43 protein-coding genes (2 of these 43 cut by a window edge) are annotated in these 57,671 nt (G+C 49.0%); 19 read left to right on the top strand and 24 right to left on the bottom strand.

All coding sequences use genetic code 11. The features are described 5' to 3' along the window. The 6 genes from T500_RS0100470 to T500_RS0100495 form a co-directional block, all read right to left on the bottom strand. Window positions 1–143, bottom strand: the start of a protein-coding gene (locus T500_RS0100470) for a hypothetical protein (RefSeq protein ID WP_028906478.1). The gene continues 1,009 nt to the left of window position 1, outside the view; the window shows 143 of its 1,152 coding nt (coding positions 1–143); the start codon lies at window positions 141–143; the stop codon falls past the left edge of the window. An 18-nt stretch (window positions 144–161) separates the two neighbouring features. Further along, the gene (locus T500_RS0100475) at window positions 162–542 is read right to left on the bottom strand and encodes an FMN-binding protein (RefSeq protein WP_155267389.1); all 381 of its coding nucleotides are present in this window, start codon (window positions 540–542) and stop codon (window positions 162–164) included. A gap of 30 nt (window positions 543–572) precedes the next feature. Next, window positions 573–995 (bottom strand): rRNA maturation RNase YbeY, encoded by a 423-nt coding sequence (gene ybeY / locus T500_RS0100480; RefSeq protein ID WP_028906480.1) that lies wholly within the window; start codon window positions 993–995, stop codon window positions 573–575. A 2-nt stretch (window positions 996–997) separates the two neighbouring features. Further along, window positions 998–1,447, bottom strand: a complete 450-nt coding sequence (gene coaD, locus T500_RS0100485; protein WP_013063844.1) for a pantetheine-phosphate adenylyltransferase — start codon at window positions 1,445–1,447, stop codon at window positions 998–1,000. Between the two features lies 1 nt (window position 1,448). Further along, the gene (gene ruvB, locus T500_RS0100490) at window positions 1,449–2,483 is read right to left on the bottom strand and encodes a Holliday junction branch migration DNA helicase RuvB (protein ID WP_028906481.1); all 1,035 of its coding nucleotides are present in this window, start codon (window positions 2,481–2,483) and stop codon (window positions 1,449–1,451) included. An 83-nt stretch (window positions 2,484–2,566) separates the two neighbouring features. Continuing rightward, window positions 2,567–3,145, bottom strand: coding sequence for a LemA family protein (locus T500_RS0100495; RefSeq protein WP_028906482.1), 579 nt, complete (start codon window positions 3,143–3,145; stop codon window positions 2,567–2,569). Window positions 3,146–3,223: 78 nt separating this feature from the next. Here T500_RS0100495 and T500_RS0100500 point away from each other — a divergent pair, with 78 nt between their 5' ends. Beyond that, complete coding sequence (locus T500_RS0100500) at window positions 3,224–4,354, top strand: SGNH/GDSL hydrolase family protein (protein WP_028906483.1); 1,131 nt, start codon at window positions 3,224–3,226, stop codon at window positions 4,352–4,354. Between the two features lie 18 nt (window positions 4,355–4,372). Here T500_RS0100500 and dusB read toward each other — a convergent pair whose 3' ends face one another. After that, window positions 4,373–5,320 (bottom strand): tRNA dihydrouridine synthase DusB, encoded by a 948-nt coding sequence (gene dusB, locus T500_RS0100505; protein WP_028906484.1) that lies wholly within the window; start codon window positions 5,318–5,320, stop codon window positions 4,373–4,375. 102 nt (window positions 5,321–5,422) lie between these two features. Between dusB and T500_RS0100510 the strand changes: the two genes are divergently transcribed. Both T500_RS0100510 and dprA read left to right on the top strand, forming a co-directional pair. Further along, window positions 5,423–6,718 (top strand): DUF2851 family protein, encoded by a 1,296-nt coding sequence (locus tag T500_RS0100510; protein ID WP_028906485.1) that lies wholly within the window; start codon window positions 5,423–5,425, stop codon window positions 6,716–6,718. Window positions 6,719–6,725: 7 nt separating this feature from the next. After that, window positions 6,726–7,850, top strand: a complete 1,125-nt coding sequence (gene dprA, locus T500_RS0100515) for a DNA-processing protein DprA (RefSeq protein ID WP_028906486.1) — start codon at window positions 6,726–6,728, stop codon at window positions 7,848–7,850. On the opposite strand, the gene T500_RS0100520 is transcribed toward dprA, so the two are convergent. Continuing rightward, window positions 7,816–8,610 carry a Rossmann-like and DUF2520 domain-containing protein gene (locus T500_RS0100520; protein ID WP_028906487.1) on the bottom strand — a complete coding sequence of 265 codons (795 nt, stop codon included), beginning with the start codon at window positions 8,608–8,610 and terminating at the stop codon, window positions 7,816–7,818. The two genes, dprA and T500_RS0100520, sit on opposite strands and share 35 nt — an antisense overlap. A gap of 111 nt (window positions 8,611–8,721) precedes the next feature. Between T500_RS0100520 and T500_RS0100525 the strand changes: the two genes are divergently transcribed. The 6 genes from T500_RS0100525 (at window position 8,722) to T500_RS0100550 (ending at window position 19,224) form a co-directional block, all read left to right on the top strand. Then, window positions 8,722–11,589 (top strand): M16 family metallopeptidase, encoded by a 2,868-nt coding sequence (locus T500_RS0100525; RefSeq protein WP_036908084.1) that lies wholly within the window; start codon window positions 8,722–8,724, stop codon window positions 11,587–11,589. A 5-nt stretch (window positions 11,590–11,594) separates the two neighbouring features. Continuing rightward, window positions 11,595–12,212, top strand: a complete 618-nt coding sequence (locus tag T500_RS0100530; protein ID WP_028906489.1) for a CatA-like O-acetyltransferase, family 2 — start codon at window positions 11,595–11,597, stop codon at window positions 12,210–12,212. 634 nt (window positions 12,213–12,846) lie between these two features. Continuing rightward, window positions 12,847–13,806, top strand: coding sequence for a hypothetical protein (locus T500_RS0100535; RefSeq protein WP_028906490.1), 960 nt, complete (start codon window positions 12,847–12,849; stop codon window positions 13,804–13,806). Further along, on the top strand, window positions 13,790–14,812 hold the full coding sequence (locus tag T500_RS0100540; RefSeq protein ID WP_155267374.1) for a hypothetical protein: 1,023 nt from the start codon (window positions 13,790–13,792) through the stop codon (window positions 14,810–14,812). Before T500_RS0100535 ends, T500_RS0100540 begins: the two co-directional genes overlap by 17 nt. A gap of 217 nt (window positions 14,813–15,029) precedes the next feature. Next, a complete protein-coding gene (locus tag T500_RS17225) occupies window positions 15,030–17,357 on the top strand; it encodes a DUF3987 domain-containing protein (protein ID WP_051611796.1) in 2,328 nt (775 codons plus the stop codon). Window positions 17,358–17,589: 232 nt separating this feature from the next. Beyond that, window positions 17,590–19,224 (top strand): TlpA family protein disulfide reductase, encoded by a 1,635-nt coding sequence (locus T500_RS0100550; RefSeq protein WP_036908085.1) that lies wholly within the window; start codon window positions 17,590–17,592, stop codon window positions 19,222–19,224. 76 nt (window positions 19,225–19,300) lie between these two features. On the opposite strand, the gene T500_RS16180 is transcribed toward T500_RS0100550, so the two are convergent. The 7 genes from T500_RS16180 to panB all read right to left on the bottom strand — a co-directional run bounded on the left by T500_RS16180 (window position 19,301) and on the right by panB (window position 25,200). Further along, window positions 19,301–20,662 (bottom strand): M56 family metallopeptidase, encoded by a 1,362-nt coding sequence (locus T500_RS16180; RefSeq protein ID WP_051611797.1) that lies wholly within the window; start codon window positions 20,660–20,662, stop codon window positions 19,301–19,303. Continuing rightward, complete coding sequence (locus T500_RS0100560) at window positions 20,662–21,036, bottom strand: BlaI/MecI/CopY family transcriptional regulator (protein WP_028906493.1); 375 nt, start codon at window positions 21,034–21,036, stop codon at window positions 20,662–20,664. The genes T500_RS16180 and T500_RS0100560 overlap by 1 nt, the downstream gene beginning before the upstream one ends. A 99-nt stretch (window positions 21,037–21,135) precedes the next feature. Then, window positions 21,136–21,894 (bottom strand): type III pantothenate kinase, encoded by a 759-nt coding sequence (locus tag T500_RS0100565; protein WP_028906494.1) that lies wholly within the window; start codon window positions 21,892–21,894, stop codon window positions 21,136–21,138. A gap of 3 nt (window positions 21,895–21,897) precedes the next feature. Then, window positions 21,898–23,088, bottom strand: coding sequence for a bifunctional phosphopantothenoylcysteine decarboxylase/phosphopantothenate--cysteine ligase CoaBC (gene coaBC, locus T500_RS0100570; RefSeq protein WP_028906495.1), 1,191 nt, complete (start codon window positions 23,086–23,088; stop codon window positions 21,898–21,900). A 12-nt stretch (window positions 23,089–23,100) separates the two neighbouring features. Further along, window positions 23,101–23,490 carry an aspartate 1-decarboxylase gene (gene panD / locus T500_RS0100575; RefSeq protein WP_028906496.1) on the bottom strand — a complete coding sequence of 130 codons (390 nt, stop codon included), beginning with the start codon at window positions 23,488–23,490 and terminating at the stop codon, window positions 23,101–23,103. A 7-nt stretch (window positions 23,491–23,497) separates the two neighbouring features. Beyond that, window positions 23,498–24,343, bottom strand: a complete 846-nt coding sequence (gene panC / locus T500_RS0100580; RefSeq protein ID WP_028906497.1) for a pantoate--beta-alanine ligase — start codon at window positions 24,341–24,343, stop codon at window positions 23,498–23,500. Window positions 24,344–24,348: 5 nt separating this feature from the next. Then, the gene (gene panB, locus T500_RS0100585; RefSeq protein WP_028906498.1) at window positions 24,349–25,200 is read right to left on the bottom strand and encodes a 3-methyl-2-oxobutanoate hydroxymethyltransferase; all 852 of its coding nucleotides are present in this window, start codon (window positions 25,198–25,200) and stop codon (window positions 24,349–24,351) included. A 149-nt stretch (window positions 25,201–25,349) separates the two neighbouring features. Between panB and dapB the strand changes: the two genes are divergently transcribed. The 6 genes from dapB (at window position 25,350) to T500_RS0100615 (ending at window position 37,213) form a co-directional block, all read left to right on the top strand. Then, window positions 25,350–26,066: a 4-hydroxy-tetrahydrodipicolinate reductase gene (gene dapB / locus T500_RS0100590; protein WP_028906499.1), complete on the top strand. Its 717-nt coding sequence runs from the start codon at window positions 25,350–25,352 to the stop codon at window positions 26,064–26,066. 12 nt (window positions 26,067–26,078) lie between these two features. Next, complete coding sequence (gene lepB / locus T500_RS0100595) at window positions 26,079–27,506, top strand: signal peptidase I (protein ID WP_028906500.1); 1,428 nt, start codon at window positions 26,079–26,081, stop codon at window positions 27,504–27,506. Between the two features lie 9 nt (window positions 27,507–27,515). After that, the gene (locus T500_RS0100600) at window positions 27,516–28,118 is read left to right on the top strand and encodes a WbqC family protein (RefSeq protein ID WP_028906501.1); all 603 of its coding nucleotides are present in this window, start codon (window positions 27,516–27,518) and stop codon (window positions 28,116–28,118) included. 24 nt (window positions 28,119–28,142) lie between these two features. Continuing rightward, window positions 28,143–31,997 carry a hybrid sensor histidine kinase/response regulator transcription factor gene (locus T500_RS0100605; RefSeq protein WP_028906502.1) on the top strand — a complete coding sequence of 1,285 codons (3,855 nt, stop codon included), beginning with the start codon at window positions 28,143–28,145 and terminating at the stop codon, window positions 31,995–31,997. A 172-nt stretch (window positions 31,998–32,169) separates the two neighbouring features. Beyond that, on the top strand, window positions 32,170–35,223 hold the full coding sequence (locus T500_RS0100610; RefSeq protein ID WP_410543868.1) for a SusC/RagA family TonB-linked outer membrane protein: 3,054 nt from the start codon (window positions 32,170–32,172) through the stop codon (window positions 35,221–35,223). Between the two features lie 22 nt (window positions 35,224–35,245). Then, window positions 35,246–37,213 carry a RagB/SusD family nutrient uptake outer membrane protein gene (locus T500_RS0100615; RefSeq protein WP_028906504.1) on the top strand — a complete coding sequence of 656 codons (1,968 nt, stop codon included), beginning with the start codon at window positions 35,246–35,248 and terminating at the stop codon, window positions 37,211–37,213. Window positions 37,214–37,302: 89 nt separating this feature from the next. Here the strand turns inward: T500_RS0100615 and T500_RS0100620 are convergent, their stop codons facing one another. From T500_RS0100620 to T500_RS17230, 7 genes are all read right to left on the bottom strand, one after another. Beyond that, window positions 37,303–38,565, bottom strand: coding sequence for a DUF2264 domain-containing protein (locus T500_RS0100620; RefSeq protein WP_028906505.1), 1,263 nt, complete (start codon window positions 38,563–38,565; stop codon window positions 37,303–37,305). Beyond that, window positions 38,562–39,740, bottom strand: a complete 1,179-nt coding sequence (locus T500_RS0100625; protein ID WP_028906506.1) for a DUF4861 family protein — start codon at window positions 39,738–39,740, stop codon at window positions 38,562–38,564. The genes T500_RS0100620 and T500_RS0100625 overlap by 4 nt, the downstream gene beginning before the upstream one ends. Continuing rightward, the gene (locus T500_RS0100630) at window positions 39,737–41,509 is read right to left on the bottom strand and encodes a heparinase II/III family protein (protein ID WP_036908089.1); all 1,773 of its coding nucleotides are present in this window, start codon (window positions 41,507–41,509) and stop codon (window positions 39,737–39,739) included. The genes T500_RS0100625 and T500_RS0100630 overlap by 4 nt, the downstream gene beginning before the upstream one ends. After that, entirely contained in the window at window positions 41,506–42,621 is a 1,116-nt protein-coding gene (locus T500_RS0100635; RefSeq protein ID WP_028906508.1) for a glycoside hydrolase family 88 protein, read from the bottom strand. Before T500_RS0100635 ends, T500_RS0100630 begins: the two co-directional genes overlap by 4 nt. A 115-nt stretch (window positions 42,622–42,736) precedes the next feature. Next, a complete protein-coding gene (locus T500_RS0100640) occupies window positions 42,737–44,767 on the bottom strand; it encodes a RagB/SusD family nutrient uptake outer membrane protein (protein ID WP_036908091.1) in 2,031 nt (676 codons plus the stop codon). Between the two features lie 14 nt (window positions 44,768–44,781). Beyond that, window positions 44,782–48,063 carry a SusC/RagA family TonB-linked outer membrane protein gene (locus T500_RS0100645; RefSeq protein WP_028906510.1) on the bottom strand — a complete coding sequence of 1,094 codons (3,282 nt, stop codon included), beginning with the start codon at window positions 48,061–48,063 and terminating at the stop codon, window positions 44,782–44,784. 143 nt (window positions 48,064–48,206) lie between these two features. After that, complete coding sequence (locus tag T500_RS17230) at window positions 48,207–49,373, bottom strand: glycoside hydrolase family 43 protein (RefSeq protein ID WP_410543869.1); 1,167 nt, start codon at window positions 49,371–49,373, stop codon at window positions 48,207–48,209. Window positions 49,374–50,573: 1,200 nt separating this feature from the next. On the opposite strand from T500_RS17230, the gene T500_RS0100655 reads away from it, so the two are divergent. Next, window positions 50,574–53,411 carry a two-component regulator propeller domain-containing protein gene (locus tag T500_RS0100655; protein WP_028906512.1) on the top strand — a complete coding sequence of 946 codons (2,838 nt, stop codon included), beginning with the start codon at window positions 50,574–50,576 and terminating at the stop codon, window positions 53,409–53,411. On the opposite strand, the gene T500_RS16190 is transcribed toward T500_RS0100655, so the two are convergent. Beyond that, on the bottom strand, window positions 53,408–53,998 hold the full coding sequence (locus T500_RS16190; RefSeq protein ID WP_028906513.1) for a hypothetical protein: 591 nt from the start codon (window positions 53,996–53,998) through the stop codon (window positions 53,408–53,410). The genes T500_RS0100655 and T500_RS16190 overlap by 4 nt on opposite strands. Before the next feature lie 12 nt (window positions 53,999–54,010). After that, complete coding sequence (locus T500_RS0100665) at window positions 54,011–54,490, bottom strand: RNA polymerase sigma factor (protein WP_028906514.1); 480 nt, start codon at window positions 54,488–54,490, stop codon at window positions 54,011–54,013. A gap of 213 nt (window positions 54,491–54,703) precedes the next feature. Between T500_RS0100665 and T500_RS0100670 the strand changes: the two genes are divergently transcribed. From T500_RS0100670 to T500_RS0100680, 3 genes are all read left to right on the top strand, one after another. Continuing rightward, window positions 54,704–55,393, top strand: a complete 690-nt coding sequence (locus tag T500_RS0100670) for a succinate dehydrogenase/fumarate reductase cytochrome b subunit (RefSeq protein ID WP_013063578.1) — start codon at window positions 54,704–54,706, stop codon at window positions 55,391–55,393. Window positions 55,394–55,436: 43 nt separating this feature from the next. Continuing rightward, window positions 55,437–57,416: a fumarate reductase/succinate dehydrogenase flavoprotein subunit gene (locus tag T500_RS0100675; RefSeq protein WP_028906515.1), complete on the top strand. Its 1,980-nt coding sequence runs from the start codon at window positions 55,437–55,439 to the stop codon at window positions 57,414–57,416. A gap of 79 nt (window positions 57,417–57,495) precedes the next feature. Further along, window positions 57,496–57,671, top strand: partial view of a succinate dehydrogenase/fumarate reductase iron-sulfur subunit gene (locus T500_RS0100680; RefSeq protein ID WP_028906516.1) — the 5' portion only. Its footprint extends 583 nt past the window's final position; the window shows 176 of its 759 coding nt (coding positions 1–176); it begins with the start codon at window positions 57,496–57,498; its stop codon lies beyond the right edge, outside the window.

The following is a 57,671-nucleotide window of genomic DNA, read 5'->3' on the forward strand; positions in this document are numbered from 1 at the left end:
AGTGTGTGACTGCCGTAATCGCTGTAATCGTTGCCTTTCAGCGTGTATTCAATCCCTAAGCTACCCAGAAACTCCTGAGTAACTGCTCCTACAGCCGCCTCGTCGTGCAGCTCCGAAGTGAGTGTATAAATAGCTATATCCATAGGCTTTTAGCACCAGAATTAGTGCTTAGAATAGTAATCCAATCCTAATTGTACGTTCTCGATAACAGCTTTCGATGAGTAGGTGGCACCTGTTACGGCATCAACCTTCATCTTCTTGGCATCCTTTATCTTTACGCCGTTCCACTTGTCCAGCAGGTTCTTCTTCACTTTCAGGAAGTATTTGGGCGTCTCCTGGTTCTTCAGAGCCTCAATCTTTACCACCTTGTTCTTCTGGATATAGATTTTAACTGGTGTAGCGCCCAGAAAGCCCTGCACATCCTTACCCAGCGAGGTGGTGTTAATTACTGTCATTCCGTTTTCCTTTGTCATGGTGTCGTCGGCCATCCAGCTCATCAGCGTGAGGGCAACAACCATCAGTGAGCAGCAGCTCACAGTCATCATCAATCTCTTCATATTTTTCCTAAAAACTTATTCTTCTTCTTTCAACATGGCAAGTGCCTTATCCTCAGCGGCTTCCATGATTTCGCGTTCGCCTGGACCCTTGTCGTTAATGCCGCACAGGTGCAGAATACCGTGAATGATTACACGGTGCAGCTCCTCGTCGTAGGGACGACCGAACTTGTCGGCATTGGTGAACACCGTATCGACAGAGATGTAGATATCGCCGCTGATGGTTTTACCCTCGCAGTAGTCGAAGGTGATGATATCCGTGTAGTAGTCGTGACCCAAGAACTGGTTGTTCACTTCGAGAATCTTCTCATCGTTCACGAACAAATAGCCGATTTCACCGACTTTCTTACCATAACTGGCTGCCACCTGGCGAATCCAGCTAGTAGTCTCTCGCTTCTTGATGTTAGGGAATTTCACTCCCTCTGCTTCGTATATAATCATAGTTAATGTTTTTTCGGTATATAAGCACTTACATCTACGCCAAAATGCTGCAGTTCGCGTACAGCACTCGATGATACGCTGGCCAGTTCTGGCTCAGTATAAAGAAGAATCGTCTCGATACCACCCAGACGGCGATTAAAATCGGCCTGCCATTGCTCATATTCAAAGTCGCTCGCTGTGCGCACGCCTTTTACGATGAATTGGGCGTTTTCGGCTTTGGCAAAGTCCATCGCTAAGCCGTGATAGGGTTTCACTTCTATGCGTGGATCGTCGGCATAGAGCTCTTTGATGGCCTGCATACGCTCTTCGGCTTTGGGCATATCGGGCTTGTGAACATTATCGCCAACCACGCCGATTACCAATCGGTCGAAGAGTGGCAATGCACGTCGCACGATAGAATCGTGACCAATTGTAAAGGGGTTGAAACTCCCCACGAATATTCCTGTTCTCATATCAGTCAAACAGATTGGGTTGCATAATGTTTCCGCCATAAGGGTTGCGACCGAAGTGCTTGTAAGCCAGCTCGGTAACCATACGTCCGCGAGGGGTTCGCTTGATAAAGCCCTCCATAATCAGGAATGGCTCGTACACCTCTTCTACGGTGCCTGCATCCTCGCCGATAGCAGTAGCGATAGTGGTGATACCCACGGGACCGCCACGGAACTTATCGATGATGGTGAGCAGAATCTTATTGTCGATTTCATCGAGACCGTACTTGTCGATGTTCAGGGCTGTGAGTGCCACACGGGTAATCTTGGTGTCGATGGTGCCGTTGCCTTTCACCTGTGCAAAATCGCGCACACGACGCAGCAAGGCGTTGGCGATACGTGGCGTTCCACGCGAACGGCCTGCAATCTCCAGGGCTGCGTCTTCAGTAATGGGCACACCTAAGATGTTTGCCGAGCGCTCGATGATGGCCTGCAGCGTTTCTGGCTCGTAGTACTCCAGGTGCATGTTGATACCAAAACGGGCACGCAAAGGTGCTGTAAGCAGTCCGCTACGGGTGGTAGCGCCCACCAGCGTAAACGGGTTCAAGTCAATCTGGATGCTGCGTGCCGACGGACCTTTATCAATCATGATGTCGATGCGATAATCTTCCATCGCGCTGTAGAGATATTCCTCTACTACAGGCGACAAACGGTGGATCTCGTCGATGAAAAGCACGTCGTTCTTCTCGAGTGAAGTCAGGATGCCGGCCAGATCGCCTGGCTTGTCGAGTACAGGCCCGCTGGTAATCTTGAAACCTACGCCCAGCTCGTTGGCAATGATATTCGAGAGGGTTGTCTTTCCCAGTCCTGGAGGACCGTGCAGCAAGGTGTGATCCAAGGGCTCGCCACGATATTTGGCGGCCTCTACAAACACCTCAAGATTCTCAACAACCTTTTTCTGACCGCTAAAGTCACTAAAGCTCAGCGGTCGTAAAGCGTTCTCAAAGTCCTTCTCGCCTTGAGAGTAACGTTCTTCGCGAATATCGAAATCTTCGTCTATCATATTTCGTGTGCAAAATTACGAAAAAAGCCACAGACTACAAAATAATCTGTGGCTATTTATAATTTTTCACTTTTCACGCTTTATTTTTTAAAGGCTTCATCGAGATCGGGATAGTCCTTTTTCTTCTCGTTGTCAACCTTCAGATAGTCTTTTACATCGAAATGCAGCATCTGTGCAACGATGCTTGATGGCCACTGACGAACCATGCGGTTCATCTTGGTAGCGGTATCGTTGTAAACCATACGCGACATGCGTACGTTCTCCTCGTACTCAGCCTGTCCTGCCTGGGCATTCTGATAAAGCTCGCTGGCTTTCAGTTCTGGATACTGCTCAACCACTACGTTCAGACGGCTCATCATCTGACCTAACAGGTCCGACTGGGCGTTGATGCCTGCTGGTGTGGCGGCTGAAGTGTGACCTCCGCGGGCTTCGATGGTCTGGATAATGGTTTCGCTCTCGTGCTTGGCATACTGTGCTGCCGTTTTAGCCAAAGCTACTACTGCATCGAAACGCGAATTAAGCTGAACCTCTATCTGGCTCAGGGCATTTTTGCACATTTCATCGAGACTTACCAGACTGCGCTGGGTTGAAATAAAGTAACCGATGATGAGAATTGCCAGTGCAACAATAATGCCGAAAAATACTCCTACTGCTTGCATAATTTAAAATTTTATGGTTTAATTGGGGCAAAGATACAAAAAGATTTCGTAACTTTGCCACCAAAACTTAAAAATTATATGAAAAAAGTGTTTTTGATAGCTTTCGCAGCTATGTTGTGCCAACAACTGATGGCCATTAAAACGATGCCTATTCAAGGCGAAGTCATCAAACCTACTGATGCTCACATTCAGTATACCGGACGTATCAGTTTTACTAACCCCGAGCGCCCTGCGTTCAACTTCCCTGGTGTGCAGATAGTTGCAGCCTTCGAGGGTACTTCTTTGCGCATGCTGGCCAAGCCTAAGAGTGGTTATTTTGTGGCTCAGATTGATAAGGCCGAGCCTTTCAAGGTAGCTTTTCGTGGCGAGCGCGACTCGTTGGTAACCTTGGCTACTGCTTTGGCTGATGGTGTTCACACCGTTAAGCTGATGTATGCCATCGAGGGTTACGAGTTCTTCCCTGAGTTCTGGGGCTTTGTGCTCGACAAAGGTAAAAAGCTGGTCGACGCGCCTGCTTTGCCCTCAAGAAAGATTGAATTCATCGGTAATTCGATTACCTGCGGTTATGGTAACGAGGGATTGAAGAAAGAAGAACATTTTGATTATGCAACAGAGAACCATTATTACTCGTACGCCTCGATGACTGCACGCAATCTGGATGCGCAGCACTGGGTAGTGGCTCGTAGCGGTATCGGTGCCTATCGCAACTATAACGGTCCCAAGACGGGTAACCCCGAGTCGAACATGCTGGCCCAGTACGAGTATATCGGTTATGCCTGGAAACCCGAACTGCGCAAGGAGGCTACCTTCCTGCAGGAGAAGTGGGATTTTAATCGCTATCAGCCTGATGTGATCTGCATCAATCTGGGTACCAACGATACTTCGACCAACAACTACGACCTGAAGCTGCTGAAGCAGAACTACAAGAAGCTGCTGCAGATGGTGCGCCTGCATAACCCCAAGGCTAAGATTGTGTTCCTGTCGGGTTCGATGCTGTATAACAAGGAGTTGCAGCAGGTGAAGCAGTTGCTCGACGAGGTGACTGCCGAGGCTAAGAAAGCTGGCGACAATGCGGTTTATCGCTTTGATATGGCGCCTATTTCGGGCAACGAGTGGTATGGCAACGATTGGCATCCCAATGTGTATCAGGACGAAAAGATGGCTGGCGAACTCACAGCCTATCTGCGTTCGCTCATGGGGTGGTTCTAAAAATGTGATTTAAAAGGATTAGCCCAACAGCTTTCGTGTATCCTCCAGTATCTGCATGAGCTCGCTCATGGTTTCGGCTCGCAGCATGGCGATACGGGTCTGTCGGAAATCGGGAATTCCTTTAAATATAGGTGTAGCAGCGAGGTGTCTTCTGGTATGGAGGATGCCTCGTTTCTCGTCTATGCGCTCCACGTTGATACGTAGCAGCTCCTCAAGGATGTCCAGCTTCTGGTTAAAGTCGAGCTCCTCGCGACTGAAAATCCAAGGACAGCCGAATGTGGCGCGACCAATCATGATGGCATCTACGCCGTAGGTCTTGAATGCCTCGTCGGCCTCGTCAAGACTGTGTATATCTCCGTTACCTATAATAGGAATATGTATCTTGGGGTTGCGCTTTACCTCGCCAATCAGTGTCCAGTCGGCCTCGCCTGTGTACATCTGACTGCGTGTGCGGCCGTGAATGGTAAGCGCTTTAATGCCGCAATCCTGCAGCTGTTCGGCCAGTTCGGTAATAATCAGCTGCTCGTGGTTCCAGCCTAAGCGGGTTTTTACTGTTACGGGCAGTTTTACGGCATCTACCACCTTGCTGGTAATCTCCAGCATCTTGGGTATGTTCTGCAGCATACCTGCACCAGCACCCTTGCCTGCCACCTTTTTTACAGGGCAGCCGAAGTTAATGTCGATCAGATCAGGACCGGCTTGCTCTACGATTTTGGCCGCTTCAACCATCGCCTCTACGTCGCGACCGTAAATCTGTATGCCTACGGGGCGCTCGGTATCGCTGATGGTCAGCTTCGAAATGGTAGATTTTACATCGCGTATCAGCGCTTCGGCGCTTACAAACTCTGTATACACCATTGCTGCTCCAAACCGCTTGCAAAGCAGTCTGAAACCAATATCAGTCACATCCTCCATCGGTGCCAAAAACACCGGGTTTTGTCCAAATTCTATATCGCCTATCTTCATTTCGGGTGCAAAGTTACGCATTTTTTCTGATATTATTTGGTTGATTGCAAATAATCGTGTATATTTGTGCACAAATTTTTTACTTATAGCTAAATAAACCATATGGAACAATTACTCCATTATACTTGGAAACTGAAGCTTTTTCCGCTGAAAGAGCTGCTCACAAGCGATGGTATGTTGGTTGAGGTGATCGATCCAGGCAAGCACAACAGCGATGCCGGGCCCGATTTCGTAAATGCCAAGATACGTATTAACGGCACCATGTGGGCGGGCAATGTTGAGATTCACGACAAGTCGAGCGACTGGTATCAGCATGGGCACGACAAGAACAGCGATTACGACAACGTGATACTGCATGTGGCCAAGGTGCTGGATACCGAGGTGATGAAGAGCAACGGGCAGTATGTGCCTCAGTTGCAGCTGGATGTACCTCCGCATGTACAGGCGCATTACGATGAGTTGCGCCGAACCGAGGAGTATCCGCCCTGTTATAAGGTGATTCCCGATTTGCCCTCGCTCACGGTTCACTCGTGGATGGCAGCCCTGCAGGTAGAGCGTCTAGAACGCAAGACAGCCGATATCCGAAAGCGTGTAGAGCGTTGCAATGGCTCGTGGGAGGATGGTTATTTTACCACTTTGGCCCGCAACTACGGCTTTGGCATTAACGGCGATGTGTTCGAACAGTGGGCGCAGAACGTGCCCCTGAGCGCTGTAGCGCATCATCGCGACGATTTGTTTCAGATCGAGGCTATCTTCTTTGGTCAGGCGGGATTGCTGGAGCTCGATGCTGTGCCCGAATGCTACCAGCAGCAGGCGCTTAACGATGGCTACTTTGCACGATTACGCAAAGAGTACCAGTATCTGGCGCATAAATTCTCGATGAAACCGATTAATTTCCGTTTGTGGCGGTTCCTTCGCCTGCGCCCGCAGAACTTCCCTCATATTCGCTTGGCGCAGTTGGCCAACCTGTATTATCAGCAGAAAGCAGGCTTGAGTCAGCTGATAGAGTGTGAAACCCTCGACGAACTGAAGCACGTGCTCAGCTCGCAGGTTACGCCTTATTGGGAAACCCATTACACCTTTGGCTCCGAGAGTGCTAAGAACGCCAAACATCTGTCGGTAGGCTCCATCAATCTGCTGATGATTAATACCGCCATCCCCATGCTGTTTGCCTATGGCCGCCATCAGTCAAAAGAGGTGCTTTGCGATAAGGCCTTCGAGTTTCTTGAGCAGCTCAAGGCCGAGAACAACCACATTATCCGCATGTGGCAACAGGTGGGTCTGCCCGTTAAATCGGCTGGCGACTCGCAGGCGCTCATACAGCTTAAAAAGGAGTATTGCGACAAGAAGGACTGTCTGCGTTGTCGCTTTGGTTACGAATACTTAAAACGCAAATAATAAAGCTATGAACCAGGAAATATTCTATGCAATGGCGCTCACACGCCTTACTAACTTTAACTTTCAGTTGGCGTTAGAGATGTATAAAATCGTTGGTAGCGCCCAGAAACTGTACGAACACCGTCACGAGGTGGGCGACCTGCTACCGAATTGCTCTCCACGCCTGATTGCTGCCCTGAAGGATTGGGGCGACGCGATGAAACGGGCCGAATTTGAGTTGAAGTATATGGAAGAGCACCAGATACGTGCCTTCTCGCTGCTCGACGACGACTACCCCCAGCGCCTGTTAGAGTGCCCCGATGCGCCACTGGTGCTGTACTACAAGGGTAATGCCGACCTGAACCAGCAGAAAATCATCAGTATCGTAGGCACGCGCCACATCACTACCTATGGTCAGGATGTTACGCGTAAGTTTATCAGCGAGCTGCATGAAATGTGTCCCAACGTGCTGATTGTGAGTGGTTTGGCTTATGGCGTAGATATCTGTGCCCATCGCAATGCCCTCGAGAGTGGCTACCAGACTTTGGGTGTTCTGGCTCACGGATTAGACCAGATTTACCCCTATCACCATCGCGATACAGCTGCCGAGATGACCACTCATGGCGGACTGCTGACTGAGTTTATGACGCAGACCAATGCCGATAAGGTGAACTTTGTGCGTCGAAACCGCATTGTGGCAGGCTGTGCCGATGCGGCCATTGTGATTGAAAGCGCCGCTAAAGGTGGCAGTCTGATAACAGCCGAGATAGCACAGAGTTACAATCGCCCAGTATATGCGTTTCCAGGTAATGTGGGCCGGCCTTTCTCCGAGGGTTGCAACCATCTTATTCGCGATAATGCAGCTGGATTGATTACTGGTGCTGCCGACTTTGTTGAGGCTATGGGTTGGCAGGATGATGTGGTGCGCCAGCAGGCCTTGGCCAGTGGTATCGAGCGCCAGCTGTTCCCTGAACTATCGGCCGAAGAACAGAAAATCGTCAGCTTGCTGCAGCAAACCAACGATCTCCAGATAAATGTATTGAGTGTGCATGCCAACCTTTCTATCAGTCAGGTTACATCGCTGCTTTTCCAGCTCGAAATGAAAGGTGTGGTAAAAGCTATGGCTGGCGGCATGTATCATCTGCTTTTGTAGCATCCTCGTGAATGCTCTCGGCCATCAGCTTGTAAATCTGTCGGGTGCGTTCGTCGTTCAGCAGCTCCATCTGCATCTGCATTACGCCCGTATCCCAACGCATCATCGGACCCGTCTGTGCCTGTTTGGGGCTCAGCTGGGCTACTTTTCGTGCGGTTTCATCGATAAGTGGCAGGAATAGCTTAAAGTCCATCTGCTCCTCTTCAAGCACCTTTTCGGCCAGTCGGTAGCAGTGGTTGGTAAAGTTGCAGGCCAGCACGGCAGCCAAGTGCAGTTTTTTGCGTTGTGCCGATGTGGCTGGCACCACATTCTGCGATACGCTCTCGGCCAGTGTGCGGATGGTGGTCAGCGTGGCATTGTCCGAAGCCTCGATAAAACAAGGTATCGGCTTAAAATCCACGGGTTTGTTCTTCGAGAATGTCTGCATCGGGTACAGCACGCCGTAGTGCTGTGCATGTGGCTGCAGCACCTGCATCGCAATGCTGCCCGCTGTGTGTACGATGATGGCCTGCTGCGCCTTGCGGCCCACCTTTTCGGCCAGTGTGGCGATGGCATCATCCTTTACCGAGATGATGTAGATATCGGCATTTTCGCTGATTTCATCGATATTGGTGGTGTAAGCGCACCCCAGCTTGGCTGCCAGCTCGCTGGCATGCTCTGCCGTACGGCTATAAACCTGCACGATTTCCTGACCCGCCTGGCTGAGCGCCTGACTTAAATGTGTGGCCAAATTTCCTGATCCTACGATTACTATCTTCATAATGGCTGCAAAGGTACAAAAAAAATATTAACTTTTGTAGTAAAAATTCTTTTTACTCGCTAAAAAAGACTATTTTTGCACACAAAAATTTAATTTCAACTATAAGAACGTATGAAAAGAACTGCATTATCCATTTTCGCATGCGTGGTTGCACTTACAGCAACGGCACAACTCAATGTAAAGGAGTTTAAACTTAGCAATGGCATGACCGTTTGGGTTAACGAAGACCACTCGCAGCCCAAGGTGTTTGGTGCCGTTGTGGTGAGGGCGGGCGCAAAGGATTGCCCCAATACCGGTATTGCCCATTACTTTGAGCACATTATGTTTAAGGGTACCGACCGCTTGGGCACCATCGATTACGCAGCCGAAAAGCCCCTGCTTGATAGTATTTCTGCCCAGTACGACCTGCTGTCGCAGACTAAGGATGAGGCTGAGCGAAAGCTGATTCAGCAGCACATTAACCAGCTGAGCCTGAAAGCTGCCGATTATGTGATACCTAACGAGTTTAACCGTCTGATATCAAAGTATGGCGGTAGCGGTTTGAATGCGGGCACTGGTTACGATATGACCTACTATTACAACGAGTTTTTGCCCCATTTCATCGAGCAGTGGTGCTGGCTCAACTCTGAGCGACTGATAAACCCCGTGTATCGTGGATTCCAGGGCGAATTGGAGAATGTGTACGAGGAAAAGAACCGTTCGGCCGATGGTATGGGCAATGCAATGGAGAAAGTGATGGGTGCTGTGTTCAAGACTCAGCCTTATGGCTATCCCATCATTGGTTCTACCGAGAATCTGAAAAACCCGCGCCTGTCGGATATGGCCGAATTCTACAAGAAATACTATGTAGCCTCGAATATGGGTCTGATTCTCTGTGGCGACATTACCTCCAGCGACGACTTGACTGCCCTGCTTGAAAAGACGTTCGGGCGTGTGCAGACGGGTCCTGTGCCACAGCGTGGATATAGTCCGATGCCGGAGATTTCGGCTGGTGAGCGACAGGAGGTTATACTCCCCATACCGCTTATTGGTGCTGAGGCATTGGTATTCAAGGGGGCTACCGATTACGAGCCTGACGCTAATGCTCTGGATCTGGCCAACAGTCTGCTTTCTAACGGCAAAGCTGGATTGCTCGACTCGCTGATGAACGAGCATAAGGTGATGGCATCGCTCGCCCTGAACGTAGGTTTCGACGATGCCGCAGGTACAGCCGTGCTCATCATTCCCAAGCTGTTTGGAAAGATGAAAACTGCCGAAGGACGCGTGATGGAGCAGATTCAGCAGGTGATGGCTGGTAACTTTAGCGATGCTCAGTTGGAAGCCCTGAAACAAGAGGAGGTAATGGATGCAGAGAAGCATCTGGAAACCATCAGCAGCCGTTCTGAGTTGCTGGTCGACCTGTTCTCGAAAGGCAAGACCTGGCAGGATGCACTCGATAAAATCGAAAGAATTAAGCATCTTACCAAGGCCGATGTGGTAGCCGCCGCCAAGAAGTACTATGGCGCCAACTACGTAACGCTGGTAAAGAAATTCGGCACACCTAAGAAGGAAACACTGAAACAGCCTGGCTACAAGCCCATTCAGCCTAAGAATGTAGACGCCAAGTCGGACTTTGCCCGCCAGCTGGAGCAGATATCTGTGAAACAGACCGAAATACGTACCGTTGACCTGCAGACGGCTGCAGATACCAGACAGCTGAGCAATCACGCCACTTTATATTATAAGCTGAATCCCATCAACGATATCTTTACCTTTACGCTGCGCTTTAAGGAGGGCAAGCTGCATACACCAGCACTCGACGTCCTGAGCTCGTATCTCTCGTCGTTAGGTACCGACTCGCTCAAGAAACAGCAGTTGGAGAAGGCTTGGCAGCAGATAAACACCACGCTGGAAATAGGCGCTGGTGGCCGCACATTCGGGTTCACCCTTACAGGTCCCGATAAGCAGTTCGAACCTGCCCTCCGTCTGTTGGCACATTTCTTGCGCTCGGCCAAGGGCGACGATGAGGCGCTGAGCGACGCTAAGGACGAGGATAAGGTTGACCGCAAGAGCTTTGGTAAACAGAAGGACGATGTGCTCGCCCCCATGCGCGAATATGTGATGTACGGCAGCAAGTCGACCTATCTTAACCAGCTGAGTAAGAGCGAGATAAAGGCGCTTAAGAACGAAGACCTGCTCAGCCTGTTCCGCGAGTTGCAGCAGTACGATTGCGAGCTGCTGTATTGCGGCACCAAGACTATCTCCGAGGTGGCTGCAGCTGCACAGCAGGCATTGCCACTCAGCCAGTGTACCCGCAAGGAGGCCGATACCTTCCGCCCATTGCAGCAGTACACCGAGCCTACGGTTTACTTCTACAACGTGCCCAAGTCGCGCCAGAACTACGTGATAAGTTACGATGCCATCGGCGCACTGCCCACAGCTGAGGATCGTGCCAAGCTATCGCTCTTCGACGAATATTTCGGCGGCAGCATGTCGTCGGTACTCTTCCAGAATGTACGCGAGTTCCGTTCGCTGGCCTACAGCACTGGCGGCCGTGCTCTTACCACCAGTCTTGCCCAGTATCCCGAGGCCGTTCAGGGCTATATTACAGCCACTGGCACTCAGGCCGACAAGACGATGGAAGCCCTTGCTACAGTAGATTCTCTGCTGCGCCAGATGCCGATGAAGGAGAACAATCTGGATGCCGCCCGCCAGAGCGTGCTCAACGACATACAGAACAGCTATCCCACCTTCCGCAATATGCCTGCCTTCGTGGCCAATCAGCGCACGCTGGGCAACACTACAGACCCCAATGCCGCCCAAGCCCGACTGCTGCCTGGCATCGCAGCTCAGGACATCATCCAGTTCCACCAGCAGCGCATCGCAGGCAACAACAACCGCGTGTGGATCATCATCGGCGATAAGAAACTTACCGACCTGAAAGCCCTCGAACGCTACGGCAAGGTGGTTGAGCTTAAGAAAGAAGATGTATATAGATAAAATAGATGAAACAAGAAGTTAATCCTAACGAAACCAGCAGGGCACAGGCTTTTGGACTTTGGATGAAGTCGCCTGTGCCCATGGTTACGTTTACCAAAACGTTCGATGTAACGCGTTTATACAAGGTTTGCAAGCGCAGGGGCGTAAAGTTTAACACGCTGCTGTGCTGGTGTATGGGCCGTGCTGCCAGCAGCAGGCCCGAGTTTTACCTGTTGCCCGAGAACGGCAAGCTGTACAAGTACGACCGTCTGGCCATCAACGTGATAGTGAATCACAAGAAGGGCGATATCTGTTCGTGCGATGTGCCTTATAGTGATGATTTTAATCAGTTTGCAGCCGATTATCAAAGGATGACGCAAACGGCCATCGACACCTGCGAGAGCACCTTTGATGAGGAGGCGATGATTATCGGCACCTCGGCTATGACGGCCACCCAACTCGATAGCATTGTCAACCAGTACTCGGGTGTTTTCAATAACCCCTTCCTGGCTTGGGGTCGCTATCGCAAAAGTTGGTTCAAAGTGTCGCTTCCCATCTCCATGCAGTTCCATCATGCCCAGATGGATGGTGGTCATGCCGCCCAATATTTAGAGAATTTGCAGCAAATCATCAACCATCTGTAGCCGTAGTTCCCCCGCATGGAACTAACGGTTCCCCAGGTAGAAACGATGAGTTTCCCTATTTTTCGCCATCGGGTGACGGGTGATAGTGGCGAACCTCGCGGAACGAGTCCATCTGTACTACACGACCATTGCGGAAATCGAGCACCACTACATCACTCCCAACACGCCCACCAGGGCCATTTTTCTTATCGTTTTCATCATCATTCTAAGCATTAATTAAACAATCATACTGCAAAGGTAAAACGATTATATTTGAAATATGCGTACAAATCCCTACTATGCGGTAGGGAAATCCCTAAAGCCCGCAATTTTTCCCAGGTTAGGGAATTTTTGCGCCCTAACTAGGGAAATATTTATTCCCAGTAAGGGAACAAAAACGGCCACGGGAGCATGAATGGAAAAATACTTACATCAGCGGTGGCTAAAGCAGGGTGCACCCACATCTGTGACAGATGTGACAGTTCAAAAACAGGGGTGCACACTTTAAAATAACTTCTATGTATATATTAATATATACATAGGCATAAATGCCACCTAAATTTTTTATTGTCACAACTGTCACAACTTTGCTTTAAGTGTAGGTGGAATGGAAAAAACTTAGTATATTTGCAGCAATTATTTAATAAACGAAAGAATGAGCAATATTACTATGACGCCCGAGGCGTTTCTACAATACCTGAAGCGTAATGTGCTGGGCGATGTTGATTTCGACAGCATAGCCGGTATGAACGATGCCGACAAGCAGCATCTGATACTTAGGCAGATTGACAAGATGATAGGCATGCAGCCAGGTGCCGATGCATTAGGTTGGTACTTTACAAAGTTTCTGGACGACGATGGCAGATGCCAGGCTGACAACCCGCTAACCGACGAGGCAAGCACCCCGCTAAGCGAGTGGCTTTACGACATGGCCGAACTGGGGCGCCTGCTGTATTGGCATCAGGCATTCCCCCTCGAATTATTGGCACCTGAATTGGAGTATGATCCTTTTGTTGACCAAAAACTGAACTTTACTATCGACAACGAGCAGTTGGTTTCGTGGCTAAAAGTGGTGCCTTATCGCCGTGTAGCTGCTATGGTGGCACGCATTATGATGAGCACAGAGTACGATCGTATTCAGGGTTGTAACGATGCCATGCAGGATTATTATGCCGAGCATTGCCCCATAGGCGATTTTGATGCGCAGGACGAGAAACAGGCCGACGAATTTGTGACTGCAGTAATCGATGCTCTCACAGAGATGGAACAGCACACAGAACGAGGATATGAACTGGGGCTCGACGACGAGCAGATAAGAGTGGTGGATATGCTGTGGAGCTGGGTGCCTCACGATTATCCTGAGGAATATGTAGCTGCAGCCAAGGATATCGTAAAAATGGTACAAAAGTTGCTGCCAGCTAAAACGGTTATCCGCAGCCGTAACGGCTTTAAGCTGTTTTACGATACGGTGCTGCCTAAGCTGAAGGAGATAGTTGATAAACATGATGTGCCTGTAGATACCACCGATTATTACAATCTTACGATGGGCTATATGCGCGAGTGGATGTATGCAAAATACTTAGGAGGGGTAGTGCTGGATGAATTCTTTGACTAACAGGTACCCTCAGGATCAGCCATCTTACGGCGCAACCTTAAACCGCGAACGCCTGCTTGGGGATGCCGATAGGCTTTTCTCAATCCGATGGCTGATAAACAGACTATTTAGCGAAATAAAGCAGTTGCTTATTAACGACTACAATTTGCAGAGCCACAAGTTCTTTTTCGCCATCCGCCAGCAGCCCGAATTGTGGTTTGCCTGGCACATGCTTAAGCACCATCAGGCATCGCTGGCAAAGGTAGAAGAGTACAAGCAGATGTTTCCCGAGAATGGTAACTTTATCGCGGCACTACGCGAAGAGCGCGAAAATGTTATCAAGCAGTTTATGAAGTTTGTGCCCTCTAAGCAGTGGGATACATTGCGCGATAACGACGACTCGTGGCGCATCTATGCCAAAAGGTTATACCAGGCCAACTCAAAAAATCCACAGATCGAACTCGAGTTCTTTGCGCTGGTGGATTATATCTGTGTAATGACCGATGCTCTTTGCGGCAACTGGAACCTGCTGTTTCCTAGCGACGAGGATAATACCGACATGCAGACCTATATCGACCAAGGCGCCACCAGCAACAATCAGGAGATGGCTGAGATAAAGACGGTACTGAAAACGCTGCTAAAAAGCGCATGGTTTGATAAGTTCTGTGACGACAGTAAGAAATACGATACCCACTGGCGCGATAACTATATCGACGCTCTGTTCAAATCAGATTACGGTCAGGAACTGGTAATTGGCTGGGACAAGAAACAGATACAGATAAAAGGTTATGTGCTTGGTTGCTTGTATGCATCAGGCGTATTTTGCAAGGGTGTAAAAATGCTGGCAATAGCCAAAGAGATACTATCGCCATTTTATCCCACTAAGAATACTGATGCACAGGTAAAGCAGGAATGGCAGAAAAAAAGTTCGTCGCTCTCCAACTATATGGGCCAGGCCGACCAACAGAAATTCTACGATTGGGCCATCAAGTTTATCGAGGCCGACGACAATCAAAAACTCGATTAACACTCGATTATAGTTCGATTAGCGTTCGATTGATGAAAAGCGTCAATCGAACGTTATTTTTTTGTATTAAAATCAGTAGATTTTTAAAAACGCAAACGTCTGATAATCAGTCGGTTATAAATTGTATACAAAATAAAACAAAAATATTTCGGAAATTGTTTGGTGGGCACTCATCGAATAGTACATTTGCACCGTCAAAACCAAATTTTATCTATTTATGTTAAATTACATTTCAGTTCGAAACGGCCACAAGGTGGCACGTCGAGTACAGGACCGCGAGGAATTTCTCGCATTGCGTAACACAGAGACTAACCTCTCTAATCTCTCACTTGCCCGCACGGGCGATGCAAAAGCTAAAAAGGCTTTGGTGCAGTTTGCTTACAACGATTTGATGCCCGATGGTCGAGTGGCTGGATGCTGCCATCCCAGCGACTGGTTCTTCCACGACATCGACTGCTACGACGACAATCAGGCCCAGGAGATGAAGGAAAAAATCTTTTCAGTAAAAACCGAAATCGGTCTGGGCTTGCTCGAACGTTCGGCTGGTGGCGGATTCCATCTGGTTTGCCGTCGTGAGTTGGGAAAAACCATCCTCGAGAATCAGGTGCGAATAGCTTGCATACTGAAGATTGAGATGGACACCAACTGTAAGAATCTGAGCAGGGTGGTATACTCAACCAGTGGCAGCGCCGACGATTTGCTTTATCTGGATGATGCCATCTTTGCCGACACCATCAGCGTAGAGGAGAGCGAGCGCGAGTACAAACTATTAAAGGAACGCGAGCGCAAGGGGCTGGAACAGGTGCCTGCCGAAGCCAAGCACGAACGCAAGCACTACAAGCCCTGGGAGGATGACGTGAAGCCCGATACACCCGTAAACGCCACACCCAGCACCACCACGCTAGCTGCCGGCCAGTTTCCTAACGAGTATCACGGCCATACGTTCCAGGAAATCATCGCTAAGTACTGGGAGATAACCAATCACGGCTACGAACCCACTATTGGCGACCGCGACACCAAGACCTATCAGCTGGCTCGCGACCTGCAGCACATCTGTGCCCGCAACTTTGATTGGCTCAACCAGGTGATACCCTGCTACAACGGCTTTACACTCGAAGAGAAACAGGCCAAAATACGCAGTGCCCTGCAGAGCCCCTACGAGGGCATGCCCCGTACCATACAGGAGGTGCTGAATGCACTTGAGGGTGATACTGATAGCGCTATCTGCGAACCCAAGGCGGCACCCACCGATTTCTTCTTCAACGCACCCCAGCCTCCCGCATTCCCTGCCGATCGCAAGTTGCCCAAGCTTATCCGTCTCATCACCTCGCGTGCACCTTACATCTATAAGCCCGCTGTGGCCGAAGCAGCATTCCCCTCGCTGGGCATCCATCTGCACGACACCTGGTTTAATTACACCGACAATGTAAAGCACGAGGCAACACTCATGAACTGTCTGGTGGGCGAATCAGGTTCAGGTAAAGGCTGCATCGACGCACCCATCGACCACATTATGGCTGATATCCGAGAACGCGATGCCATCAATCTGAAGCGTGAAGACGAATACAAGAAAGCAGCCGAAGCAAGGGGAGCCAATAAGGATCAGCCCCTTCGCCCTGAAGGATTGGTTATCCAGGAGATTACAGGCGATGTGACAAACGCGGCACTCGTAACCCGAATAGACGAGGCGCAGGGCCGATTTGTATATGTGAAGCTGAACGAGATCCAGATGTTCGATGCCTTGAAAGGCAACGGCAAAGCAGGCCTGCAGTACACGCTGATGTGCCTGTCGTTCGACCCCAATAACCGCTATGGTCAGACTCGTCGAGGCGTAGGCTCAGTATCTAAGATTGTGTGTGTACGCTTTAACTGGAACGCATCTACCACACCTAAAAAGGTAAAAAGCTACTTTAAGTCGGTAGTAGAAGACGGACCCGTACAGCGCATTAACTTCAGCACCATACCTGTGTGCGAGATTGGAGCCGAACAGCCCGTATTTGGTGAGTACGATGCCCAGTTCGATGCCGACCTGAAACCCTATCTGGCTAACCTGTTGGCTGCCAGCGGCACCATCAATTGCCCCGAAGCATTCAAACTGGCCAAGAAACTGCAGAAAGAGTGTCAGGATATGGCCGTACTATCACAGAGCCGTGTGTTCGATAGTCTTACCCACCGTGCTTTGGTGATTGCTTGGCTTAAGGCTTGTGTACTCTATGTGGCCAATGGCTATGAATGGGAAAAGGGCATCGAAACCTACGTGCGCTGGGCGTTGCAGAACGATCTGTGGTGTAAGATGCACTATTTTGGTGCGATGCTGGAGAATGGTCAGGAAGCATACGCCGAACCCAAGCACGGCCCTCGAAACCAGCTGATGATGCTGCCCGATGTGTACACACTCGACGACCTGAAGACCGTACGCTTGAAGTGTGGCATGGACGAAAAAGGAGCCGATGCCCAGAACCGACAGTGGCTTTCGCGTAAGTTTGTGACAGTTGTGACAGATAAAAAAGGAGTATTCAAGAAGCTGAAATACCTCTCAGCCTAGCCGCAACCGTTGAATTTAAACCTTTGGTCCCAAAGTAGGAAACTGTCAGTGCCTTTCGTAGAAACTGGCAGTTTCTCTATTTTATATATTTATGGAAATCATTCCTGTGATATTCACACTTAATAAAAAGCAAAATCTTTGCTGATAATTTGGAACGTTGTAATTTTATGATTACTTTTGCAGGCGAATAAAACTATAAACGCGTGAAGTATTATCAACTATAGAATAAATAATGATTAAAAGAACTATTTTTACCATCGTGCTGGCAACTGCGGCTATGGTGGTACAGGCACAGGAGTGGTTTAAAACGGATAGCGTCACTATTCAGGGACGTATCGAAGGGTATGATGCAGAGCAGTTTGGTTTTACGTCGATGTCGGACACATTCGACGATGTGTTTGAGAAGGAAGGCACGGTTCTAGTGTTGGATATCAACGACGACGGCACGTTCTGCAAGAAGTTTAAGGTAAGTTATCCTGTAAGACTTTCGTTCTCGGCCGACGAATCGAAAGTGGGATTCAAAGGTATGAGAATTTTTGCCCGACCAGGCGAGACGATAGATGTGACCGTAGCCAAGGATGCCAACGGCAAGTATCAATGCCGATATAATGGCGGCAGCAGTAGCGAGGTGCAACGATGGTTGCGCTCTGGTTGGAAGTTTTCTGAATTATCGCGTGCCATGTGGCGATTCAAGGGCAAGCTGGATGAGGCTAACCTTGCGGCTGAAATGCTGTGGCAGATAGTGAACGACAGCCTGCAGCAAGTGGCTAAACGTGAAGGCTACACACCGCTGGAGATGCAGTTGGCTCAGGCCGATATACAGGCGAGATTTGGCGAGGGATACTTGACTTACGTGGCGAACCACGAATCAGACCTGATAAAGTGGGAGCAGCGCGATGGGAAATATCACAAGGTGATAACCGATAGTGCCGAATGGCAGAAAAAGAGGGATTACGATACCTACAAGCCGTTGAAGCACGTAGACTTTACTAATCCGCTGCTATTTGCCAGCGATGACATATCTAGTCTGCTCAATCGCATGCAGTATGCCGAGGTGGTTTGGGAGGATAAAAACAAAGGGGTAACTAATGAAATGGGCAACATAGAGATAAACTACGACATATATGTTAAGGAACTATCTAACTACAGAACCGCCCTTAACAAACTTACTGGCGGCAAGGATAACCTGATGACCCAGTTGTGCGTGTATAAGACCTTTGCTATCCGTTTTGACCACTGGCGCAGCTATGATGACGATATACCAAAGATAAAGGTCGACACCCGATTGACCAAGGCCGAAAGGGAAAAGGTGTTAAAAACCTGGCCCACTCTAGATATGATGACAAAGCTATACATCAGCGCACTTCCGCACTCATACTTACGCCAAAAGGCCGAGCAGTTTATGGCCATTAAACTGGCGCAGAAAGACTTGGCCGCACCGCTGCCCGATAAGCCTATGGCCGACCTGATACGTAAGCTATCGGCCAAATATCCCGGTCGAATCCTGGTGATAGATTTCTGGGGTATGACTTGCGGTCCTTGTCGTTTAGCTATACAGACAAGCAAGGATCTGCGCGCAGAGATTGCCAAGCGCAACGATGTAAAGCTGATATTTATAGCTGGCGAGCGCACCACAGAGGGTAGCGAAGCTTACAAGAAATACGTGGCCGAGTGGCTGGCAGACGAGGAGACGGTGTGCGTAACCAATCAAGACTTCGCCAAACTGCGCGAATTGTTCCAATTCAACGGCATACCACACTTCGAGACCTTCACGCCCGACTGTCGTCGAGTGCGCGATGACCTGCAGATACACGGCTATAATGCTTTTGACTACGAACTGCAAATGCTCATAGACAAACTGAAATAATATAAGCCCCTCGCTGCTGATGGAGAGAGAGAGTAACCTTCAGCGGGCGAGGGGGTAAGCATGGTAATGATTGGGGTTATTTTTTTGACGCGTTATTCTTTATACCCGATGGAATGGATACGGGCGTGGTAATCAGATTTACCACGTTGACATTGCCTTTGCGGTGGTTTTCGATTTTCTTGAGCACAGAATAGTGCAATTTGGGTGCGCTATTCTCATCGAAAGGTACACCATCGAGCTGTATCTTGGTGGTCTTGCCTGCGAATGAGAATCTGTCCCAGCTTACTTCTATCCAAGAATCTTCGTCGTCTTCTACCCAGCAACCCTTTGGTACACGGATCTGATAGAAAAAAGAGTTGTTCTTATCGATGGCGATGCCATTGTCGTGTATAACCGCGCTGATACTGATAGAGCCAGGTGCACCTGGAGTTATTGTCTTGGCTTGCTCTTTCTGCTCATCGGTAAATACCCATACGAGTGAGTTTTTTAAGTTTATAGTGTCAGGTGCGACAGCGGTTGGCGTTACATGATTGGTAGGTTTGGGCTTAAACTCAGTCACCGTCTTTGCCGTTGCTACCAACGATACTGCTACTATGGGGGCGATATAAAGGGCTTTGAGCCATGCTCGCCTGTTTGACTTATGTTTTAACATCATGAAAATTCGTTTTTTAATGGTGCTGTTGTTGATGCCATTGGCTAGGATACTGGCCTTTGTACCCATCGCCTTCCGCATCAGTAGTTGAATGTATTGACTCACGTCTGAGTCTGACGAGAGGACGGATGCATCGGCTTCGTACTCATGGACGGTTCGCAGGTCGCGACGCAGGAGCCATACCACAGGATTGAACCATTGCAGGGCCGTAAGCATTTCGACGAAGACGATATCCCAGCTGTGATGCAGGCGGATATGTCCACGCTCGTGGGCAAGTATCGAAGGGTTGCGCTCATCGTAGTCAATCCGGCTTAACACGATGGTACGCATCCACGAGAACGGTGCAACAGGCAGGTCGACAACTGCCAGCGTTACATCATCCTCCAACGTATGTTGCTCACTATCACTAATAATTCGGCGCAAAAGCCGATAACTGTTGGCTATAAAGAATAATCTACAAAGTACACCAATCATAAAGATGGCAAAGATAACGGCTGACTGATCAACAGGAGCCATCTGTACGCTATCTGCGGCCGTTACAGCCGGCATATCCGTGATGGGCGATTGTGGATTAGGATTAGCCGTTGCAGTGGTTTGTTCTACCTCTACCGTTTCATGGAAAGTGATGACACAAAGGGGCAGAACGAGCGAGAGGGCAATGGATGATAATAGCACGATACGGTTAAGTCTGTGAAACGTTTCACGCTCCATCAGCAGTCGATAGCAGAAGTAGAATACCGCTATCAGTACGGCTACCTTCAGGTCGTAGGTCAGAAATTCAGTCATTACTTGCGATTCTTTATGATTTCCATAATCTCACTTACTTCCTCATCGCTCAGATGCTCATCCTTGGCAAAGAACGAAACGAGCGAGGCGAACGAGCCACCAAAGAACGTGTTCTTCACCTCTTTCATATAGGCGCGTGTGTAATCCTCTTTGCTGATGGTGGTGCTGAAAAGCTGTGCTTTTCCTATCTTTTCCGAGCTCACAAAGCCTTTCTCCTTGAGTATCTTCAAGAATGTGAGCAGCGTGGTAAGAGCTGGCTTTGGTTCAGGGAATTTCTCCATAATCTCCGACGAATAACCCTTACTCTCTGGCAACGACCAGAGTATGTTCATCACTTGCGTTTCAGCCTTAGTCAATTGTTTCTTTTCTTTCATATTCTAAGTTTTTAGAATTACCGTTGGCAAATGTACTCTAAGTTTTTAGAACAAACAAGTATTTTACTCTAAAACTTTAGAATATTAACAAGATTTAAGTTATTTAGCCTGAAAGAGGCCTTTGAAGAGTAGGTGTGGGTCGATGGTGATGGGCGTCTGGCAGTTGGGGGCGATGGTGCGGGCCATGCCGCCTGTAGCGATGATTTTGGGGGCTTGCGACATGGATGAGGCAAGCTGGTGGATAAGGCCGTCGATCATGGCAGCTGTGCCGTTTACAATGCCGCTCTGCATGCATTCGAGGGTGTTGCGACCAATCAGATGCTGAGGTTTCTCGATGTTGATGGCGGGCAGCTGCGAGGCGCGGGTGCTGAGGGCGTTGAGCGAGGTTTTTACGCCAGGAATGATGATTCCACCGCGAAACACTCGGTTTTCGTCGATAACGCCGATGGTGGTAGCTGTGCCGAAATCGATGACGATGGCGGGCACACCATAGCAGCAGGCAGCGCCGATGGCATCGGCCAGACGGTCCTTGCCCAGTTGGGCGGGCGATTCAACATCTATCGAGATAATGCCCTGTGCATCGGCAATCGAGAAGAAATGGGGCTGCAGACCCGTGAGGTCGGTAATGGCCTGGGCCATATCGTCGTTAACCTCGGGAACTACCGATGAAATGGTGATTTTTTGGATATCAGCTACCTCTACACCGTACTTGCGCAAGCCTTGGCGCAGTTCGTAACGGAAAAAGCTGGCTGTTTCTTCTTTCTTGGTCTTGAAACGCCATGTGTCGGCGATGTTACCTTGGCCATCAGCCAAAGCAACTACAACGGTAGAATTGCCGATATCTATGAGTATATGCATACGCTACGCAAGGGTTTGGATATGGTCGATAATCAGGTCGGCTGTTTCTTCCTTCGAGCAGAGTGGCAGCTCTTTTACCTCCTTGGCGCTAATGAGCGTTACCTTGTTGGTATCGACTGCAAAGCCTGTGTTGCCGCCAGCAATCGAGTTGGCGCAAATCAGCTGGGCATGCTTCTTCAGGAGTTTGGCGCGCGAGTTTTCAATCAGATTCTCCGTTTCCATCGAGAATCCCACCAAAGTCTGGTTGGCGGGCTTATGTTCGCCCAGCCAACCAAGAATATCTTGTGTTCGTTTGAGTTCAATCTGTAGGTCGCCGTCGTGCTTTTTCACCTTCTGGTCGGCATAAACGGCGGGTGTGTAGTCGGCCACAGCGCTGCACATAATCACCACATCGGCCTCAGCACTACGACTGGTAACAGCCTCGAACATATCGGCAGCACTCTTAACAGGCACCACATCTACGCCACAGAAAGGTTTGATGTTTACGGGGCCTGACACCAAAGTTACCTGTGCGCCACGCAAACGGGCCATTTTAGCGATGGCGTAGCCCATTTTGCCCGATGAGTGGTTGGTGATATAGCGAACGGGGTCGATAGCCTCTTGTGTGGGTCCAGCGGTAATGAGATAGCGCTTGCCAGCAAGGTCCTTTTCCTTGGCCATAAACGCCAGGATATGCTCTACGATCACCTCTTCTGCCTGCATCTTGCCTGTGCCCGTATCGCCACAAGCCAGTCGGCCTATGATAGGATCGATGATATGATAACCATAGCCCTTCAGCTTGGTAAGATTGTCCTGCAAGATGGGGTTCTCCCACATGCCGGTATTCATGGCGGGCGCAATCAGCTTGGGTGCACGGGTGGCCAGCATGGTGGTGGTAAGCATATCGTCGCAGATGCCGTGAGCCAGTTTGCCGATGACATTTGCTGTACAGGGAGCCACAATAAACAGATCGCCGCGCTTGGCCAGCGATACGTGCTTGACATCGAACGAGAAATTGCGGTCGAAGGTATCGACAATGCACTTATTGTTGGTAAGCGTTTCGAACGTCATGGGCGTAATAAACTTGGTGGCGTTCTGCGTCATAATCACATGCACATCGGCATGCAGCTTAATGAGCATCGAAGCCAGATTGGCGCTCTTGTAGGCAGCAATACCGCCCGTAACGCCCAGCACAATCGTCTTTCCCGTCAGCATATCTTTATGTTTTTACTGTTCAACCAGCAGGCCGTGCTTCTCGTAGTTGGCCTTACGAACCAGCTTGTTGTGCTCATCTACAAACAGCACAGTTGGCTTGTGGTCGCGGGCCTCCTCAGGAGTCATCGTGGCATAGGCCATGATAATCACCTTGTCGCCTACGTTCACGCACTTGGCAGCGGCACCGTTCAGGCAGATGATGCCCGATCCGGCCTCGCCAGCAATGGCATAGGTGGCAAAGCGACTGCCGTTGTCGATATCGGCAATTTCTACCTTCTCGTACTCCAGAATACCACTCTCACGCAGCAAATCAGAGTCGATAGTGATACTGCCCACGTAATCCAGATCGGCCTGGGTAACCACAGCACGATGTATCTTTGCCTTCAGCAGTGTTATATCCATACCTATCTTAAATGTTTACGATGAAATTATCAATCAGTCGGGTCTTACCGATATAAACGGCGATAGCAACCAGAACCTCGCCCTCGATACGGGCTGTGCGCTGGATGTTCTCAAAGTCAACCACCTCAACATAGTCGATGCGAGCCATTGGCTCGGTCTCCAGATTCTTTCGGATGATGTCGATCACCTTCTGTGCATCGCGCTCGCCAGCCTCGATAGCCTGCTTACCCAGCTTCAGACTCTTTGAAAGAACGAGTGCAGCCTGACGCTCGTCGGCATTCAGGTAAGTGTTACGGCTCGATTTGGCCAGTCCGTCGTCCTCGCGAACGATGGGGCAGGGCACAATCTCTACGGGGAAGTTCAAGTCGCGCACAAAACGCTTAACGGTAGCCAGCTGCTGGGCATCCTTCTGTCCGAAGTAAGCACGATCGGGACAAACAATATTAAAGAGCTTACCTACTACGGTGCACACACCACGGAAGTGAACGGGGCGAACGGCACCACAAAGCAGCTCGGTAGTCTCGGTGGTATCGATAAACGATGTAAAGTGGCCAGGATACATCTCGGCGGGCTCGGGGTTGAAAATCAGGTTGCCACCAGCCTCTTCTACCTTCTCCATATCGCGGTTCAAGTCGCGTGGATAAGCCTCCAGATCCTCGTTAGGACCAAACTGGATGGGGTTAACGAAAACCGAAACCAACGTGCGATCGTTCTGACTGGCCGACTTGCGGATGAGGCTCTGATGACCCTCGTGCAGGAATCCCATGGTAGGAACAAGTCCTACGGTGAGCCCTTCTTTACGCCAACCGGCTACAATCTCTCTTACCTCCTTTACTGTCTTAACTACTTTCATCTCTCTTATCTTCTTACTTCTTCTAACTCCGTTTCAAAAAGCGCCTGCATCACCTCTTCGCTGATGGCATAGGTATGCCCTGCTGCTGGGAAGGTACGCTCTTCACACTCTTGTTTATATTGTTTAAAAGCCTCAAGCATCACACTGTGCAAGTCGGCATATTTCTTCACGAACTTAGGTATGAAGCCATTGTTATAGCCCAGCATATCCTGATAAACCAACACCTGGCCGTCGCAGCCATTACCAGCTCCGATACCAATGGTCAATGCATTGGCCTGCGAGGTGACGAGCTTAGCCAATGCGGCAGGCACGCACTCAAGTGTGATGGCAAAAGCACCAGCCTCTTCTACTGCCTTAGCGTCGGCCAGCAGCTTCTTGGCCTGTTCGAGCGATTTGCCCTGAACCTTGTAACCACCCATGGCATTAACAGATTGTGGTGTGAGTCCGATATGTGCCACGACAGGGATGCCTGCCTGTACGATAGCCTTGATACGGTCGGCATACTCTACGCCGCCTTCGAGCTTAACTGCCTGGCAGTTAGTTTCTTTTACGATACGTCCGGCATTGCGTACAGCATCCTCAACCGATGCCTGGTACGACATAAATGGCATATCGATAACCACGAATGCCTGCTTGGCACCACGGCACACGGCGGCACCGTGATGAATCATGTCATCAACTGTTACTGCAAGTGTATTCTCATAACCCAGCATCACGTTGCCGAGCGAATCGCCAACCAATATCATGTCGATTCCAGCCTCATCAATTGTGCAGGCTGTATGATAATCATAAGCCGTCAGCATGCTGATCGGCTGCTTTCCCTTACGTTCTAGTAAGTCAAAAATAGATTTTCTCATTTCCTGAAATAGAATTCTATACTCCCTTTGAGGGTGCAAAAGTATGACATTATTTTAATATCAGCAAATTTTTTAGTTATTTTCTGTTGAAAATGGGTGTTTGTTGACTAAAAAGTAGTATCTTTGCGGCGTTTTAATTCGAATTAATTATGAAAATAGCTTTAATCGGCTACGGCAAGATGGGTAAGATGATTGAACAGATAGCCCTCGACCGTGGTCATGAGATTGTAAGTATTATCGACATCGATAATCAGCAGGATTTCGATTCGCCTGAGTTCGCATCGGCCGATGTGGCCATCGAGTTTACAGCCCCACAGGCTGCCTATGGCAACTATCTTAAGGCATGGGCTAAAGGCGTGAAAGTTGTTAGTGGTTCAACCGGATGGATGACCGAGCATGGCGACGAAGTGCGCAAGGCTTGCAATGAAGAGGGAAAAACTCTTTTCTGGGCATCTAATTTCTCAATCGGTGTGGCCATTTTCTCTGCCGTAAACCGCTATCTGGCTAAGATTATGAACCAGTTCCCACAGTACGATGTGGAGATGGAGGAGACACACCATGTGCACAAGCTCGACCATCCCAGCGGAACTGCCATCACACTGGCCGAGGAGATTGTTGACAATATCGACCGCAAGGAAGCTTGGAAAGAGGATACTACCGACAAGAAGTTCCTGCGTGTAGATCATATCCGTCGTGGCGAGGTGCCTGGTATCCATACCATCCGCTATGATAGCGATGCCGACCTGATTACCATTACTCACGATGCCCACAGTCGTAAGGGTTTTGCCCTGGGAGCCGTGCTGGCCGCTGAGTACACAAGCCAGCATCAGGGACTGCTCACCATCAGCGATATGTTTAAATTCTAAGCCTTAGCAATAATGGTAAAAAAGAAAGAATTCGACCCCAAGGTGCAGTGGGCCAAGTTTATTGGCGTGCTGGTACTTTACTTGCTCTTCCTGTATTGGGTGGGCAGCTGGTGGGGACTGCTGGTGATACCTTTTATCTTTGATGTGTATATCACCAAGAAAATTAAGTGGCAGTGGTGGAAAGAGGCCGAAAAGCCCGTTAAGTTTGTGATGTCGTGGATCGATGCCCTGGTGTTTGCGCTGGTGGCCGTCTACTTCATCAATCAGTTCTTCTTCCAGAACTACGTGATTCCATCAAGCTCTTTGGAAAAGTCGCTGTTGACTGGCGATTACCTGTTTGTATCAAAGGTAAGCTACGGTCCACGTATTCCTCAGACACCCTTGACGATGCCTCTTACCCAGCACACCCTGCCTGTGGTAGAGTGCAAGAGCTACATTGAGTGGCCACACTGGGACTATCGTCGTGTAAAAGGCTTGGGTAACGTGCAGCTGAACGATATCGTCGTGTTCAACTATCCTGCTGGCGATACCATCTGTACCGCCCTGCAGTATCAGACCGAATATTACAACCTGTGCTACGGCTATGGCATTGGCAACTATCCCAACATGCCCAACCCCGATAACCTGACGGCCGAGCAGCGACTGAAGCTGTATAACGAGATTTATGAGACGGGTAAGAAGATTATTGCCGACCACCCACAGGAGTTTGGTGAGATTGATACCCGCCCAACCGACCGTCGTGAGAACTATGTTAAGCGTTGTGTGGGTCTGCCCGGACAAACGCTGCAGATCAAGGACCACGTGGTATATCTGGACGGTAAGGCTAACAAGGAGCCCGACAACGTGCAGTATACCTACGAGCTGCGCCTGAAGCGCCACTTTACCGATGAGGAGATGGAGAAGTGGGGCATTACTCAGGAGGAGTTGGTATCGCTGAATAACAACGGTTACATGCCTCTTACCAATCGCGTTGTGAGCGAGATGAAGGCCTGCGGCGATCTGATCGACGGCATCAGCTTCCACTACGACCGCGAAACATGGAGTTTGTATCCACAGAACGGCAACTACCACTGGACCCGCGATAACTACGGTCCTATCTGGATTCCCAAGAAGGGTGCTAGCATCAATCTCTCGCTGGAGAATCTTCCCATGTACGAGCGCTGTATCCGTGCCTACGAGGGTAACGACCTGCAGGTTCGCGATGGCAAGATTTTTATTAATGGCAAGCCTGCCAGTCAGTACACCTTTAAGCTGGATTACTACTGGATGATGGGTGATAACCGTCATAATTCGGCCGACTCTCGTTACTGGGGATTTGTGCCCGAGGATCATATTGTGGGTAAGCCTATCTTCATCTGGTGGAGTAGCGATCCCGACCGCAACGGATTTGGCGGCATTCGCTGGAGCCGTATCGGTAGCATCGTAGATAATATTAAATAAGGTAGAACCATGCAGGTTTTGCTCAGTACAACCTATTTCGGCCCGGTGCAGTGGTATCAGAAGCTGCATCGGGCTGACATTGTGCTGATTGAACAGTGGGAGAGTTTCCTGAAGCAGACCTATCGCAACCGCTGCCTGATAGCCACCACCAATGGTGTGCAAGCCCTTACCGTACCCGTCGAGCGTGGTACTTCGCCTCTTATCAAGGATATCCGCATCAGCGATCATGGCAACTGGCGCCATCTGCATTGGATGGCCCTGCAGAGCGCTTATGGCGAATCGCCTTTCTTTGAGTATTACCAGGACGACATCCGCCCGTTTTTTGAGCAGCGATGGGACTACCTGGTAGATTTTAACGAGGCCATCAGCCTGAAAATGTGCGAACTCATCGATATACAGCCCCAAATGACGCGTAGTACTGAGTTCATCCCCGAACCCATAGATCTGACTGATTACCGTTCAGCCATCAACCCTAAACATCCGGCACCCGATGCCGATTTCACGCCTAAGCCCTATTATCAGGTGTATGCCCAGAAGCATGGCTTCCTGCCCAATCTGTCGGTGTTAGACCTGCTATTTAACATGGGGCCCGAAAGCATATACTATTTATAACTTGCAAACCTCAATTTAAAAACAATGTTCCGTTATCTACTACTTACATTACTATCAACATTTACACTACTAAGTTCTGGTCAATCGCACTTCTACACGTCAGAGAAACTGTCGAGTAACCAGATAACCCGGATATGCCAGGATAAGGATGGCTACATCTGGATAGGTACCGAGTATGGTTTGAACAAATACGATGGTTACCGTTTTACCAACTATCTGCACGAGAAAGGTAAACCTAACACCGTGAGCAGCAATGTGATATCGTATCTGTTCGAGGATGTGAACGGCACGCTCTGGGTGGGTACCCAGTTGGGCCTCGACCGCTTCGATCCTGTTACCAACCAGTTTATATCGGTTGAGATGAAAGGTGCCACCAGCATACCTCGTATCAACGCTATCATTCAGGAAGATGCCAACCACCTGTTGATTGGTACTGCCGGTTACGGACTCTTCAGAGTAGATACCCGTACCAACAATTCGCAGCGTGTTGAGGGTTATGCCAAGGCCGATAACAACTATTTTAGCTATATTTTTATCGATCAAAAGGGCTATTTCTGGAAATCGGGTCATGGTAATTCCATTATCCGACGTTCGCCCAAAGGCAAGATCGAGGAGCTGCTGTCGCCTTACGGTATGGTAACCGGTTTTGTAGGTTACGAGGGCGGTGTGCTGATAGTGTGCAATCATGGACTGCTTTACTATCGCGACGGACAGCTGACATCCGATTATATCGACCCAGGCGAGATGCGTGGTAAGGACTTGGTGTTGCGTACCGCCAAGTGCGACAAGGCTGGCAACCTGTATATCGGCACCATGGGTGATGGTCTGTGGTGGGTGCCTCGTGGCGAGCGCCGTATGCGTCGCTATGAGTTCCAGAATGCCTCGTTGGATTTGAACACAGCTACCATCTGGGCGCTGTTCGAGGATAATCAGGAGAACTTGTGGATTGGTTGTCAGAGTCGCGGTCTGCTGCTTATTCCCCAGCACCAGTCGCCCTTCCGCTCGTGGAAATTCATCGATCAGCACCTCAGTACAGGTGGTTCGCTCAGTTCTATCTGTGCTGGCGACAACGGTATGACCTGGTGTGCTGTACAGAATAACGGTGTATTCGGATTTGATGCTGCGGGTCGCTTGGTGGCTCATCCAGCCTCGCCCGATGGTACGTATGTGATATACCGCGATGGAATGGGCCGTTATTGGCTTGGTACCAACGCAGGGCTCTATGCCTACAACCCACTTACAGGGCAATACCAGCTTAAATCATCGTTCAAGAGTGGTTTTGTTAACTCGATTACCGACGATGGAAAGGGCAAACTCTTCTTCTCGGTTTATTCGTTGGGCTTCTTCTCGTACGATACCAATACCGATGAATTGCGCCATTTCAGTATGTACGATGGCGATGGACCGAAAGGTCGACTGCATAACGACTGGATCAGAGAACTGCTGGTTGACAGTCGTGGTAAGCTTTGGATTTGTTCGGCTTCGGGTATTAACTGTTACGACCCTGCCGAAGATAGTTTCCGTTCGTATGGCTGGGAGGTGCTGCTTGATTATAATACCATCGAATCAGTCTGCGAAACGCACGATCATAAGATGTTGTTCGGCACCTATTCAGGCTTGTATTATTACGATGAAAAGGAGAAAACTGCCAAACCCTTCCCTGATGCCGAAATGCTGAGCAACAAGGTAGTGAACGGTATTATTCAGGATCAGGCTGGCGACTTATGGATCAGTACTACCATGGGACTTTGGCAATACAAACATGCCGACCAGCAGTTTGTGAGCTATCTTTACGGTAATGGTCTGGCCAGTCGCGAGTATGTCAGCGGTACAGCTATGCGCACCCACGATGGCCGCATCTGGTTCGGCTTCAGCGATGGTATCACCTCGTTTAATCCTGCCGACCTGCAGATAAAGAATTCCGAAATAGGAAAAGTGCTGCTTACAGGCATCTATGTAGGCGGTGTGGCTCGCCCCAGCACCAAGCGCATCGAGCTTGATTTCATCGATAACACCTTCTCGTTGGAGTTCTCTTCGCTCAACTTTGCCAATGCCGAGAACGTGATTTACGAGTACCGATTGAATGGCAACCGCGAGTGGGGACAGACCGAAGTAGGTCGAAATGTGGTATCGTTTACCCACATGCAGCCCGGTTCGTATATCCTTGAGGTAAGAGCCTACGATAACGGCATTTATTCCGATACCGAGATTTTCCATATTATTGTGCATGCACCTTGGTACAGATCCTCGTGGGCATACATTATATATATATGTATAGGATTCCTGACGCTTGGCACCTTGGTTTTGGGTTATGTTCGTCGTCGTCGCCAGGAGTTGGACGAGGATAAGATGAAGTTCCTCATCAACGCCACGCACGATATCCGCTCGCCGTTGACGCTCATCATGAGTCCGCTGCACAAACTGTTGAAGCGCGATTTCGATCCAGAGGTAACCAACGAGCTGAAAACCATTGAGCATAACGCCCAGCGTGTGCAGAATCTGGTGAACCAGATACTTGATATTCGTAAGATGGACCGCCAGCAGATGAAGCTGCAATGCCAGGAAACCGATATGGTACAGTATGTGGGCAATCTGCTTAAGTCGTACGAATATACCGCCAACGAGCGTCATATCAACTTCCGCTATGCGCCTACGCTCGATAAGCTCAGTGTTTGGTTCGATCGCAAGGCCATCGATAAGGTGGTTGATAATCTGCTCTCAAACGCCTTTAAGTACACCTACGATGGCGGTGAGATTGAGGTGTGTGTATCTCAGGATACTGAGAACAAGAGCGCTATCCTGCAGGTGGTTGATAATGGTATGGGCATCAAGGGCGATCCACGCAAGCTTTTCGACCGTTTCTATCAGGGAGCCAGCTCGCGTAGCATGCATATCGAGGGCACAGGTATCGGACTGAATCTGTGTAAGATGGTTGTAGAGATGCATCACGGCACCATCGATGCGGCCAATCGCGACGATGAGCAGGGTAGTGTGTTCACCGTACATCTGCCTTTAGGCTGCGAACATCTGAAGGAAGAAGAGCTGTTGAAGGTTGAGGAGAAAGAGAAGGCAACACGCCAGCGCTCGCAGTACAGCTATCAGGTTCTGATAGTTGACGACGATGAGGAGATTGGTCGCTATATCGCTCAGGAGCTGGGCTGCTACTATCATATCACCCCCGTTACCAGCGGTCGTGAGGCCCTGCGCCTGCTGCTTGCTGAATCCGAGAAGCAGTTCGATCTGGTGGTGAGCGATGTGATGATGCCCGAGATGGACGGCTTTACGTTGCTGCGAATGATTAAGACCAATATGAACCTGAATCATATCCCAGTGGTAATGCTCACTTCGAAAGCTGCTGTAGCCAACCGTTTGGAGGGCTTGGAGAAGGGTGCCGACGCCTTCCTGGCTAAACCATTTGATATGGACGAGTTGCATATGGTGATTAATAACTTGATCAGTACCAACCTGCGTCTGAAGGGTAAATACTCGGGTTTGCAACAGCCCAAGGATAAGATTGAGGAGAAACCGATTAAGGGTAACGATGAACTGCTGATGGAACGTGTGCTGAAAGAAGTGAACGAACATTTGGACGATAACGACTTTAGTGTTGAGATGCTGGCCAAGGGTGTTGGCATCAGTCGCGCCCAGTTGCATCGCAAAATGAAGGAACTCACCGGTATCCCCGTCAGCGAGTTTATCCGAAACATTCGTTTGGAGCAAGCCGTACGATTGCTCGAGGAGCAAAAAATCAATGTTACACAGGTTGCATATTCAGTTGGATTTAGTAACTTAGCACACTTTTCAACGGTGTTCCGCAAGCAGTTTGGAGTGTCTCCAACCGAATATATCGAGCAAAAAGGGCTAAAAAACCCCGGTTGAGACAAAAGTGAAACGAAACGCAACATACGTTAAAGCCTCTAAAAAAGAATCTGCCTATCTTTGCGGCAGATTTTTTCTTTTATTCAATTAATTAAATTTTAACTAACAAACCAAACGTATGAGTTTCAAAGCAAAGAAAACAGCCTTAGTTGCAGGATTGTGCTTTTTAGGCATGGCTCCTGTACAGCAGGCTTCGGCAGCTACCGCAGCAGTAGCTTCCGTACAGCAAACGAAGCAGGCAACCGGTTATGTAGCTGACTCACAGGGTCCGCTGATTGGTGCCACGGTTATGGAGAAGGGTACTAATAATGGTACCGTTACCGATTTCAACGGCTTCTTCACTCTTAATGTAAAGCCAGGTGCAACAATTGTTGTATCTTATGTAGGCTATGTATCGCAGGAGATTAAGGCCGGCGATAACTTAAAAATCAATCTTAAGGAAGACGGCCATGTTGTAAACGAGGTTGTTGTTATCGGTTACGGTACCCAGCGTCGTGAGGCCGTTACCGGTTCTGTTGCAAACATTGGTGGTGAGAAACTTAACCAGGTTGCAGCTACTAACGCCGCTCAGGCTCTGCAGGGTCGTGTAGCTGGTGTTTTGATGACACAGACAGGTTCTAAGCCTGGTGATGAGATGCAGATTCGTATTCGTGGTCAGCGCTCACTGAGTGCAAGTAACGACCCATTGATCGTACTCGATGGTATTCCATTTATGGGTCAGCTTTCAGATATCAACCCTGCCGACATCAAGTCGATGGATATCCTGAAGGATGCTTCTGCCACCGCTATCTACGGTTCGCGTGGTGCTAACGGTGTAATCATCATTACTACAGTAAAGGGTACACAAGGCACACCTGCTAAGGTTACATATAATGGTTATATATCGTTTAAGAAGGTATTCCACAAGTATCCTATGATGGATGGTCCTACGTTCAACAAGTTCCGCCAGTATGCTGGTAAGTATAAAAACTCACTCGACGAGAGCGAGACAACCAATACCGATTGGCAGGATCTGTATTACAAGACCGGTGTAAGTCACAATCATGATGTAAGCGTTGCTGGTGGTACAAATGGTGGTAGCTACAGCTTTGGTGCCGGTTACTATCATGATGAATCAGTACTTCCTACTGAGGGTTACGATCGTATCTCTGTTCGTGGTAACTTCGACCAGACTGTTGGAAAGTACTTCCGTTTTGGTTTGAGTACCAACAACAGCTATCGTAAAACTCAGGGTGTTAACAATATGTATGCTGTATTGTGCGCATCTCCGCTTTCAAGTCCATACGATGAGAACGGTAATCTGAAGCGTTACAACACTCTGCCTGCAGATGACCAGGTTGTAGTAACCAAAGAGACTGTTGAGCGCGATAAGGATGTATGGTTGAGCGAAAACAAAGGTATCGGTTCTTACAATACGTTGTTTGCAGAGGTTAAGTGCCCATGGATAGAGGGACTGAGCTATCGTGTAAACGTAGGTCTGAACTTCCGTAGCTCTAAGGGTGGCAGTTTCACTGGTACTGGTATTAATAATAAGGATGCTAATGCTGTTAATAGCGGTAGTATATCAGAGAATCAGACTCGTAACTGGGCTGTTGAGCATCTGCTGACCTTTGATAGAACCTTTGCAGAGAAGCATAATCTGAATGTTGTTGCTATGTACTCTGCCGAGCAGACTACATATGAGTCTACTGGCGCATCGGCTCAGGAGATTCCTGCTGATTACATGCAGTATTATAATCTGTCGTACGCTACAGGCGAAGTTAACTTGAATAATTATAGTTACTGGCAGAGTGGCCTTATCTCTTGGATGGGTCGTGTGATGTACTCTTATGATAATAAGTATATGCTTTCGGCTGCCCTTCGTTCGGATGCTTCATCACGTCTGGCTAAGGGTCATCAGTGGCACACCTATCCTGCAGTAAGTGCTGGTTGGAACATTGCTCGTGAGCAGTTCATGGAGAACCTTACTTGGATTGACAACTTGAAGTTGCGCGTAGGTTATGGTGAAACTTCTAACCAGTCTATCAACCCATATTCTACCTTGGGTACCCTTTCAATCCGTAACTATAACTTTGGCGATACCTATAAGGCAGGATATTATGTATCATCTCTGCCTAATGTGGATCTTGGATGGGAGTATTCTAAGACATGGAACTTCGGTCTCGACTTCTCTTTGTTCAATGGTCGCCTGTCTGGATCATTCGAATACTATGTCCAGAAAACAAATGACATCCTGCTTGATGTTACCATGCCTTCAACTTCTGGTGTAGGCAGCTATACTGGTAACATTGGTAAGACCGAGAATAAAGGTTGGGAGTTAACTCTGAATGGTATCATCCTCGACAACAAGAACGGATGGAACTGGGAGGCTGGTATCAACCTCTATGCTAACCGCAATAAACTGACAGCTCTGGCATCAGGTGCCGATCGCGATGAGGCTAACCGCTGGTTTGTTGGTTATCCTATCGACGTGATCTACGACTATGAATATGAGGGCCTGTGGAACCAGAGCGATATCGTAACTGGTCCTGATGGCAAGACTAACCTTGAGGCTCTGGTAAAAGGTGGTAATGTGGGAATGATTAAGGTAAAGTATACTGGCGACTATGATGCAAACGGCATACCTACTCGTCAGATAGGTCCAGAGGATCGTCAGATCATCAGCATGGAACCAAAACTGATGGGAGGTTTCAATACCACTGTTGGTTATAAGAACTTCGACCTGACTGTTATTGGTGCCTTCCAGGTTGGTGGTAAGCTCATCTCTGCTATCCACTCTTCAAGCGGTTACCTGAACATGCTGACAGGTCGTCGTAACAACCTCGATGTTGACTACTGGACCGAGGAGAACACGGGTGCTAAATATCCAAAACCAGGTGGTATCCAGGATGGTGATAACCCCAAGTTCGGTTCTACACTGGGTTATTTCGATGCTGGCTATCTGAAGATTCGTACCATTACACTGGGTTACAACTTCGACAAGCTGAAGGCTGTGAAGGATCTTGGTATCAGCCGTCTGCGCCTCTATGCTACTGTTCAGAATCCATTCGTTCTGTTCTCACCATTCAACAACGAGAGCGGACTTGATCCTGAGACCAATTCATGGGCAAACCAGAATACAGCTGTGGCTGTTGATGGATACACAGGTAAGCACAAGATGCCAATCGTAGGTTACAACACACCTGCTACCCGCAATTTCTTGGTTGGTGTTAACGTTACATTCTAACAATATTAAAGAATTAATAATTATGAAAACTAAAAGTATAAAATATATTCTTGCTGCGGGTTTGGTTTGCTGTGGTCTTTCCACAACATTCACCTCATGCGGTGATGTGCTCGATGAGCAGCCACGCAGCACTTTCGACCCATCATTCTTCACAACGAAGACGGGTATTGAGGGCGGTCTGACATCGCTCTACGCTCACCTGCGCTATTTCTATGGCAACGGTTACTACCTGAACACCCTCGAGACAGGTACCGATGAGTACACATACGCACAGAGTGCCGATGGTAACTTTAAGGATGCCGACCTTTCTGGTGTAGGCTCTGTTACTTCTACTAGCACTGTTGCTGGTGGTGCATGGGGTACCCTGTTTGCAAATATCAATACCTGTAATGGTATCATAGAGAATGGTGCTGCTGCTGGTATCGACGATGCTCTGCTCGCTGAGGCTTATTTCTTCCGTGCATTCGACTACTTTATCCTGGTACAGACCTATGGTGGTGTGCCTCTCGATCTGGGTGCAGGCGAACTGAAGTTCAATACAACAACTATTCGAACCTCTGTACGTAACACTGTTCCTGAAGTTTATAAGGTCATTTTTAGTGATCTCGAGAAAGCTTTGACTGATCTTCCTGATAATCCACGTCTTAAAGGTTCTGCTACCAAGAATCTGGCTCGTTTGTACCTCTCTAAGGCATATCTTACTTACGCATGGTGGTTAGAGAATCCTAATAACATTCCTACCTATCCTGAGTGCAGCCGCGACGCCGGCCAGGCCCAGAGTTATTTCCAGAAAGCTTTCGATATGGCCAAGCAGGCTATCGACAACCCTGGCCCTTACGGTCTGCAGCCTACATTCTATGATGTGAACGTTGCTACCAACGATCGTAACTCAGAAATTATGCTCTACGCTGATCACAACGAGAATGAGAAGTTTGGTAACGGAGGTGCTGGTTACGGTTGGGGTAACGGCGGTTCTCCTGAGAACTTTGCTTACTGGATGGAGACTTGGAACTATACAGAAATGATTGCAAAGACTGATAGAAAGAATGATAAGGGTGAAACCGTTTATATCAACCCCGTTCAACGTGAGGCTGTTCAAGCTCTTGGACGTCCTTGGACACGTATGGCTCCTATCGCCGACAACTTCATGGAAGGTGGTGTATGGGAAGATGCTGTAAAGGCTATTGACTCTCGTTATGATGCAACTTTCACGCTGCGTTATCACACCAACTGGCATAAGGCAGGAGGCAGCGATGCGTTTGTATACGGTGCCAATGGTGAGAAGATCTATCCAAATGATGTTTACTTCAGCTGGGTTCCTGAAAGTGAGGATGAAAACATCAAATATACAGGTGCTGATGAAAAGCTTGGTTTCGGAGAAATGCCTGGTCGTGCTGACTTTGTTGTAGCTGTTAACCACATCAGCCGCAAGAAGTACCCCATCAACTGGAAGATTGGTATCTATCGTACAGATAATGATGGAGGTCTTGGTTCAAAGGTTAATGGAGGTAGTCCACGTCCTTGGAACGTAGCAAAGTTCTCTGAGTTCTATCTCATTGGTGCTGAGGCTGCTGTTAAGCTCGGCAAGAACGAGGATGCAAAGAAACTGGTTAACGTGCTCCGTGCCCGTGCAGGAAAGCAGACTTTCAATCAGAATGACAATGTTGCTGTATCAGTAGATAAGAGCGCCGAAATGGTAGCTGCTACTCCTGCTACTATCACTATCGACTTTATCCTCGACGAGCGTAGCCGTGAGTTCTGGGGTGAGGGATACCGTTGGTTCGACCTCGTTCGTACTCAGAAGTGGGGTGAGCGTGCTGGTACCTACCGCATCGCTGGTGCTGGTTACACCGATAAGGATCTGCAGACAGTTAAGCGTGATATTCCTGCTGGTTACTACATCCGTCCTATCCCACAGGGACAGCTCGATGGTATGGAGATGACCGACGAGGAGAAGACTGCTTATCAGAATCCCGCATACAGAAATTAATTAGTTAGATAACCACTCTCTCTATCAGCACGGGCCGCCCAAAAACTGGACGGCCCGTGTATCTTTTTTATTCCCGCGTGTGGGAAATATTACCACTTGTCGTGCGTGCGGATATCATCACCCCAGCGGTGATCCTTTGGGAACTTCTGTCCGTTCCAGGCTTTTACCTGTGTCCAAGGCTCAGCGGCATCGGTCCAGAAAGGATGATCGGCAGGCAAACCAAGGGGCATCAAACTCAGACTGGTAAGATAAAGCGAACCGTTGTTGGTGTACCAGTCGGCAACCTCTGGCTGTGAACCGCAGAAACCAATAGTGAGATAACCAGCATCGTTAAAATTCTGCTGATAGTCGAACATACGGTGATGCACCTTGGTAAGGGCAGCGCGAACCTGTCCGTTGCTCAGTTCCTTAGGCAACTTCTGATACCAGGCTATCAGAGCCAACGTCTGCATAGCGGCTGTACGATAGGGGATAGAACGACCAATCACAGGGAATGTACCCTCAGGCGAGATGAATCGCTCCAGGATGATAGCGTACTTCTGAGCACGCTTCAGGGCGCGATCGTAGTACTTCTGATAGTCCAAACGGGTGTTGGCCTTAGCATCTACCATGGCCTGCAGTGTCTCCAGGTACATGGCGTGGAACACGTAGCTGCTGTAGTAATCGAAAGCAAACACGGGACCATCGGCATACCAGCCATCGCCTACGTACCACTCTTCAACCTTACGGCAGGCGGTGTTTACACGGAACTCATCGTACTGTGCACCAGCCTTAGCCAGCAGACTCTCGATGGTAGACGAGAACAGGAACCAGTTGGTGTAGGGTGGGTCGATCTTTCTTAAGGCCTGAAACTCCTTGATGTAACGCTGTTTGGTTACCTCGTCGAGTGGCTGCCATAAGGTATCCCAGGCGCGCAGGAACGATTCGGCGATATAGGCGGCATCAACTAAGTTCTGTCCGGCCTTGCCCCAGCACAGATAGTCGGGCGATGCGGGATCTACAGCGTTCTTATACGAGGCCAATGCCCACTCGCGTAACTGGTGGCGCTGCTGGCTCTCAGCGGTGTTGTCGTCGGGTAGTGCAAGCCAAGGGGCTACACCAGCCATCAGGCGTCCGAAGGTTTCCATATATACCACCGAGCGGTCGCGGTTATCAAACGAGGGCGAGAACTCTGTCTTCATGTTCTTCTGCAGCTCGCCCTTGGCCATATTCTCCAATACGGGCTGGGCCATCTTGTAGGCTAACGAGCACCAGTACTGACGGTCGGTTTGTTCTGGCGTTTTTGTCTTTTTGGCTTGCGTTGGTATTACTAGCATTAGAGCTAATACCAACAAGGTTGTTGTTCGTTTCATTTGATGTCTGTTATTAGTGGATTCTTGATATTGTTCAGATAGTTGTCGGCCAAAAGCTGCCACTCGGCCATCGTCTTCACGTCGTTGCTGCTCCAGGCTGAGCCGAAATAATAGGTATAGGGCTTGCCCTTATACTGGCGCACAATGCCCAAGGCGTGGTTCTTGTTGCCGTTAAGTCGGGTGGTTTCATCCACACCGTTAGGGAACAAGGTACCCACGTAAATCTGCGACTGGTTTACTTTTGGGTTATCGGTGGGGTCGGTATACAGCACATAGTCTTTGCCAAGCGCTAACTCACCCTCGCCATTCAGCACCACACCTGTAGCCCAGCCGGTTTTCTGTTTCATACCGTCGTACCATACGGTTATCTTGTTGTAATGTGAACCGCGATCCAGACTCACCAGTCGGTGCTCTGTTGCGCCATCATTATTGGGATGGTAGGTCAGCTCTACGGTGAAACGCAGCGGACCGTTGTCCAATATCTTGTAGTCCTTAAAGCAATAAGGATAAACCAGTTCGCCATTCTTCATCAGCGCAGGTGCGCCGCATCCTAAACTCGGACCAACAGAGTAAACATCCATTCCCTCACCATGGTCGTGGTGGAACGATGTGGCCAGGTATATCTCGTTGGCCTCCTTGGACTTGCCAGCTCTTTTCAGCGAGTCGCGTTGTCCCACACCCCACAGGTGCATCTTATAACGTTTCTCTAAAACCAGTTCTGGGGTGCTTTTGGTCCATACGTCGGTACCGAACGACTTCTCACCGCTACGCTGCAGGGCAGGACCGTACATGCGATAGATGCCCAGCTCGTTCTCCCAGGTCATATCGTCGGCACGTTCGGGGAACAATCTTCCATAAACATACGATTTCATCGCAGCTGGCTGTCCTTTCTCGATGGTGAATACAGCCTTACTGTGGGGTTGTACCGATACATACATCAGCAGCTTGCCATCGTATGATAGTTGGTAAGCCTGCTCCTGGCCGAAGCCGTTCTTAATCATGAATGCCTCGCCTGCGGTTAAGCCTAATCGGTTAGATACCGTCTGTAAGTCGGCTTCTACTACCTCCTGACGTTGGTAGTCGCTAGGGTTGGTTACCGTAAGGGTTGTTTGCTGGGCGCTGACCCCTTTGGTCAGTGCACCCAGCAAAACTATAGTAAGTAGTAGTCTAATCATTTGATACTATATTTGATTTGTTGCTTAGTTTTTGCCGATTTCACCGTCAGCACTATGCGGTACATCTCTTTTCCCCACATGTCTTGCAACAGCGGGTCGAGTTGGTTGCTGATATCCTCGATAGCTGCTTCCAGCTGGTTGGCATTGTAGCTGATGTGCTTCAGCGCATCGCGGTTGGTGGTCATCAGCATCAGACGGGTAGGAGCTTTGTAGGCATCTAATTCAAAGTCCTCGGTTACCGATACGCCCGATTTGGTGGCAGTAACGGTGCGTTTCCACGATTTTACCGCAGCCTCTTTGGGATAGGCACCGGCAATGTCGAGTGTAAGCTTTCCGTTCTGGTGACTTGTCACCTTGGCGCCGAACGCCTTTCCATCCTGCTGGTCGATACCGTTAATCTGTGGTAGATTATGATAGCCCGACTGCATGGTCCATATCTCGTAGCGACTGTTGCTGAAGGTCTTGGCGGTATATTCGCCCACACCTGGATCGATCAGCAGCGGTTCGCCATCTATATACACCAGGAACGAGCCCACATCGTTGTGATTGTGGCTCTCGCCGTTATGTCCGCCCTTAAAGGCCGTAAATAGGCCGCCACGTCGCGCAGTCATAATCTGTAGGTTAGGTAACCACGCATCCTTTATGAGTGGCTCCTGGGGCTTTTCTGCGATGAAATCGCGAATATTTCGTAAGAAGAACAGCTCGCGACCCAACGTTGGGAAGTTGCCGCTCTTATCGTATAGCTTGGCAGGCTGGGTCAGCACTTGCTTGGTTCGTCCTAAATAAGCGCCAAACTCGCGCATGGTTTTGTCGTTCAGCCAATGACCGAATGGATACACGATGTTTACCTGTTGCACAGCCTTGTTCTCGTGTGCATCGGCAAAGTTTACACAGTAATCATGCCCGATATAGGTCTTATAGCTATAAGCAGCCATCGCTCTAATCTTCCTTGAAAGGCTTGTATTACTAGTACTACTAGTTAATCTAGCCAACCTAGAATTCTCAGGCAGTAGCCTGAGTACCTCGAACATCGAGGCTGCGGCGCGGTCCCAATAGCCAGGACCCTCATCGCAACCGCCATCCTCGGGGTAGGCGTCGATAAACGCATGGGTGGCCTTTTCTATTTGGGCGATGGCTTCGGCTTTACGGGCCTCGTCCTTCTCACAGATCAGCACACAGGCCAGCCAGTTGCTGCAAATCCATGGGTTCCAGTTCATGCCAGCCGTCTTCCACCAGTAGTTGTTGGCTACGGCAGGTTTCAGGATACGCTGTTCTGCCTCTCGGTCGATACGTTGACAGATATCGGGCGAGAAGGCATCCAACTGTTTCTCCAGCATATAGCGTGTCCATACAATCAGACTGGCCGTTTCGACATTAAACAAGTCTACCTCCTGTATCTCCTGCAGGGGGATGCGTTTACCGTAATGGGCGGGTATGCCCCACCAGGTTTCTTCGCAAAAGCTACCGATTCCATCGATGATATCGTTCATAAATCGGCCCTTGCCCTCTACAATCTCGGCCATGACGAGGGCAGCCAGATGGCGGCGCTTCTCAAAACAGATACCCTCGTAGTTTACGCGGTTACCGGTTATCTTGTTCTCGGCAAAAACAGTCCAGGGCAAAGCTGTCCACGCTTTGCCCAGATACTGTTCGCCATATACGGTATAACTCTGCTTCATCTCCTGAGGGATGGAGTCGCGCCAGAACGCATCCTCAGCCTGCGGTAACAGGTTGGCTATACCGAGTGCTATTGTTAATAACAGGTTCATCGGCCAATGTATTTCACGTATTCACATGCGGCCAGCAGGAAGGCACCAACACCAAAGTTGGCCTGCGAGTTGGCATCTACTGTCTGTCCGGGAATAGCGCGCTCGCCAATGGGTTGTACGTAACCCACCTTACCGTCCTTCTGCAGGGCGATAGTGGTGAGATAGTTCCACGCCTTATCGATGGTGGGGGCAAACTCCTTCTTCGACAGATAGCCGTGATTAACGCCCCACAACAAGCCGTAGCAGAAGAAGGCTGTACCGCTGGTTTCGTAGCCAGGCGCCTGCTCTGGGTCCATCATCGAACGGGTCCAGTGGCCCTGTGGCTGCTGCAACTTCTTCACGCCGCGTGCCAGATTTACGTACTTCTCAACAAAGAACGGCTGACGGACGTAGGTCTCGGGCATATCCTGCAGCACCTTGGCCAAGCCGGCCAGCACCCAACCATCGCCACGTGCCCAGAAGTCCTTCTTGCCCTTGGCTGTTTTGTGCTTGGGATAGATGTATTTACCATCGCGGAAGTACAGTCCTGTCTCCTTGTCGAGCATGATACTGTCGCTATAGCAGATGTTTTCGTAGAGTTTGCGCAGATACTTGGTGTCACCGGTCAGCTTGTACATCTTGGTGAGTGTAGGCATCACCATGTAGAGCGCGTCGGCCCACCACCAGTAGTCGTTGGCTTTCGATTCGGCCTCATAGCTCATCACCTCCTTGGCGCGTGCTATCTTCTTCTCGTCGGGTTGCAGGTTGTACAAATCGATGTACGTCTGGAAGCAGATCTGCCAGTCGCCAAACAGTACATAGTCCTGTCCCTCACCGTAGTTCTTGTATTTCCAGTTGGCGGGGTTGGGTTCGGTGGCACCTTTCCACTGGTTGTGTTCCGCCCAGCGAATACTGTAGTCCAGCATCTGCTTATCCTGCAACAACTTGTAAACCTCCATATTACCTGTATGGTAGGCGGCGTTGTCCCAGAAAGAGCGCACCTCGGCCGGATTATTGGTCTGCCAGTAGGTGTTAACCAAGCGTATCATGTCCTTTACCTCGTCGGTAGTCCATCGCTTGGCCTGAACCATCATGGTGCTCAGCAAACATGCCAATAATAATAGTTTTCTCATAGAGTCCGTTTTTACTTGTTTTTGTTGAAAAAGGGGCAGCCTAAAGAATGATAGACCGCCCCCTCCACCTTAGAAATACTAACAAATTACCATAATTAATGTATGAACAGCCTAATTAATTTGCTGATTCTTCGTCAGCTACAGCCTCTTCCCAACTTGTCCACATAGGAATAGTGTCGCTATAGCCATCGTAACCGAAGTTCTGACGCAGCTGTCCCTTGTTGTTGGCTGTGATAGCAGAGTTTGGAACAGGCCAGAACAGGTTGTGCTTATTGACCTTGTATTCGAATGTCTGGTTGCCCTGCTGGCCTTTGCCGTAAGGACGATTGAATACATTATAGATTGTGCAGCGACGATACCAATAGCTACCGCCATTCAAATCGGTACCTTCCTGCTTGTCCCATGTATTGAGGTCGTAAGTATTACCCCATTCGTCAGCTACACCGCTACGAGCCAGACACCAGCTGACACGTACCATTTCGGCCTGTCGGAACTCCTCCAGATACAGCTCGCGTGCACGCTCTGCCATGATGTCGCCAATGTTTACAGTTGCGTACATCTTCTTGGCATTTGCGCGTTTGCGTACGGCATTCACGTCTTCTGCAGCGCCAGCAGCATTTTTCTGATAGAGTCGAGCCTCTGCACGCAACAGGTAGGTTTCTGCCAAGCGGAAGAGATACATGTCGCCATTAGCTCCTTTACCAGATGCACCCTGGAACTGGTTTGCACCCATGTTGTTTTCATTAGGTGTATCCAAGATATAGAGTTGGTACAGTGGTGTAGGATACCAACTACGGATTGTATCAGAGCAAAGAATGTCGCCTTTGTGTACAAGAACCTTCGATGGATTTGAGGGATCTACATAATCTTCTGTGGCATAAAGCTGATAATTCTTACCGTAGAAATCAGACTTCTTGTTGTTGTACTTAAAGTCTTCCATCTCCATCCAGTTACCAACTTCGCGGTTGTGGCGTAGGTCTTGCCAGTCAGTCTCTCCATCGTAGTTCCAGATGGTCTTGTTATAATAGTAAGAAGTACGGTTTACAGCAATACCACGTCCGGCAGCGCGTACCCAGTCGAGTTCTGCATTGTAGTCACCGTTATTACGTGCAATGTTCTGTCCAGGACCGCCAAGTCCATGAGGATCGCGGATGATACCGTTGCTCCAGTGGGCAAAGCAGGCGCGCATAACATTATAGGTAGTGAAATCCTGATCGTTAGAGTTTGAGATCATCATGATGGTCTCCTTGTTGGCTGGATCGGCGATATTTGGTGTGCGATGCAAATCCCAAACAACATTACGAGTAACTTTCCATGTACTCTCTGCACCCGAAGGCTGCCATGTACCAAAGTTCTCAGTCATCAACTTCAAACCATGATTGTTAATCAGGTCGGTGGCCATAGCTTCGGCCTTTGCATATTCGCCTACTACGAGGTAGCACTTAACCAACAGATGCATGCAGCCTTCCTGATTTACCTGACCTACATATGACATTTTGGCTTGTGCAGGAACATGCTGAACAGCAAATTCCAAATCGTGTACCAGCATCTTGAAGATAGCTTCCTTGCTGGTTGATGTATAGTTGCGCTTAGGCACACTAATCAGTTTCGTTACCAAAGGAATATCGCCGAACTGCAAAGCCAGGTTGTAGTAAGCGTATGCACGATGGAAGTAAGCGCGACCTTTATAGGCATCACGAGTAGCATCGTCTAGACCTTTTACTTGATCAATGTATGAAAGAATGGTATTGGCATATTTTACCATGCTGAATCCCTGATCCCAGAAACGCTGCATATAGTTGCCGTCACCACCGCCTGCCATACCGGATGTAGGGGTGAGCTTGGCGTCGAAGTTATCTTGGAAACCACCTCCCATATCTGTTTTGGCATACATACCAACATCCGACATGAGGTAGTTTGTGAAGATACCAACGTTGTTCCAGTTACCATCGATACGATAGGTTTTCAACTGTTTGTCGCACTGTGCCAGAGCGGCCTGCAGACCTGCCTCTGTGCTGTAGGTAGTAGCCGGTTCATAGAATGACAATGGATCCTGCTCCAGGAAGCCGTCCGAACATCCTACCATGGTTCCCGCAAGGGCTAACATGAGTCCTCCGCGAAGTATATTGTTCTTTTTGATATTCATATGATGATGATTTATTAAAGTGTAACATTAAGACCGAACTGGAACTGGCGATTAGCAAAGCCTCCTGTTTCAGGATCGCCATATTCCCAACTGTCGATAGTAAATACATTGTTGATACCAGCAGTTACGTGTACGCGCTGGATACCCCACTTATTTGTAATGTCGCGTGGGATGGTATAGCCGAGTGTGATATTGTCAAGACGTACAAAACTGCGATTGTACACCTTCTCAATACCGGTCACTCCTGAAGGACCTACGGCATTCAAGCGTGCGTAGTCGTTGGTTGGGTTTTCTGGTGTCCAGTATTCTTTCTTGTAAGTATTACAAGTCTGTGTAAACATAGAACCAGAGTTGTCGCCATTCAACCAGTAGCCAGCGCGGCTCTTATGACCCATGTAGCTGTACATTGAGAAAGAGAATGTGAAATCCTTATACTGGAAGTCATTGCGCATATTCCAATAGATTGGTGGCTGAGTGGTGCCATGGTATACGCGATCCTTGTCATTATAAACAGGAACACGAGTACCATCTTCCAGAATCTTATCGTCTTCAGTATATACGTTAACAACCTTTGGATCACCAGGCTTCTGGTTTACCAGAGCAGCCTGCTCGGCTTCGTCAGCCTGCCAAATGCCATCGGTCTTCCAGTACCAGATTTCGCCGATAGGTTTGCCGATGAACCAACCATTACTGGTATCGTCCATTTCCTTGCCGTCCTCGTCATACTCATAGTAAAGATGCTTGATCTTATTCTTGTTGTAAGAGAATCCGAGTGAGGTGCTCCACTTGAAGTCTTTAGTGTCAATATTTCTTGAGTTCAGTGTAATTTCGAAACCAGTATTGGTAACCTCACCGAGGTTTGTTGTGATGCTGCCGAAACCGGTGAAGTTAGGTAGGCGCTGAGCCATGATCATATCGTGAGTCTTCTTGTGGTAGAAGTCAATGCTACCAGAGAGGCGCTTGTTAAGTACGGCAAAGTCGAGACCGAAGTTCCACGATGAGGTCTTTTCCCATTCCAGGTTAGGATTACCCAGACGGTTAACGCTCAATGCATTCAGCACTTCTTGTGATGTTGAACCGTACTTGTAATAAGCATACAAGCCGCCATTCGACAAGTTAGAAAGAGCCAGGTAAGTGTCGCTAAGCGAACGGTTACCATTTGTACCATAGCTCAAACGAACCTTAGCCATATCCAACCATTTCCAATCCTGAGCGAACTTCTCCTCCGAGAGAATCCAGCTAGTACCTAATGACCAGAAGTTAGCCCATGGATTGTTCTGTCCGAATGCAGAATAACCATCGCGACGTACAGTAGCGGTAATCATATAGCGATCCATGAATCCATAGAACAAACGTCCCAGATAGGCCGATGCTGTATAGTGGGTATCGTTGGTAGAGAACGAACTCTGCTCTTTATTGGCACCAGAAATATAGTGGAAACCAAGAACATCTGTAGGGGTGATGTTGCGTGCAGAGATATTATCGCTCCAATAACGATTCTCTTCTGCTTCCTGAACTAAAGTAACAGTAACATGATGAAGGTCGGCAAATGTGCGATCCCATGTCAGTGTATTGTTCAAGTTCCAGTTGAATGTCTTTGAAGAGTTACGGTTTACACCGCGTGTAGCAGGGTCGCTGTTTGGCAGTTCTGCCGACATGTGATAACGATCGTAGAACCACTGGTAGCGTGGAGCAATATTGAACTGGTAGGTAATGCCGAATGGCAGGGTTACTTTAGCATTGAAGATGGTGTTCAGTACAGTATAACCTTTCTCAAGACCGATATACTGCTGCTGGAAGTGATAGTTGTAACCTCCGTTTGTTGGGTTACCAGTACGGGGGTACTGTATCTCGTTGCCGTTTTCATCATATCGTGAAGCATATGGTGATTCACGAAGCTGGTTATCGTCCCAGTAGTTGCTGCCAAGGGGAACTGCCTGAGATTCATCGCTACGATCCTGGAAGTTTACGTTGGCACCAACTTCCAACCAGTCGGTAATCTTAGCGTTCAACTTCATGTTTGCGCGATATGCATGGTAATTGTCTCCCTGGATAGCACCCTGATTCTTCAGATAACCAAATCCTAAATAGTAGTTTACACGATCGGTAGCACCTGAAATGCTGGCATTGTAGTCCTGATTGAAACCGGTACGGAAGGTAGCATCCTCCCAGTTGTATGTCTTACCTGCCAGGAAGTTCTCCATAACGAGGGCTGCGTCAGCGTCAAAGCCCATACGACGTGCATAGAGGCTCAGCATCGACTCGCCTGCCTGCAATGTCTTTGGACCATTGCTGGCCCACTGGTCCTGCGAAATACCATATTGACTGATATTGTTGAAGTTATCATAGTAACCAGTAGGAATACCGCTGTCTTTACCATAGTAGCCCCATGTGCCATCCTCGCGATAACCATATGTCTGAGCCTTATACCAGTCCTCGCGGTAGGTCATATACTCGCTGGCATTGAATACATCGCGGTATGCAGCTTTCGTGTTGGCTGCCAAGTTCATGCTTACATTAATGATGGGCTTACCTTCCTTACCTTTTTTGGTAGTAATAATGATAACACCACTGGCAGCCTTGGCACCATAGATAGCAGCCGACGAAGCATCCTTCAGTACATCAATCTGTTCGATGTCGTCAGGGTTGATCTCTGAGAGTTCACCTGCAAACTGCATGCCGTCAAGGATAATCAGTGGTGAATTATGAGAGCCATCTGTATAGAGTGAATTCTGTCCACGCAGCTGGATGCTGGCGCCAGAACCCTTGGCTGAAGAATCGAAGCCAATCTGAAGTCCAGGTGTGCCACGCAGAAGGTCCTGTACACTACCAGGGTTTTGGTCAGCGAGTTTGCTGGGGTCAATCTGAACAACAGAACCGGTCAGGTCCTTCTTGCGCATTGTTCCATAACCAACTACAACAACCTCTTGCAGGGTTTCTGCATCTTCCTCGATAGTAATGTTAAGGGTCTGACCATTTCTGTAGGCTACCTCTTTGGTTTTGAAACCGACATATGATACAATAATAGTACCATTAGATGGGATGCCTTTTAATTCAAAGTTTCCATCGAAATCGGTAACTGTTCCTGCTTTCTCGGCATTTTTTACTTTTACGGTTGCACCAATGACTGGTTCGCCATTCTTCTCAACAACCTGACCTTTCACAACTCCGCTTTGCTGCGTAGCCTGAACTGCAGGTTCTGCCATTGCTGACATTGGGAACGAAATCATTCCTGCTGCCAACGCCATCACAAAACATAGTTTGCGGGATGGATTTGTTAAATTAGCATACTTCATTTGTTAATGTTTTAAGTTTATTATAATTGTTAATAATTGAATAGTTCTTCCTTCTCTGGGATAGGTTCGAATTTTCGGGTGCAAAGATACGAAGGTTGATATAAATCAAGGGTTAAAATGCGTGAATTTAGGGGAACAAATCGTTAATTTTCCCCTAATTCACTAAGATTCCACGCATCACGCCAGCTGATGACGGGTTTTCCGTTCTCAAAATCGATAGGCAACCAGATGTAACGGGCATCGCTTGGATGCTTGGGTCGCCAGATGTCGGCCATAAAGATAAAGCCTTTGCCGTAGGGCAGGACATAGGTCGATTGTCCTTCGAAGGTGATTTCGGCCTTTGGACCTACACAAGGTGTGGGGTGCTGAGTCCAAGGTCCCCAGATGCTGGGTGCCGAGAACATACGTGCCTCGTTAGGAGCCCAACCGGTGCAACCCGAGGTAATCATCCAGTAGGTACCATCCTTCTTAAAGATGGCAGGTGCCTCGTTCTGGCCGCCAGGAGCCACGCGGGTATATTTGCCTGAGTGGTGCAGGTAGTCGCCTGTCAGTTCGGCAATATGCAGTGTCAGGTTATCCTCCGATGAGAATATGTGATAGGCTTTGCCATCATCATCTACATAAAGTGTCATATCGCGAGCCATCTGACCTGTACCGAAGTCGCGTTTCAGGAACAGGCCCTGCTTGATAGCCTCCATCCAGGTGGGTGTCCACCATTTCTTGAAATTGTCGGCATTCAGGGTGTCGAGTGTAGCCAACTCCTGCTGTCCGAACTCTACAGGGTAGGTGCCTGCGTTGGCGCGCTGCGAGTACAGAAACTTATAAGGTCCTTCGGGTTTGTCGCTTACAGCCACACCGTAGCGGGCAGCGCTGTAGCCCTTGCCTTTCAGCTCCAGGTGGAACCACATGCAGAATTTCTTGGTTACCTTATTATATATAACCTTGGGGCGCTCCAGCACACAACCGCGGGTAATATCGCTGCGGCGGTCGTCGCTCACGTAGAGGGCAACGCCACGGTTCTGCCAGTTCATCAGATCTTTAGATGAGTAGCACTGCACACCAATCATAGCCGATGAGGTGGTGTCGCACTTGTTCTCGCCAAACCAGTAGTAGGTGTCGCCATACTTCATGATACCACCGCCATGGGCGTTGATATGACGCCCGCTTGCATCGGGCCAGATTTCACCCGAGCGAATCATCTTGGCTTTCTTCTGCTGGTTGTTCCAGTAGTTTTCGATACGCTTAGCCTCGGCCTTGGTGATATGAATCACGCTTCCGTGTTTGGGCGATGAGAAATTGGCAGCCTTCATCACACCCTCATTAAATCGACCCAGAGGCTTGAAGGTCTTGAAGTCGCTGGTCTCAACAAATCCGAAGTTATGAGGGTTCACGCTGTAGATATCGTACATCACCACCCATTTCTTCTGTCCGATGCGCTTCCATACGTTTGGCGCCTCGCAACCACGGTTCTCGCCGTCGATCTGCTCGGCGTGATAATCGTTGAAATGGTTAATTTTGTCGCTAATCATGTACTTGATGCCGCCAGGATTCTCCTGAGCCACATAGCTCATAAAGTAACGACCGTCGGGCATGGGACAGATATCGGCATCCAGTACCTGAATCTTATCGTCGGGATACTCAAACAGCAACTGGGGCTCGGTCTCAAGTGTAGTAAACTCCTCGTTGGCGTAACTATAGTATAGTTTCGTGCGCCCGCCCGCGTGTTGTCTGATGGTAAAGTAAACCATAGGCTTGCCCACGGCAGGATCCCAGATGGTCTGAGGTGCCCAGGCACAACCGATTTTACCGAACTTCTCGGGGAACAGTTTATCTATACGTGCCTCGTGGTGGGTCCAGTGTATCAGGTCGTCGCTGGCCATCAGCACCAGTCCGCGGTTGTTACCCCAGCCAAACTCGTCGGGGCGTTCCCACTGGGTGGCGCGCAATCCCATCTCCTTACCGAACACATGCAGGTCGGTCATGGCAATGTAGAATTTGCCATTGGGAGCACGGTAGATATGAGGATCGCGTATGCCTCGCTGGTCGGCAATAGAGTCGCCGGCAATAATGGGCTCGCCATTGTTAACAGCTGTAAACGTGTAGCCATCGTAGCTGATGGCCATAAACAGCGAGTGGGTTGGATCGTTGAAATACGTAAACAGATAGGCACCCATATCCTTTTCGGTGAGCGCTTTCTTGGCTTTGGCATCGGTCTGAGCCACAAAGGCCAGCAATAGTGATGCAATGAAAAGTACTTTCTTCATTTTCTTACAAGTTAGTGTTTGGTTTTGCAGGTGCAAAGGTACGATAATTGATTTATATCAACGTCCCAACATCGTTATTTAGGGGGAACAAATTGTTATTTTTGCGATTTCCTTTGATGATTCACAAAAGTTTCGTATCTTTGCAACCGTAATTGCAACTAACTAATGAGGCGTGTAATATCCCTACTGATAACTGTTTTTGTGCTTGGGCAGATGTCCATGGCATGCCCCGTGTCGCTCAGAATTATGTCGCAGACACCTGTTCAGGGCATCGAGGAGGCACGAAAGCTTATGTTCGACCACTATGGCATGATGTGGGTAGGTACCGATCAGGGCTTGCGCTCGTTCGATGGTTACAGCTTCAAAACCTACCGCAATAACGCTTATACCCCTGGCATCCTGCCTAATAATTATGTACGTTCGATGACCGAAGACCAGCACGATGGTCTTTGGATAGGCACCCGCGATGGGCTGGCCCGTTTCGACCGTCGTCGCGGCTCGTTTAAAACGTACCATCTGCGTGGCGATCAGGCCCGACTGATTAATACCCTTTATACCGATAAAAACGGTACAGTATGGGCAGGAACTAATGCAGGCGTGTCACGTTATAATGCAAAAACCGACGATTTCATCGATATAAACCTCTCGGCTGGCGTTATCTCGTTTGCCGAGGATGCCCGTGGTAATCTGTATATAGGTACCTGGGAGGGCGGTTTGCTACGCCTGAACAAGAAAACCGGTAAAATGGTAAGCTATCCGCCGTTAAGTACGCGTAATACCGCCCAGACCATGCTGATGGACAGTCGTGGTCGCCTGTGGATTGGTACCTGGGAGCATGGAATTGTACGTCTGGATCATCCTGAAAACGAGTCGGCACCAGGCATGCACAAGATGAACGAGGGTAGGGCCGATTTCCGTACGTTTCACCGACTGGTTGAAGATTCTGTCAGCCATGCTGTGTGGGGTTGCTGTATTGAGGGACTGACCCGAGTTGATATGGATAACGAGGCCGAGGTTGAGAACTATCCGATACTCACTTTCTGCTACGATATGGTGACAGATGGCATGGGCAATCTGTGGGCACTTACCCGTAACAACGGTATCGTGCACCTGAGCACTAAACCATCGCCTTTCCACTTCTATCATCTGGATCCCGCTGGATTGGAGCTGCCTGTAAACCGTATTCAGAAGGTGTTTACTACCGATGGTAATCGTTTCTGGTTAGGTTTGCAGCCTTACGGACTGGCCCTTTACGACCGTCAGGCCGGTCAGGTGCTGTACAATAACCACATTCCTGGACTGGAGAACGAAACAGGTCAGCAGGGCATCTACGTACAAACCATCTCAGATATGATCGAGCGCCCCGATGGCAGTATCTGGCTGGCCAGTTCGCGAGGCGTGGTGATCTGGAAAGAGGGCGAACCGGCACGCCTGTTAGTGCGTAGTAACTCACCGTTTATCGGCGATAGTGAAGTAAATGCTTTTCATGCATTAACCGATGGCGCTGTTCTGGTGGGACAGAATAATGGTATTGGCATTGCATTCAGTGAAAACAAAGGCCGTTTGCTGAAGATGACAGAAGGTAAACGCGACTTTAGCAATTGTCATGTTTTATCCATATCCGAAGATCACCATCACCGCTTGTGGGTAGCTACCGAGGGACAGGGTATTATCCGCATTACCGGAAGGCTCGACGATCCTAAGTCGTTTACCTATCATCAGTACGCTCCTGTTGCCGACAATTATCCTATCGATGAGGCTACGGCTGTGTACGAGGATGCCAATCACCAGTTGTGGGCCATTTCTAATAGCGGCGATTTCTTTCAATATAACGATGAAACCGATGTTTTTGAGCCTGTAAACCACCGTTATTACATTGGTATGGGTAGCATCTACTCTATCCAGGGCGACAGCAACGGTCGTATATGGCTTTCTACTGATAAAGGTTTGGTACGCTTTGCCTCGTCGGATGAGCAAGGCTCAACCACGTACTACAATATGGAGGATGGTATCGAGGCTATCAGCTTCTCGTCTAACGGCGCTTTCAGCTATGGTAAGGAACTCTTTTACGGCAGTGCCAAGGGTTTCTTCTCGTTCGATGCTGCCGAGATAGAACGCTGGCAGCAGGGTGCCTCGTCATCGTTGGTGGTTACCGAACTGATGATTGACGATAGACCTTACCTTTGGCAGGATTCTTTGCACCGTCAAAGAATATCGGCCGACCAGCCCTTCTTTACGCAAAAAATCACCATTCCATCGGATGCCCGTAAGTTCTCGGTTGAGTTTGCATTGCTCACTTATCAGAATCAGGAACAGTGCCGATATGCCTATTACTTAGAGGGTTACGACAACGACTGGCACGATACCGATGCCCAGAACCGAGTGGCTACCTACCAGAACCTACCCTCGGGTACCTACCATCTGAAGTTACGTGCCGTAGATAGTTACGGACGACTGGTTGAAATGCCTTACGCGATTGTGGTGCGTGTGCTGCCGCCATGGTATCGCACCTGGTGGGCCTATCTCATTTACCTGGTGCTGCTACTGGCCGCTGCCTATGGTGTAAAAGAGTGGTATAAAGCCCGTGTAAACCGCCGTGCCCGTCTGCAGCAGCGTGTGAGCGAACTGTTACACTACCGCGAGATGATGGTGATGAAGCAGTTTATCAATAAGCCTGGCGGCAAGGCCGAGCGCGAGGGTGCCCGTAAGGTGCTCGAAGTTGAGGAGCAGCAACACTCATCGCCCGACGAGCTGTTCCTGCAGAAAGCTATCGAGTGTGTGAAACAGCATATTGATGATGCCGACTACGATCGTGAGCAGTTTGCCAGCGATATGTGCGTATCGTCATCTACCCTCTATAACAAGCTGCGTGCCCTGACAGGCGAGAATGTTACTGCCTTTATCAACAGCATCCGACTGAAAGAGGCCTGTCGCATTCTCCGTCAGAAGCCGAACATAAAAATGACCGAACTCTCCATGGCCGTTGGTTTCAATACGCCTAAGTATTTTACCAAGTGCTTCAAGAAAGAGTTCGGTGTGCTGCCTAGCGAATATTTATCGCAGGACTCAGAACAATTATCTTAGTTTTCGGCAGTGATATCCTCTATTTGATCGAGGATCTCCTGATACTGGCGTTGGGTCTTGATGTGGAGTGAGAATCCCCAGATAGCTCCAATAACGCCACCGATGCATCCTGCCCAGAAGAGCCCGTTGAAAAAGGCATTCGGATGAAGCAGATATGACTCGTACATAAACCAACCAAGGAAAACAACAGCAAGAGGAATGCCGATGAGGAGCCAGTTGGCATCGAACTTCTTGGCGCTGGCCATACGGCGCTGGACATCCACGAGATTGTTGGTCATCAGGTTCGAATCGCTCAGTTTCCTGCTGTTATAGAAGGTGCCTCCGAAGCTAACCAGCATGGTGATGCAGGTGAAAATCCAGAAAGGAATGGAGAAACTGTTTAGCATTACAAATGCCCAGTAGCTATAGGGAATCATCAGCAAGCAGACGGCCATGATGAAATAATATCTGCGACTGATGTTGCTGGCGGTTTTGTTCATCGACTGGCGGATAAAGCGGTCGCTCAAAATAGTCTGCTTATCCAGCTTATTCTTCAGCGTGTTCATCTGCTCACGCATATTCTCTAAATCAAAGTTCTCGTTGTTCATAATGGGTAATTTTTAATCGTTCGACATTTGTTTTAACTGTTCGCGGATTCTAAACAGACGTACGCTGACGTTTTTAGTAGTGATACCTACAATCTGTCCGATTTCCTCGTAGCTGAGGTTTTCGAGCCAGAGCAGGACAATCGCGCGGTCGAATGGCTGGAGCTTGGAGATACGCTTGTGGAGCATGTCCACTTGCTTGGTGTCCTCGTCGCGGTCTTCAAACAGGTTGATGTCCATGGTTAGGCGTTCGGTGGCCTGGCGGCGCTTCTTTCTGTCAATCGAGATACAGGTGTTCAGCGCCACGCGGTAAATCCACGTCTTGATGTCACTGCGATGCTCAAAGCTCTCGAATCCTTTCCACAGATTCACTAGTACCTCCTGGAACAGGTCGTTCACCTCGTCGGCATCTTGCGAGAACATGTAGCACACGGTGTAGATGGTGCTTTTGTGCTCTGCTGCGGTTTGCGCAAACTGCTTTTCTAATGCGTTCATTGTCTCATCTGTTTTTTATAACTTTTACCCTTTAGACGTGGCAAAGATACTAAAAACTACACGAAAATCGCACAAATTACAAAAAATACGTATTTTTTCGCGAAAACACTTGTATATATCGCTATTTTTGACTATCTTTGTCCCCTAATCACGAGAGCACGTACTAACAAGTAAGTATATAACATTCAATAATTCATTAAAACTCAACAACTTATGTGGTTATTCAATTCATCAATTGGTAGAAAAGTTGTAATGTCCGTTACGGGTATTGCGCTTATTCTGTTCCTCACCTTCCACGGTTGCATGAACATGGTAGCGCTATTCTCGGAAGAGGGTTACAACATGATTTGCGAATTCCTGGGTGCCAACTGGTATGCTGTTGTAGCAACCATGGGTCTGGCTGCCTTGGCAGTGCTTCACATTGTGTACGCATTCATCCTGACTGCGCAGAACCGTACCGCTCGCGGCGAGAGCCGCTACGAGGTAGCTACCGAGGTTAAGGCCGGCAAAGTAGAGTGGGCTTCAAAGAACATGCTCGTTCTGGGTCTCATCATCTGCATTGGCTTGCTCATCCACCTCTGGAACTTCTGGTACAACATGATGTTTGCCGAGCTCGTTGGCGCTATGCCTGCCATCAGCCCAACAGATGGTTTCGGTTGGATTAAGGAAACATTCTCAAATCCTGTATTCGTAGTTATCTACATCGTATGGCTTGTAGCTATCTGGTTCCACCTCTCACATGGTTTCTGGAGTGCTATGCAGACTCTGGGTGTTAGCGGTAAGATCTGGCTCAAGCGCTGGATGTGCATTGGCAACATTTACGTTACCGTGCTCATGCTTATGTTCCTGGTAGTAGTTCTGGCTTTCGCATTTGGTTGCGCTCCTAGCCTCGGCTGCTGCTAATTTAATTTTTTAATCTTTTAATTTTTAAACTTTACGAAAGATTATGGCAAAAGTAATTGATTCAAAGATTCCCGCAGGACCAGTGCCTGAGAAATGGAAGGAATATAAGGCTCACCAGCGTTTGGTTAACCCAAAGAATAAGCTGAAGCTCGATGTTATCGTAGTAGGTACCGGTTTGGCTGGTGCTTCTGCAGCTGCTTCACTTGGCGAGATGGGCTTCAACGTTATCAACCTGTGTATTCAGGATTCTCCACGTCGTGCTCACTCAATCGCAGCTCAGGGTGGTATCAACGCCGCTAAGTGCTACCAGAACGATGGTGACTCTATCTACCGTTTGTTCTATGATACAGTAAAGGGTGGCGACTATCGTGCCCGCGAGGCTAACGTATATCGTCTGGCCGAGGTTTCTAACAATATTATCGACCAGTGTGTAGCTCAGGGCGTACCTTTCGCTCGTGAGTACGGTGGTATGCTGGCTAACCGTTCGTTCGGTGGTGCTCAGGTAAGCCGTACATTCTACGCTAAGGGTCAGACCGGTCAGCAGTTGCTGCTTGGTGCTTACAGCTCACTGAGCTGCCAGGTTAACGCTGGTAAGGTTAAGCTCTATACCCGTTACGAGATGGAGGATGTAGTTATTGTTGATGGCCGCGCTCGTGGTATCATTGCCAAGAACCTGGTTACTGGTAAGCTGGAGCGTTTCTCAGCTAATGCTGTAGTTATCGCTACTGGTGGTTACGGTAACACTTACTTCCTCTCTACCAACGCTATGGGTTGTAACTGTACCGCTGCTGTTCAGTGCTACCGCAAGGGTGCTTACTTTGCAAACCCATCATACGTTCAGATTCACCCAACATGTATCCCCGTTCACGGCGACAAGCAGTCAAAGCTTACTCTGATGTCAGAGTCGCTGCGTAACGATGGTCGTATCTGGGTTCCAAAGAAGCTCGAGGATGCTAAGGCACTTCAGGCTGGAACCAAGCAGGGTTGGGAGATTCCTGAGGAGGATCGCGACTACTATCTGGAGCGCCGTTATCCTGCATTCGGTAACCTCGTACCACGCGACGTTGCCAGCCGTGCAGCTAAGGAGCGTTGCGATAAGGGCTTTGGTGTAAACAATACCGGTCTGGCTGTGTTCCTCGATTTCTCTGAGTCAATCAACCGTCTGGGTCTTGATGTTATCATGCAGCGTTATGGTAACCTGTTCGAGATGTACGAGGAGATTACCGACGTATTCCCTGGCGATGTAGCTAACGAGATCAACGGCGTTAAGTACTACAAGCCAATGATGATCTATCCTGCTATCCACTACACCATGGGTGGTATCTGGGTTGACTACGAGCTGCAGACTTCTATTCCTGGTCTGTTCGCTATCGGTGAGTGTAACTTCTCTGACCACGGTGCTAACCGTCTGGGTGCTTCGGCTCTGATGCAGGGTCTGGCCGATGGTTACTTCGTTCTGCCTTACACTATCCAGAACTATCTGGCCGATCAGGCTGTATGGCCAAAGGTTTCTACCGATCTGCCTGAGTTCGCTGAGGCTGAGAAGAAGGTTGATGCCGAGCAGGATCGCCTGTTGAACATCAAGGGTAAGCGTTCGGTTGACTCTATCCACAAGGAGTTGGGTCACATCATGTGGGAGTATGTAGGTATGGGTCGCACCGCTGAGGGTCTGAAGGAAGGTCTGAAGAAGATGCACGAGCTCGAGAAGGAGTTCGACTCTAACCTGTTCGTTCCTGGAACCAAGGAGGGCTTGAACATCGAGCTCGACAAGGCTATCCACCTGCGCGACTTCTTCACCATGGGTCAGCTTGTAGCTTTCGACGCTCTCTCTCGTAACGAGTCTTGCGGTGGTCACTTCCGCGAGGAGTATCAGACCGAGGAAGGCGAGGCTAAGCGCGACGATGAGAACTACTTCTATGTAGGCTGCTGGGAGTACAAAGGCAAGGGCAACGAGCCTGAGCTCATTAAGGAGCCACTGGAGTACGAGGCAATCAAGGTACAGACACGTAACTATAAGAATTAATATGCAAGCCGAAGGCAGAGTCAAGCTCGCTTGAACTCTGCTGAGGCGCAGCTTTTAATCATCGAAGATAATTAAAATTATGGCAAGAAATATTTCATTCACAATCAAGTTCTGGCGCCAGAACGGCCCCAAGGACCAGGGACATTTCGACACCCACGAGATGCACGATATTCCCGATGATACCTCGTTCCTCGAGATGCTCGACATCCTGAACGAGGAGCTCATCAACGAAGGCAAGGAGCCCTTCGTATTCGA

This window comes from Xylanibacter ruminicola Ga6B6 (genome assembly GCF_000687715.1).
Classification (GTDB): domain Bacteria; phylum Bacteroidota; class Bacteroidia; order Bacteroidales; family Bacteroidaceae; genus Prevotella; species Prevotella ruminicola_B.

Excerpts from the sequence above, each read along its gene's own strand:
- T500_RS0100655 (WP_028906512.1), top strand. The coding sequence starts at position 50,574 with ATGTCGCAGACACCTGTTCAGGGCATCGAGGAGGCACGAAAGCTTATG.
- T500_RS0100625 (WP_028906506.1), bottom strand. The coding sequence starts at position 39,740 with ATGATTAGACTACTACTTACTATAGTTTTGCTGGGTGCACTGACCAAA.
- T500_RS0100500 (WP_028906483.1), top strand. The coding sequence starts at position 3,224 with ATGAAAAAAGTGTTTTTGATAGCTTTCGCAGCTATGTTGTGCCAACAA.
- T500_RS0100565 (WP_028906494.1), bottom strand. The coding sequence starts at position 21,894 with ATGCATATACTCATAGATATCGGCAATTCTACCGTTGTAGTTGCTTTG.
- panB (WP_028906498.1), bottom strand. The coding sequence starts at position 25,200 with ATGAGAAAATCTATTTTTGACTTACTAGAACGTAAGGGAAAGCAGCCG.
- dprA (WP_028906486.1), top strand. The coding sequence starts at position 6,726 with ATGAACCAGGAAATATTCTATGCAATGGCGCTCACACGCCTTACTAAC.
- T500_RS0100675 (WP_028906515.1), top strand. The coding sequence starts at position 55,437 with ATGGCAAAAGTAATTGATTCAAAGATTCCCGCAGGACCAGTGCCTGAG.
- T500_RS0100620 (WP_028906505.1), bottom strand. The coding sequence starts at position 38,565 with ATGAAACGAACAACAACCTTGTTGGTATTAGCTCTAATGCTAGTAATA.
- T500_RS0100560 (WP_028906493.1), bottom strand. The coding sequence starts at position 21,036 with ATGAAAGAAAAGAAACAATTGACTAAGGCTGAAACGCAAGTGATGAAC.
- T500_RS0100525 (WP_036908084.1), top strand. The coding sequence starts at position 8,722 with ATGAAAAGAACTGCATTATCCATTTTCGCATGCGTGGTTGCACTTACA.
- T500_RS0100665 (WP_028906514.1), bottom strand. The coding sequence starts at position 54,490 with ATGAACGCATTAGAAAAGCAGTTTGCGCAAACCGCAGCAGAGCACAAA.
- T500_RS0100630 (WP_036908089.1), bottom strand. The coding sequence starts at position 41,509 with ATGAACCTGTTATTAACAATAGCACTCGGTATAGCCAACCTGTTACCG.
- lepB (WP_028906500.1), top strand. The coding sequence starts at position 26,079 with ATGGTAAAAAAGAAAGAATTCGACCCCAAGGTGCAGTGGGCCAAGTTT.
- T500_RS0100550 (WP_036908085.1), top strand. The coding sequence starts at position 17,590 with ATGATTAAAAGAACTATTTTTACCATCGTGCTGGCAACTGCGGCTATG.
- T500_RS0100495 (WP_028906482.1), bottom strand. The coding sequence starts at position 3,145 with ATGCAAGCAGTAGGAGTATTTTTCGGCATTATTGTTGCACTGGCAATT.
- T500_RS0100635 (WP_028906508.1), bottom strand. The coding sequence starts at position 42,621 with ATGAGAAAACTATTATTATTGGCATGTTTGCTGAGCACCATGATGGTT.
- T500_RS16180 (WP_051611797.1), bottom strand. The coding sequence starts at position 20,662 with ATGACTGAATTTCTGACCTACGACCTGAAGGTAGCCGTACTGATAGCG.
- T500_RS0100600 (WP_028906501.1), top strand. The coding sequence starts at position 27,516 with ATGCAGGTTTTGCTCAGTACAACCTATTTCGGCCCGGTGCAGTGGTAT.
- T500_RS17225 (WP_051611796.1), top strand. The coding sequence starts at position 15,030 with ATGTTAAATTACATTTCAGTTCGAAACGGCCACAAGGTGGCACGTCGA.
- T500_RS16190 (WP_028906513.1), bottom strand. The coding sequence starts at position 53,998 with ATGAACAACGAGAACTTTGATTTAGAGAATATGCGTGAGCAGATGAAC.
- coaD (WP_013063844.1), bottom strand. The coding sequence starts at position 1,447 with ATGAGAACAGGAATATTCGTGGGGAGTTTCAACCCCTTTACAATTGGT.
- T500_RS0100615 (WP_028906504.1), top strand. The coding sequence starts at position 35,246 with ATGAAAACTAAAAGTATAAAATATATTCTTGCTGCGGGTTTGGTTTGC.
- T500_RS17230 (WP_410543869.1), bottom strand. The coding sequence starts at position 49,373 with ATGAAGGCTGCCAATTTCTCATCGCCCAAACACGGAAGCGTGATTCAT.
- T500_RS0100475 (WP_155267389.1), bottom strand. The coding sequence starts at position 542 with ATGACTGTGAGCTGCTGCTCACTGATGGTTGTTGCCCTCACGCTGATG.
- T500_RS0100530 (WP_028906489.1), top strand. The coding sequence starts at position 11,595 with ATGAAACAAGAAGTTAATCCTAACGAAACCAGCAGGGCACAGGCTTTT.
- T500_RS0100540 (WP_155267374.1), top strand. The coding sequence starts at position 13,790 with ATGAATTCTTTGACTAACAGGTACCCTCAGGATCAGCCATCTTACGGC.
- panC (WP_028906497.1), bottom strand. The coding sequence starts at position 24,343 with ATGAAAGTAGTTAAGACAGTAAAGGAGGTAAGAGAGATTGTAGCCGGT.
- T500_RS0100645 (WP_028906510.1), bottom strand. The coding sequence starts at position 48,063 with ATGAAGTATGCTAATTTAACAAATCCATCCCGCAAACTATGTTTTGTG.
- panD (WP_028906496.1), bottom strand. The coding sequence starts at position 23,490 with ATGGATATAACACTGCTGAAGGCAAAGATACATCGTGCTGTGGTTACC.
- T500_RS0100670 (WP_013063578.1), top strand. The coding sequence starts at position 54,704 with ATGTGGTTATTCAATTCATCAATTGGTAGAAAAGTTGTAATGTCCGTT.
- T500_RS0100510 (WP_028906485.1), top strand. The coding sequence starts at position 5,423 with ATGGAACAATTACTCCATTATACTTGGAAACTGAAGCTTTTTCCGCTG.
- dapB (WP_028906499.1), top strand. The coding sequence starts at position 25,350 with ATGAAAATAGCTTTAATCGGCTACGGCAAGATGGGTAAGATGATTGAA.
- dusB (WP_028906484.1), bottom strand. The coding sequence starts at position 5,320 with ATGAAGATAGGCGATATAGAATTTGGACAAAACCCGGTGTTTTTGGCA.
- ybeY (WP_028906480.1), bottom strand. The coding sequence starts at position 995 with ATGATTATATACGAAGCAGAGGGAGTGAAATTCCCTAACATCAAGAAG.
- T500_RS0100535 (WP_028906490.1), top strand. The coding sequence starts at position 12,847 with ATGAGCAATATTACTATGACGCCCGAGGCGTTTCTACAATACCTGAAG.
- coaBC (WP_028906495.1), bottom strand. The coding sequence starts at position 23,088 with ATGCTGACGGGAAAGACGATTGTGCTGGGCGTTACGGGCGGTATTGCT.
- T500_RS0100610 (WP_410543868.1), top strand. The coding sequence starts at position 32,170 with ATGGCTCCTGTACAGCAGGCTTCGGCAGCTACCGCAGCAGTAGCTTCC.
- T500_RS0100605 (WP_028906502.1), top strand. The coding sequence starts at position 28,143 with ATGTTCCGTTATCTACTACTTACATTACTATCAACATTTACACTACTA.
- T500_RS0100520 (WP_028906487.1), bottom strand. The coding sequence starts at position 8,610 with ATGAAGATAGTAATCGTAGGATCAGGAAATTTGGCCACACATTTAAGT.
- T500_RS0100640 (WP_036908091.1), bottom strand. The coding sequence starts at position 44,767 with ATGAATATCAAAAAGAACAATATACTTCGCGGAGGACTCATGTTAGCC.